General features: G+C 67.8%; 61 protein-coding genes and 1 pseudogene (2 of these 62 running past the window's edge). 42 read left to right on the plus strand and 20 right to left on the minus strand.

Going from position 1 to position 55,281, the window contains the following annotated elements; genetic code table 11:
• Nucleotides 1-676, plus strand: the 3' portion of a protein-coding gene (locus tag ACQI5H_RS02620) for a Rieske (2Fe-2S) protein (RefSeq protein WP_427077859.1). It extends 20 nt beyond the left edge of the window; only the last 676 of its 696 coding nucleotides appear in the window; its start codon lies off the left edge, out of view; the stop codon is at nt 674-676.
• An 8-nt stretch (nt 677-684) separates the two neighbouring features.
• Here ACQI5H_RS02620 and ACQI5H_RS02625 read toward each other — a convergent pair whose 3' ends face one another.
• Genes ACQI5H_RS02625 through ACQI5H_RS02645 form a run of 5 tightly spaced genes read right to left on the minus strand, consistent with a single transcriptional unit; the run spans nt 685 to nt 4,578 of the window.
• Nucleotides 685-1,146, minus strand: a complete 462-nt coding sequence (locus tag ACQI5H_RS02625; protein ID WP_427077860.1) for a lipoprotein LpqH — start codon at nt 1,144-1,146, stop codon at nt 685-687.
• A gap of 58 nt (nt 1,147-1,204) precedes the next feature.
• Nucleotides 1,205-1,813: a dTDP-4-dehydrorhamnose 3,5-epimerase gene (rfbC, locus tag ACQI5H_RS02630; protein ID WP_427077861.1), complete on the minus strand. Its 609-nt coding sequence runs from the start codon at nt 1,811-1,813 to the stop codon at nt 1,205-1,207.
• A 1-nt stretch (nt 1,814) separates the two neighbouring features.
• Nucleotides 1,815-2,810: a dTDP-glucose 4,6-dehydratase gene (gene rfbB / locus ACQI5H_RS02635; RefSeq protein ID WP_427077862.1), complete on the minus strand. Its 996-nt coding sequence runs from the start codon at nt 2,808-2,810 to the stop codon at nt 1,815-1,817.
• A gap of 26 nt (nt 2,811-2,836) precedes the next feature.
• Nucleotides 2,837-3,703 (minus strand): LLM class F420-dependent oxidoreductase, encoded by an 867-nt coding sequence (locus tag ACQI5H_RS02640; RefSeq protein ID WP_427077863.1) that lies wholly within the window; start codon nt 3,701-3,703, stop codon nt 2,837-2,839.
• A 23-nt stretch (nt 3,704-3,726) separates the two neighbouring features.
• Nucleotides 3,727-4,578 (minus strand): LLM class F420-dependent oxidoreductase, encoded by an 852-nt coding sequence (locus ACQI5H_RS02645; RefSeq protein ID WP_427077864.1) that lies wholly within the window; start codon nt 4,576-4,578, stop codon nt 3,727-3,729.
• Nucleotides 4,579-4,803: 225 nt separating this feature from the next.
• On the opposite strand from ACQI5H_RS02645, the gene infA reads away from it, so the two are divergent.
• The 8 genes from infA to truA all read left to right on the plus strand — a co-directional run bounded on the left by infA (nt 4,804) and on the right by truA (nt 9,330).
• A complete protein-coding gene (gene infA / locus ACQI5H_RS02650) occupies nt 4,804-5,025 on the plus strand; it encodes a translation initiation factor IF-1 (RefSeq protein WP_003418601.1) in 222 nt (73 codons plus the stop codon).
• 33 nt (nt 5,026-5,058) lie between these two features.
• A complete protein-coding gene (gene rpmJ, locus ACQI5H_RS02655) occupies nt 5,059-5,172 on the plus strand; it encodes a 50S ribosomal protein L36 (protein WP_003879483.1) in 114 nt (37 codons plus the stop codon).
• A 157-nt stretch (nt 5,173-5,329) separates the two neighbouring features.
• On the plus strand, nt 5,330-5,704 hold the full coding sequence (gene rpsM / locus ACQI5H_RS02660; RefSeq protein ID WP_427077865.1) for a 30S ribosomal protein S13: 375 nt from the start codon (nt 5,330-5,332) through the stop codon (nt 5,702-5,704).
• A gap of 3 nt (nt 5,705-5,707) precedes the next feature.
• Nucleotides 5,708-6,127, plus strand: coding sequence for a 30S ribosomal protein S11 (gene rpsK / locus ACQI5H_RS02665; protein ID WP_076126330.1), 420 nt, complete (start codon nt 5,708-5,710; stop codon nt 6,125-6,127).
• A gap of 15 nt (nt 6,128-6,142) precedes the next feature.
• The gene (gene rpsD / locus ACQI5H_RS02670; protein ID WP_076061623.1) at nt 6,143-6,748 is read left to right on the plus strand and encodes a 30S ribosomal protein S4; all 606 of its coding nucleotides are present in this window, start codon (nt 6,143-6,145) and stop codon (nt 6,746-6,748) included.
• A gap of 80 nt (nt 6,749-6,828) precedes the next feature.
• Entirely contained in the window at nt 6,829-7,872 is a 1,044-nt protein-coding gene (locus ACQI5H_RS02675) for a DNA-directed RNA polymerase subunit alpha (protein WP_076126332.1), read from the plus strand.
• 32 nt (nt 7,873-7,904) lie between these two features.
• Nucleotides 7,905-8,492 carry a 50S ribosomal protein L17 gene (rplQ, locus tag ACQI5H_RS02680; protein WP_427077866.1) on the plus strand — a complete coding sequence of 196 codons (588 nt, stop codon included), beginning with the start codon at nt 7,905-7,907 and terminating at the stop codon, nt 8,490-8,492.
• Entirely contained in the window at nt 8,464-9,330 is an 867-nt protein-coding gene (truA, locus tag ACQI5H_RS02685) for a tRNA pseudouridine(38-40) synthase TruA (RefSeq protein ID WP_427077867.1), read from the plus strand. The genes rplQ and truA overlap by 29 nt, the downstream gene beginning before the upstream one ends.
• On the opposite strand, the gene ACQI5H_RS02690 is transcribed toward truA, so the two are convergent.
• Together ACQI5H_RS02690 and ACQI5H_RS02695 are read right to left on the minus strand one after the other, a co-directional pair.
• Complete coding sequence (locus ACQI5H_RS02690; protein WP_427077868.1) at nt 9,327-9,908, minus strand: cutinase family protein; 582 nt, start codon at nt 9,906-9,908, stop codon at nt 9,327-9,329. The genes truA and ACQI5H_RS02690 overlap by 4 nt on opposite strands.
• A gap of 32 nt (nt 9,909-9,940) precedes the next feature.
• Nucleotides 9,941-10,807: a cutinase family protein gene (locus ACQI5H_RS02695; protein ID WP_427077989.1), complete on the minus strand. Its 867-nt coding sequence runs from the start codon at nt 10,805-10,807 to the stop codon at nt 9,941-9,943.
• A gap of 206 nt (nt 10,808-11,013) precedes the next feature.
• On the opposite strand from ACQI5H_RS02695, the gene eccB reads away from it, so the two are divergent.
• Nucleotides 11,014-12,405, plus strand: coding sequence for a type VII secretion protein EccB (eccB, locus tag ACQI5H_RS02700; protein WP_427077990.1), 1,392 nt, complete (start codon nt 11,014-11,016; stop codon nt 12,403-12,405).
• Here the strand turns inward: eccB and mycP are convergent.
• Nucleotides 12,370-13,686, minus strand: a complete 1,317-nt coding sequence (mycP, locus tag ACQI5H_RS02705) for a type VII secretion-associated serine protease mycosin (RefSeq protein WP_427077869.1) — start codon at nt 13,684-13,686, stop codon at nt 12,370-12,372. The two genes, eccB and mycP, sit on opposite strands and share 36 nt — an antisense overlap.
• Nucleotides 13,677-15,065, minus strand: a complete 1,389-nt coding sequence (gene eccD / locus ACQI5H_RS02710) for a type VII secretion integral membrane protein EccD (protein ID WP_427077870.1) — start codon at nt 15,063-15,065, stop codon at nt 13,677-13,679. The genes mycP and eccD overlap by 10 nt, the downstream gene beginning before the upstream one ends.
• A gap of 132 nt (nt 15,066-15,197) precedes the next feature.
• On the opposite strand from eccD, the gene eccCa reads away from it, so the two are divergent.
• From eccCa to ACQI5H_RS02765, 11 genes are all read left to right on the plus strand, one after another.
• Nucleotides 15,198-18,869 (plus strand): type VII secretion protein EccCa, encoded by a 3,672-nt coding sequence (gene eccCa, locus ACQI5H_RS02715; RefSeq protein WP_427077871.1) that lies wholly within the window; start codon nt 15,198-15,200, stop codon nt 18,867-18,869.
• Nucleotides 18,870-18,876: 7 nt separating this feature from the next.
• On the plus strand, nt 18,877-20,118 hold the full coding sequence (locus ACQI5H_RS02720; protein WP_427077872.1) for a type VII secretion-associated protein: 1,242 nt from the start codon (nt 18,877-18,879) through the stop codon (nt 20,116-20,118).
• A 26-nt stretch (nt 20,119-20,144) separates the two neighbouring features.
• Nucleotides 20,145-20,462: a WXG100 family type VII secretion target gene (locus ACQI5H_RS02725; protein ID WP_427077873.1), complete on the plus strand. Its 318-nt coding sequence runs from the start codon at nt 20,145-20,147 to the stop codon at nt 20,460-20,462.
• Nucleotides 20,462-20,770, plus strand: a complete 309-nt coding sequence (locus ACQI5H_RS02730; RefSeq protein ID WP_427077991.1) for a WXG100 family type VII secretion target — start codon at nt 20,462-20,464, stop codon at nt 20,768-20,770. The genes ACQI5H_RS02725 and ACQI5H_RS02730 overlap by 1 nt, the downstream gene beginning before the upstream one ends.
• Before the next feature lie 179 nt (nt 20,771-20,949).
• Nucleotides 20,950-21,156, plus strand: a complete 207-nt coding sequence (locus tag ACQI5H_RS02735) for a type II toxin-antitoxin system HicA family toxin (RefSeq protein ID WP_427077874.1) — start codon at nt 20,950-20,952, stop codon at nt 21,154-21,156.
• A complete protein-coding gene (locus ACQI5H_RS02740) occupies nt 21,153-21,542 on the plus strand; it encodes a HicB family toxin-antitoxin system (RefSeq protein ID WP_427077875.1) in 390 nt (129 codons plus the stop codon). The genes ACQI5H_RS02735 and ACQI5H_RS02740 overlap by 4 nt, the downstream gene beginning before the upstream one ends.
• 216 nt (nt 21,543-21,758) lie before the next feature.
• Nucleotides 21,759-22,202, plus strand: a complete 444-nt coding sequence (rplM, locus tag ACQI5H_RS02745) for a 50S ribosomal protein L13 (protein WP_427077876.1) — start codon at nt 21,759-21,761, stop codon at nt 22,200-22,202.
• 17 nt (nt 22,203-22,219) lie between these two features.
• Nucleotides 22,220-22,705: a 30S ribosomal protein S9 gene (rpsI, locus tag ACQI5H_RS02750; RefSeq protein ID WP_427077992.1), complete on the plus strand. Its 486-nt coding sequence runs from the start codon at nt 22,220-22,222 to the stop codon at nt 22,703-22,705.
• Nucleotides 22,706-22,845: 140 nt separating this feature from the next.
• Entirely contained in the window at nt 22,846-24,183 is a 1,338-nt protein-coding gene (glmM, locus tag ACQI5H_RS02755; protein ID WP_427077877.1) for a phosphoglucosamine mutase, read from the plus strand.
• 46 nt (nt 24,184-24,229) lie between these two features.
• On the plus strand, nt 24,230-24,559 hold the full coding sequence (locus tag ACQI5H_RS02760) for a type VII secretion target (protein ID WP_427077878.1): 330 nt from the start codon (nt 24,230-24,232) through the stop codon (nt 24,557-24,559).
• 2 nt (nt 24,560-24,561) lie between these two features.
• Entirely contained in the window at nt 24,562-25,932 is a 1,371-nt protein-coding gene (locus tag ACQI5H_RS02765) for a hypothetical protein (protein ID WP_427077879.1), read from the plus strand.
• 4 nt (nt 25,933-25,936) lie between these two features.
• Here the strand turns inward: ACQI5H_RS02765 and ACQI5H_RS02770 are convergent, their stop codons facing one another.
• From ACQI5H_RS02770 to ACQI5H_RS02785, 4 genes are read right to left on the minus strand one after another with little or no spacing between them, the layout of a single operon-like run.
• Complete coding sequence (locus ACQI5H_RS02770; protein WP_427077880.1) at nt 25,937-26,980, minus strand: LLM class F420-dependent oxidoreductase; 1,044 nt, start codon at nt 26,978-26,980, stop codon at nt 25,937-25,939.
• A gap of 43 nt (nt 26,981-27,023) precedes the next feature.
• Nucleotides 27,024-27,374 carry a nuclear transport factor 2 family protein gene (locus tag ACQI5H_RS02775; protein WP_427077881.1) on the minus strand — a complete coding sequence of 117 codons (351 nt, stop codon included), beginning with the start codon at nt 27,372-27,374 and terminating at the stop codon, nt 27,024-27,026.
• A 32-nt stretch (nt 27,375-27,406) separates the two neighbouring features.
• Entirely contained in the window at nt 27,407-28,246 is an 840-nt protein-coding gene (locus ACQI5H_RS02780) for a dienelactone hydrolase family protein (protein WP_427077882.1), read from the minus strand.
• A 9-nt stretch (nt 28,247-28,255) separates the two neighbouring features.
• On the minus strand, nt 28,256-28,411 hold the full coding sequence (locus ACQI5H_RS02785) for an Rv1535 family protein (RefSeq protein WP_427077883.1): 156 nt from the start codon (nt 28,409-28,411) through the stop codon (nt 28,256-28,258).
• 433 nt (nt 28,412-28,844) lie between these two features.
• On the opposite strand from ACQI5H_RS02785, the gene glmS reads away from it, so the two are divergent.
• From glmS to groL, 14 genes and pseudogenes are all read left to right on the plus strand, one after another.
• A complete protein-coding gene (gene glmS, locus ACQI5H_RS02790; protein ID WP_427077884.1) occupies nt 28,845-30,710 on the plus strand; it encodes a glutamine--fructose-6-phosphate transaminase (isomerizing) in 1,866 nt (621 codons plus the stop codon).
• A 137-nt stretch (nt 30,711-30,847) separates the two neighbouring features.
• Nucleotides 30,848-31,738, plus strand: coding sequence for a DUF4436 domain-containing protein (locus ACQI5H_RS02795; RefSeq protein ID WP_427077885.1), 891 nt, complete (start codon nt 30,848-30,850; stop codon nt 31,736-31,738).
• Nucleotides 31,739-31,768: 30 nt separating this feature from the next.
• Nucleotides 31,769-32,449 carry a rhomboid-like protein gene (locus ACQI5H_RS02800; protein WP_427077993.1) on the plus strand — a complete coding sequence of 227 codons (681 nt, stop codon included), beginning with the start codon at nt 31,769-31,771 and terminating at the stop codon, nt 32,447-32,449.
• 10 nt (nt 32,450-32,459) lie between these two features.
• A complete protein-coding gene (locus ACQI5H_RS02805) occupies nt 32,460-33,884 on the plus strand; it encodes an NAD(P)H-hydrate dehydratase (RefSeq protein WP_427077886.1) in 1,425 nt (474 codons plus the stop codon).
• A gap of 35 nt (nt 33,885-33,919) precedes the next feature.
• Nucleotides 33,920-35,317 carry a glutamate decarboxylase gene (locus ACQI5H_RS02810; RefSeq protein ID WP_427077887.1) on the plus strand — a complete coding sequence of 466 codons (1,398 nt, stop codon included), beginning with the start codon at nt 33,920-33,922 and terminating at the stop codon, nt 35,315-35,317.
• A gap of 45 nt (nt 35,318-35,362) precedes the next feature.
• Nucleotides 35,363-36,529: an alanine racemase gene (alr, locus tag ACQI5H_RS02815; RefSeq protein ID WP_427077888.1), complete on the plus strand. Its 1,167-nt coding sequence runs from the start codon at nt 35,363-35,365 to the stop codon at nt 36,527-36,529.
• Nucleotides 36,530-36,581: 52 nt separating this feature from the next.
• Nucleotides 36,582-37,634 (plus strand): alpha/beta fold hydrolase, encoded by a 1,053-nt coding sequence (locus ACQI5H_RS02820; RefSeq protein WP_427077994.1) that lies wholly within the window; start codon nt 36,582-36,584, stop codon nt 37,632-37,634.
• Entirely contained in the window at nt 37,627-38,088 is a 462-nt protein-coding gene (tsaE, locus tag ACQI5H_RS02825; RefSeq protein WP_427077889.1) for a tRNA (adenosine(37)-N6)-threonylcarbamoyltransferase complex ATPase subunit type 1 TsaE, read from the plus strand. The genes ACQI5H_RS02820 and tsaE overlap by 8 nt, the downstream gene beginning before the upstream one ends.
• On the plus strand, nt 38,085-38,708 hold the full coding sequence (tsaB, locus tag ACQI5H_RS02830; protein WP_427077890.1) for a tRNA (adenosine(37)-N6)-threonylcarbamoyltransferase complex dimerization subunit type 1 TsaB: 624 nt from the start codon (nt 38,085-38,087) through the stop codon (nt 38,706-38,708). Before tsaE ends, tsaB begins: the two co-directional genes overlap by 4 nt.
• A complete protein-coding gene (rimI, locus tag ACQI5H_RS02835) occupies nt 38,705-39,172 on the plus strand; it encodes a ribosomal protein S18-alanine N-acetyltransferase (protein WP_427077891.1) in 468 nt (155 codons plus the stop codon). The genes tsaB and rimI overlap by 4 nt, the downstream gene beginning before the upstream one ends.
• 2 nt (nt 39,173-39,174) lie before the next feature.
• A pseudogene (locus tag ACQI5H_RS02840) lies at nt 39,175-39,252 on the plus strand (hypothetical protein); the annotation flags it as partial.
• Nucleotides 39,253-39,255: 3 nt separating this feature from the next.
• Entirely contained in the window at nt 39,256-40,281 is a 1,026-nt protein-coding gene (gene tsaD / locus ACQI5H_RS02845) for a tRNA (adenosine(37)-N6)-threonylcarbamoyltransferase complex transferase subunit TsaD (protein ID WP_427077995.1), read from the plus strand.
• A 242-nt stretch (nt 40,282-40,523) separates the two neighbouring features.
• The gene (gene groES, locus ACQI5H_RS02850) at nt 40,524-40,826 is read left to right on the plus strand and encodes a co-chaperone GroES (protein WP_096444091.1); all 303 of its coding nucleotides are present in this window, start codon (nt 40,524-40,526) and stop codon (nt 40,824-40,826) included.
• A 77-nt stretch (nt 40,827-40,903) separates the two neighbouring features.
• On the plus strand, nt 40,904-42,520 hold the full coding sequence (groL, locus tag ACQI5H_RS02855; RefSeq protein WP_427077892.1) for a chaperonin GroEL: 1,617 nt from the start codon (nt 40,904-40,906) through the stop codon (nt 42,518-42,520).
• Between the two features lie 78 nt (nt 42,521-42,598).
• On the opposite strand, the gene ACQI5H_RS02860 is transcribed toward groL, so the two are convergent.
• A complete protein-coding gene (locus tag ACQI5H_RS02860) occupies nt 42,599-43,348 on the minus strand; it encodes a superoxide dismutase family protein (RefSeq protein ID WP_427077893.1) in 750 nt (249 codons plus the stop codon).
• A 37-nt stretch (nt 43,349-43,385) separates the two neighbouring features.
• A complete protein-coding gene (locus ACQI5H_RS02865; RefSeq protein WP_427077894.1) occupies nt 43,386-43,721 on the minus strand; it encodes a nuclear transport factor 2 family protein in 336 nt (111 codons plus the stop codon).
• Nucleotides 43,722-43,791: 70 nt separating this feature from the next.
• Here ACQI5H_RS02865 and ACQI5H_RS02870 point away from each other — a divergent pair, with 70 nt between their 5' ends.
• Complete coding sequence (locus ACQI5H_RS02870; protein ID WP_427077895.1) at nt 43,792-44,679, plus strand: LysR family transcriptional regulator; 888 nt, start codon at nt 43,792-43,794, stop codon at nt 44,677-44,679.
• Here ACQI5H_RS02870 and ACQI5H_RS02875 read toward each other — a convergent pair.
• From ACQI5H_RS02875 to ACQI5H_RS02885, 3 genes are all read right to left on the minus strand, one after another.
• Nucleotides 44,671-45,150, minus strand: a complete 480-nt coding sequence (locus tag ACQI5H_RS02875; protein ID WP_427077896.1) for a hemerythrin domain-containing protein — start codon at nt 45,148-45,150, stop codon at nt 44,671-44,673. The two genes, ACQI5H_RS02870 and ACQI5H_RS02875, sit on opposite strands and share 9 nt — an antisense overlap.
• Nucleotides 45,147-45,944, minus strand: a complete 798-nt coding sequence (locus ACQI5H_RS02880; RefSeq protein ID WP_427077996.1) for a Rieske 2Fe-2S domain-containing protein — start codon at nt 45,942-45,944, stop codon at nt 45,147-45,149. Before ACQI5H_RS02880 ends, ACQI5H_RS02875 begins: the two co-directional genes overlap by 4 nt.
• Before the next feature lie 259 nt (nt 45,945-46,203).
• On the minus strand, nt 46,204-46,512 hold the full coding sequence (locus tag ACQI5H_RS02885; RefSeq protein WP_427077897.1) for a WhiB family transcriptional regulator: 309 nt from the start codon (nt 46,510-46,512) through the stop codon (nt 46,204-46,206).
• 354 nt (nt 46,513-46,866) lie between these two features.
• Between ACQI5H_RS02885 and ACQI5H_RS02890 the strand changes: the two genes are divergently transcribed.
• The 3 genes from ACQI5H_RS02890 to ACQI5H_RS02900 all read left to right on the plus strand — a co-directional run bounded on the left by ACQI5H_RS02890 (nt 46,867) and on the right by ACQI5H_RS02900 (nt 49,193).
• Entirely contained in the window at nt 46,867-47,697 is an 831-nt protein-coding gene (locus tag ACQI5H_RS02890; RefSeq protein ID WP_427077898.1) for a hypothetical protein, read from the plus strand.
• Nucleotides 47,698-47,788: 91 nt separating this feature from the next.
• Nucleotides 47,789-48,364 (plus strand): sigma-70 family RNA polymerase sigma factor, encoded by a 576-nt coding sequence (locus ACQI5H_RS02895; protein ID WP_427077899.1) that lies wholly within the window; start codon nt 47,789-47,791, stop codon nt 48,362-48,364.
• A complete protein-coding gene (locus ACQI5H_RS02900; RefSeq protein WP_427077997.1) occupies nt 48,357-49,193 on the plus strand; it encodes an anti-sigma-D factor RsdA in 837 nt (278 codons plus the stop codon). Before ACQI5H_RS02895 ends, ACQI5H_RS02900 begins: the two co-directional genes overlap by 8 nt.
• A gap of 28 nt (nt 49,194-49,221) precedes the next feature.
• Here the strand turns inward: ACQI5H_RS02900 and ACQI5H_RS02905 are convergent, their stop codons facing one another.
• Nucleotides 49,222-49,635, minus strand: a complete 414-nt coding sequence (locus ACQI5H_RS02905) for a DUF5319 domain-containing protein (RefSeq protein WP_076061701.1) — start codon at nt 49,633-49,635, stop codon at nt 49,222-49,224.
• A gap of 160 nt (nt 49,636-49,795) precedes the next feature.
• Here ACQI5H_RS02905 and guaB point away from each other — a divergent pair, with 160 nt between their 5' ends.
• From guaB to ACQI5H_RS02920, 3 genes are all read left to right on the plus strand, one after another.
• Nucleotides 49,796-51,394 (plus strand): IMP dehydrogenase, encoded by a 1,599-nt coding sequence (gene guaB / locus ACQI5H_RS02910; protein WP_427077900.1) that lies wholly within the window; start codon nt 49,796-49,798, stop codon nt 51,392-51,394.
• A gap of 14 nt (nt 51,395-51,408) precedes the next feature.
• Nucleotides 51,409-52,536: a GuaB3 family IMP dehydrogenase-related protein gene (locus tag ACQI5H_RS02915; protein WP_427077998.1), complete on the plus strand. Its 1,128-nt coding sequence runs from the start codon at nt 51,409-51,411 to the stop codon at nt 52,534-52,536.
• 131 nt (nt 52,537-52,667) lie between these two features.
• On the plus strand, nt 52,668-54,404 hold the full coding sequence (locus ACQI5H_RS02920; RefSeq protein WP_427077901.1) for a GMC oxidoreductase: 1,737 nt from the start codon (nt 52,668-52,670) through the stop codon (nt 54,402-54,404).
• A 59-nt stretch (nt 54,405-54,463) separates the two neighbouring features.
• Here ACQI5H_RS02920 and ACQI5H_RS02925 read toward each other — a convergent pair whose 3' ends face one another.
• Nucleotides 54,464-55,281: the 3' portion of a TauD/TfdA dioxygenase family protein gene (locus ACQI5H_RS02925; protein WP_427077902.1), read on the minus strand. It continues 76 nt past the right edge of the window; the window shows 818 of its 894 coding nt (coding positions 77-894); its start codon lies beyond the right edge, outside the window — the gene reads right to left on this strand; the stop codon is at nt 54,464-54,466.

The following is a 55,281-nucleotide window of genomic DNA, read 5'->3' on the forward strand; positions in this document are numbered from 1 at the left end:
CCGCTACGTCGACGACCTGCTGCGGGGCCGCCGGCCAAAGCCGTTCGCGCCCGACGACTTCGAGGCGGCGCAGATCCGCACGGCGATCGAATTGCGGGCGGCCCGCCAGGGTTCCGAGGTGGACGACGCCCCCAGCCCCGAATTCCTGGCCGACCTGCACGGTCGCCTCGCGGAGCAGATGTCCGGCACGCCGCCGGCCGCCGCGCCGAAGGCCAACACCACGCGCCGCCAGGTCATCGTCGGCACCTCGGCCGCCGCCGCGGCCGCCGCCGCCGCGGTATCCATCGACCGAGCGGTAACGCGCGGCCCGGCCGAAGCCCCCGCCGTCGCGGGCCAACTCACGCCCAACGACGGAAGCTGGCAGCGGGTGGCGGCCAGCTCGGACGTGCCGGACGGGCTCATGCACCCCTTCGACCTCGGCTCGGTCAGTGGCTTCGTCCGCCGTGTCGACGGCAAACTGGAGGCCATTTCCGGGGTGTGCACGCATCAAGGGTGCCGGCTGTGGTTCGACGCCCCCGACGACCGGTTGCGCTGCCCCTGCCACACGACGTCGTTCTCGCCCACCGGGCAGGTGCTCACCCATCAGCTTCCGATCGCGCCAAAGCCGTTGCCCACGCTGATGGTTCGCGAGGTCAGCGGGGTGATCGAGGTATTCGCTCCGGCGCGACCCGCGTAACCCGCCGTCTAAGGGCAGGTGGCGTCGATCGTGAAGGCCTTGCTGATCTGCAGGCCCACGTTGTTCACACCGGTGGCCGTGCCGGTGATGTGATAGCTGTTGCCGTTCTTGGTGGCGCCGGCGCTGTTACCGGGCGCGCCCTCGGTGAAGCTCAGCACCACGTCGTTGATCGAGCCGAGCCCGACGTCGTGGACCACCGATGCGTCGGGCTCCAACCCGACGATCACGCCGGTGACCGCCTCGCCGATCGCGATGGAGAACTTGCCGTTGTTCGTCGCGCACACCACCGGGCCGCTGACGTTCAGGGGCTCACCGCCCACGCTGACCTTTGTTTCTCCCGGGGCCGCGACGGGAGTGCTGCTCGAGGGGACGACAGCGGAGCTTGGGCTGGGCGGCGTCGCCGAGCTGGACGACGGGCCGGAGGCCTTATTGCCGCTGGAACAGCCGGCGAGGCCGGCAATGATCGTCACGGCTACAACGGCAACTGACAACTGACGCTTCACACAAGCAGTATGTAGCGCGGCTCCACTATTTGCTCGGCAAACCGGCGATGAATCGCTGTGTGTCCTCCCAGGCGGGTAGGACACCGGATTTGCGCACTTCGTCGAAGCTGGGGGCCGCCGCGTCGCGATCCGACAAGCTGGGGGCGGCGCCGTCAACCAAAGGCCAGTCGATTGCCAGCGTCGGATCCGTCGCACAGATCGTGTGCTCGCGTTGCGGGTTGTATTCCGCCGAGCACAAGTACATCACCGTCGAATTATCTTGCAGCGCAAGGAACCCGTGCGCGAGGCCTTCGGAGATATAGATGGTCCGGCGGTCGGAGTCGTCGAGCAGCACCGAATCCCATCGGCCGAATGTCGGTGAGCCCAAACGGATATCGACGACGACGTCGAATACCGAGCCCGCCACGCAGGTGACGTACTTGGCCTGGCTCGGTGGGAGCTGGGCAAAGTGCAGGCCACGCAACACACCGGCGGCAGAAACCGAGCAGTTCGCTTGCCGGACGTCCAACGAATGACCGGCGAAGGCACTGAACCCACGATCGGTGAGCCATTCGAAGAACAGGCCGCGCGAGTCGCCATGGATCTCAGGAGTGATTTCCCAGGCGCCGGGGACGTCGAGCTCGCGAACCTTCATCTCACTGACCGCGCGCTTCGTAGCGTGCCTCGGCGGCGTCCTTCAGCGGACGCCACCAGGATTCGTTGTTTCGGTACCAGTCAATGGTGGACCGCAGACCCTCGTCGAAGTCGGTGTGCTTTGGCGCCCAATACAATTCGTCGCACAACGCCGATGAGTCGATGGCATACCGCAGGTCGTGACCGATGCGGTCGGGGACCTGGTCGAAGTCGTCGGGGTCGTGCCCCAGCATCTGCAGCAGCGTGCGCAGCACCGTCAGGTTGTCGCGCTCGCCGTCGGCGCTTATCAGATAGGTCCGTCCGATCTCGCCCTTCTCCAGGATCCGCCAGACCGCACTGTTGTGATCATCGACGTGGATCCAGTCGCGAATGTTGGCACCGCTGCCGTACAACTTGGGCCGCCGGCCGGTGAGGACGTTGGTGATCTGACGCGGGATGAATTTCTCGACGTGCTGGTACGGCCCATAGTTGTTGGAACAGTTGGAGATTGTCGCGCGCACCCCGTACGACCGCACCCAGGCCCGGACCAGCATGTCGGCGGCGGCTTTGGTCGCCGAGTACGGGCTCGACGGGTTGTAGGGCGTCGACTCGGTGAACCGCTGCGGGTCGTCGAGCGCCAGGTCGCCGTACACCTCATCGGTCGAGACGTGGTGCAGCCTCACGCCATAGCGCCGCACCGCTTCCAGGATGGTGTAGGTCCCGATCACGTTGGTGTGCAGAAACGGCTCCGGGTCGTACAGCGCGTTATCGACGTGGCTTTCGGCCGCCAGATGCACGACCGCGTCGGACTCGGCGACCAGCGTGGAAACCAGCGCGCCGTCGGTGATATCGCCCTCGACCAGCCTGATGGCGTCGCCGACGTCGGCCAGCGACTCGCGCCGCCCGGCGTAGGTCATGGCGTCGAGCACCGTCACCGCGACGTCGGGACGCTCACGGACGGTGCTGTGCACGAAATTGGTGCCGATGAAACCGGCGCCCCCGGTGACCAGCAAGCGCATGCCCAAACCCTAACCGACCGGGGCGGTCAGTTTGTGCGGTCCAGCCCCAGCGCACCGGCCAGTTCGGTCAGTGCAGGCAGCAGCGTTTCTTCGTTCCAGCCGCCCAGCACCTGGATCGCCACGTGGTCGGCGCCGGCCTCGCAATGCTCGTTGAGGCGAGCCGCGATCGCCTCGGGCGTGCCGTACGCCACCACCGCGTCGATCAGCTTGTTGCTGCCCGGCTTTCGCACGTCGTCCTGGGTGAATCCCGACCGCAGCCAGTTGTTTACGTAGTTGCTCAGCCCCAGATTGAGCTCGACATATCTGCGGCCGATCGCGCGGGCTTCGTCGCGGTCGGTGGTGAGCACCACCTTGTGTTCGGGCGCTAGGAACACCAAGTTGCCCACGAGTTCGCGCGCCTTGGCCGTGTGTTCCGGAGTGGTCAGGTAGGGGTGCGCGCCGGCGCTGCGTTCCGCCGCCAGCCGCAACACGCGCGGCCCCAGCGCCGCCAGCACCCGGCGGCTCGTCGGCACCATCGCCGCATCGAGTTCGTCGAGGTAACCCACCAGCGCGTCGAAGGGCTTCACATACTCCTCGGTGAGTTCGCGATGACCCACCCCGACGCCGAGCAAAAACCTTCCCGGATAGGCGTTTTCGATGCGTTCAAACGACTGGGCGACGGCCGGCGCCGGTGCGGACCAGATGTTGACGATCCCGGTTGCCAGTTGCAGCGACGTGGTTTGCTGCAGGGCCGGCTCGACCCAGGTCAGGTCGGCGTCGGGCGATCCGCCGATCCAGGCGGCACCGTAGCCGAGCGATTCGATCGCCGCGGCCACTTCGGGGGTGACGGAGCGGGTCGGCAGCCAAGCACCGAAACGGCCCAGGTCGGGTTTCAGTGAAACTGCGTCGGTCATCTGCGTCCCCCTACGCGTTTACCTCACGTCCGACCCAGGCCAAGCGGTCCCGCGAGCTCGGCGAGCGCCGAAACCAGGTTTTCATCTTTGGTCAGGATCTGCACGGGCACGTGGTCGGCCCCGGCGTCCAGGTGCTCCTTCAGCCGAGCCGCGATCTGGTCCACCGTGCCATAGGCCACGACCGCGTCCACGAGGCGGTCGCTGCCGGGGCGGGTGACCTCGTCGTCGGAGTAGCCCAGCCGTTTCCAGCTGTTGCGGTAGTTGGCCAGGTTGAAATAGATGTCGAGCGCCTTGCGGCCGACCGTGCGTGCCTTGTCCGCGTCGGTGGTCAGCACCACCTTGTGTTCGGGCGCCAAGAACGCCGACGGGCCGATCAGTTCACGCGCCCGCGCGGTGTGCTCGGGGGTGGTGAGGTAGGGGTGCGCTCCGGCGCTGCGCTCCGCCGAAAGCTTGAGAACCCGCGGTCCGAGCGCGGCCACCACGCGGCGTTCGGCGGGCACGCCGTGCTCGTCGAGCTGGTCCAGGTACTCCGCCAGCGCGTCGTAGGGCTTGCGGTATTCGGTGTGGGCCTCGGGATGGCCGACGCCGATGCCGAGGAGGAAGCGGCCCGGGTAGGCCTTGTCGATCCGGTGGAACGACTCGGCGACCGGCGCGGCGGGCGCCGTCCAGATGTTGACGATGCCGGTGGCCACCTGCAGCGTGGTCGTGGCTTCGAGGATGGGTTCGACCCAGGCCAGCTCGGCGGGGGGCGAACCGCCCACCCAGACGGCCCCGTAGCCCAGGGATTCGATCTCTTTGGCTTGCTGGGGCGTGACGCCGCGTCCGAACGATCCGAACCGGCCGAGATTGGGCTTGCTAGCTGCAGAATCAGTCATGGTGGCTGCAACCGGCGGTGGCTGGGCGCTATTCCGTGGAGGGATTTTGGCCGGGGCCGAATAACCAGGTATCCTGGACCAACGGTGCGTCTTCGCGCCGGCTTTTGCGTGCCCAGTCCCTAGGAATTTTCCTGTCACCGGCTCACGTTTCAAGTCGGTATGAATGCTGCGCCGATGTGTGCGCAGATGCAACGAAACTAAACGACGAGGATTTGACGAGAGGTTATGGCCAAGAAGGACGGCGCCATAGAGGTCGAGGGCCGCGTGGTCGAGCCCCTGCCCAATGCGATGTTCCGCATTGAGCTGGAGAACGGTCACAAGGTGCTCGCCCATATCAGCGGCAAGATGCGGCAGCACTACATCCGCATCCTGCCCGAGGACCGGGTGGTGGTGGAGTTGTCTCCCTACGACCTGTCCCGGGGCCGCATCGTGTACCGATACAAATAACCCACCAACAGACGAGAACAGGATCGAAAAGCCGTGAAGGTCAACCCCAGCGTGAAGCCGATTTGCGACAAGTGCAGGGTGATCCGTCGGCATGGGCGGGTCATGGTGATCTGCTCCGATCCGCGCCACAAGCAGAGGCAAGGTTAGTCAGGGCTTCCGCCCTTTCACACAACTGAATGCAGACCTCCCAGCACCACTGAGCGAATACGTCGCTCATCCACGCCCGGACGGAGGCCGGGCCCCGGTAACAGCCGGGAACGGACTGGGACAAGACCTCCGCATGAGATAAGAGGAAACGCCACCTATGGCTCGACTAGTAGGCGTCGATCTACCGCATGACAAGCGGATGGAGATCGCGCTGACCTACATCTTCGGCATCGGCCGTACCCGCTCCAACGAGATTTTGGCCGCCACCGGCATCGACAAGGATCTGCGGACCAAGGATCTCACCGATGACCAGCTGACCCACCTGCGTGACTACATCGAAGCCAACTTGAAGGTGGAGGGCGATCTGCGCCGCGAGGTGCAGGGCGACATTCGCCGCAAGATCGAGATCGGCTGCTACCAGGGCCTGCGGCATCGCCGCGGCATGCCGGTGCGCGGCCAGCGGACCAAGACCAACGCGCGGACTCGCAAGGGACCCAAGCGCACCATTGCAGGCAAGAAGAAGGCCAGGTAACCGATGCCACCGAAGAAGGCAAGTGGTGCTGCGGCGCCCAAGAAGGGTCAGAAGACCCGCAGACGGGAAAAAAAGAACGTCCCGCACGGCGCCGCGCACATCAAGAGCACGTTCAACAACACGATCGTGACGATCACCGACCCACAGGGCAACGTCATCGCTTGGGCGTCGTCGGGCCATGTCGGCTTCAAGGGTTCGCGGAAATCGACACCGTTCGCCGCGCAGCTCGCCGCCGAGAACGCCGCCCGCAAGGCTCAGGAGCACGGCGTGAAGAAGGTCGACGTGTTCGTGAAGGGCCCCGGCTCGGGCCGGGAGACCGCGATCCGCTCGCTGCAGGCCGCAGGCCTGGAGGTCGGCGCGATCTCTGACGTCACCCCCCAGCCACACAACGGCGTCCGTCCGCCGAAGCGACGCAGGGTCTAGGAGGAGAAACAACCGATGGCTCGTTACACCGGACCCGTCACCCGCAAGTCGCGCCGGTTCCGCACCGACCTCGTCGGCGGCGACCAGGCGTTCGAGAAGCGTCCCTACCCGCCCGGCCAGCACGGCCGCGCGCGGATCAAGGAGAGCGAATACCTGCTGCAGCTACAGGAGAAGCAGAAGGCCCGCTTCACCTACGGCGTCATGGAAAAGCAGTTCCGCCGCTACTACGAGGAGGCCGCGGGCCGTCCCGGCAAGACCGGTGACGAGCTGCTGCAGATCCTGGAGAGCCGGCTGGACAACGTGATCTACCGGGCGGGCATCGCGCGCACCCGGCGGATGGCCCGTCAGCTCGTCACGCACGGCCACTTCACGGTCAACGGCGTGCGCGTCGACGTTCCCAGCTATCGGGTGTCGCAGTACGACATCATCGACGTGCGGGACAAGTCGGTGAACTCGGTGCCGTTCCAGATCGCGCGGGAGACCGCCGGCGAGCGCCCGATCCCGAGCTGGCTGCAGGTGGTGGGGGAGCGCCAGCGCATCCTGATCCACCAATTGCCCGAGCGTGCGCAGATCGAGGTGCCGCTCACCGAGCAGCTGATCGTCGAGTACTACTCGAAGTAACAAGACTTCCCGCGCCGCCCGGTGCGGGACACCTGAGCGGCATCAAATAGCGGGTGCCGAGAAGGAGAAGAAGAAACACCATGCTGATCTCACAGCGACCCACACTGTCGGAGGAGATCCTCACCGACAACCGGTCCCAGTTCGTCATCGAACCGCTGGAGCCGGGATTCGGTTACACCCTGGGCAATTCGCTGCGGCGGACCCTGCTGTCGTCCATTCCCGGTGCGGCGGTCACCAGCATCCGTATCGACGGCGTGCTGCACGAGTTCACCACCGTGCCCGGCGTCAAGGAAGACGTCACCGCGATCATCCTGAACCTCAAGGGCCTGGTCGTGTCCTCGGAGGAGGACGAGCCGGTCACCATGTACCTGCGCAAGCAGGGTCCGGGTGCCGTCACCGCGGGTGACATCGTGCCGCCCGCCGGTGTCACCGTGCACAACCCCGGCATGCACATCGCGACGCTGAACGACAAGGGCAAGCTCGAGGTCGAGCTGGTCGTCGAGCGCGGCCGCGGCTACGTGCCTGCCGTGCAGAACCGGGCCTCCGGCGCCGAAATCGGCCGTATCCCAGTCGATTCCATCTACTCGCCGGTGCTCAAGGTCACCTACAAGGTGGACGCCACCCGTGTCGAGCAGCGCACCGACTTCGACAAGCTGATCCTGGACGTGGAGACCAAGAGTTCGATCACTCCCCGCGACGCGCTGGCATCGGCGGGTAAGACCCTGGTCGAATTGTTCGGTCTGGCACGCGAACTCAACGTCGAGGCCGAGGGCATCGAGATCGGGCCGTCGCCCGCCGAGGCCGACCACATCGCGTCGTTCGCGCTGCCGATCGACGACCTGGACCTGACCGTGCGCTCCTACAACTGCCTCAAGCGCGAGGGCGTGCACACCGTCGGCGAGCTGGTCTCGCGCACCGAGTCCGACCTGCTCGACATCCGCAACTTCGGCCAGAAGTCCATCGACGAGGTGAAGGTCAAGCTGCACCAGCTGGGTCTGTCGCTCAAGGACAGCCCGCCGAGCTTCGACCCGTCGGAGGTTGCGGGCTACGACGTCGCCACAGGCACCTGGTCCACCGAGGGTGCCTACGACGACCAGGACTACGCGGAAACCGAACAGCTCTAAAGGCCAGAATCATCTAGACAGGAGCGACAGCAATGCCCAAGCCCACCAAGGGCCCTCGCCTCGGCGGGTCGTCTTCGCACCAGAAGGCCCTTCTGGCCAACCTGGCCACGTCGCTGTTCGAGCACGGTCGGATCAAGACGACCGAGCCGAAGGCCCGTGCGCTGCGGCCGTACGCGGAGAAGCTGATCACGCACGCGAAAAAGGGCACGCTGCACAACCGTCGAGAGGTTCTCAAGAAGATCCGCGACAAGGACATCGTGCACGCGTTGTTCGAGGAGATCGGACCGTTCTATAGCGACCGCAACGGTGGCTACACCCGGATCATCAAGGTCGAGGCGCGCAAGGGTGACAACGCCCCGATGGCCGTGATCGAGCTGGTGCGGGAGAAGACGGTGACGTCGGAGGCCGATCGGGCGCGTCGGGTGAAGGCTTCCAAGAAGGCCGACGCTCCTGTCGCGGCAGCGGCGGCGCCGCAGGCCGCCGTCGAGCCGGAGGCGGCGGAGGGCCCGACGGTCGAGGAGGTCGAGACCGAGACGGCTGAAGTCGGGGCTGAGGCCGCCGAGCCCGAAGAGGCCAAGGCTGAGGCCGCCGATGAGGGCGACGGAGCCAGCGACAGTTAGCGAGGACGTCCGTCTGCGGCTCGATATCGCCTACGACGGAACGGATTTCGCGGGCTGGGCAACTCAGGCCGGGCAGAGAACCGTCGCCGGCGTTCTCGACGAGGCGCTGACGACGGTTTTCCGCACCCCGGTGCGGCTGCGCGCTGCCGGGCGCACCGACACCGGCGTGCACGCCACCGGGCAGGTGGCACACGTCGACGTGCCGGACGATGCGCTGCCCAACGCTTATCCGCGCGCACCGCGCGCCGGCGAACCGGAATTTCTGCCGCTGCTGCGGCGTCTGGGCCGGTTCCTGCCCACCGACGTCCGGGTCCTCGGGATCACCCGCGCCCCAGTGGGTTTCGACGCCCGCTTCTCGGCGCTGCGCCGGCATTACGCCTACCGGTTGTCCACGGCGCCCTACGGCGTGGAACCGCAGGAGGCACGCTACGTCACCGCGTGGCCCCGCGCGCTGGACCTGGACGCGATGGGTACCGCGTCGCGAGACCTGTTGGGGCTGCACGACTTTGCGGCGTTCTGCCGTCAGCGCGACGGCGCCACCACGATCCGGGATCTGCAGCGGTTGGACTGGTCGCGTGACGGTGAGTTGATCACCGCGCACGTGACCGCCGACGCGTTCTGTTGGTCGATGGTGCGCTCACTGATCGGGGCGCTGCTTGCCGTTGGCGAGCATCGGCGTCCGGTCACCTGGTGTCGCGACCTGCTCACCGCGACGGACCGCTCCAGCGACTTCGCGGCCGCGCCCGCGCACGGTTTGACGCTGATCGGCGTGGACTACCCACCCGATGACGAGCTTGCGTCGCGGATCCTGATCACCCGCGATCTGCGTACGCGCTAGAGCCTGCCCGCGGCGAAGCTGGCGGCTTGATCCACCAGTCCGGAGTTGAGATACGACGGCTGCAGATGCGACGGCCAATTCATGCCGTTACGACAGATCGGGTCGCCCTGTGCACACTGGTCGATCGTCTTACCCGCAAAGGCGGGGGCGACCTGCCGGGTGCCATTACCGAACAACGCAACCGCCGCGACGTGCTGATCCGCGCCCGGCGGTATGCGGCTCCAGGTCGCGAGATCAACCACCTCGGCGCCCAGGGAATAGCCGCCGAGCACCTCGCGGGTGTTCGGGCACTGCTTGGCCATGGCTTGAACGTGGGCGCTTATGTCGTTGGCGCCTGCGTCGACGCTGATGTTTGCGGGATAGTTGACCCCATATGCTCCAACCGGCATAGCCGTCTTACCGCGCAGCGAATTGAGGAACGCGTCGCCGATAATGCCGAGTCCGGGTGGTTCCTCCCGGCCCCGGGCGAATACCACTTCGGCGCCCGGGCACGCGGCCGATGCGATCGGCACCGTGGCGGGGGCGATCACCAACGTCGCGGCGAGCAATGTCGCGGCCGCGAAACCGCGCAGCTTCATGGGCCGATATATTAACCGGCCAGCCTATGCGGTCAGTGGATCGCCGAAACCAAATCAGGCGAAGGCGTCGGCGCCGCGGGCACGGGAGCCGTCGTAGGGGGAACCGACGATCCGGGCCCTGGCGCCTGCGGCACGGAACCTGGTGACTGCGGCGCGGATCCCGGCGATTGCGGACCGGATCCCGGCGATTGCGGACCGGATCCCGGCGTCTGCGGGCCATACCCCGGTGACGTGGGACCGTACCCGGGTACCTGCTGACCGGTTCCGGCCATCAGCTTCGACGCGACGAAGGCCGCGGCCTGAGTGGTGTACACCGGCACATACCCCTCAGTGTGCCCGCTCCACTCGTTGCCCTGGCCCGCGTGACAGATCGGGTCTTGCGGATTGCAGAGATCGATCGCCTTGGACCCGAGCAGCGTGCTCTGGGCCGGCAGCGTTCCACCGGCGCGGTCGGCCACGTCGCCGAAGGTGGCGACGGCCGCGATGTTGTTGGCGTATTGCGGTGGCAGCGAGTTGCCCCAGTTGATGCCGCCGATGGGAACACCGGCCACGATGTCCATCACCGAGGCGCCCTGGGAGTAGCCGCCCAGCACGATCTTGGTGCTCGGGCACTTCTCCACGCTCTTCTTGACGCGGTCGATGGTGTCGTTGGCGCCGTCGCCGCCGTGCAGCTGCAGCTTGCTGGCGGCGTAGTTCACCCCGTAGGGCAGGATGTTCATGCCGGTCTGCTGGCGCAGCGAGTCGACGAAGGCGTCGCCGACGCGGCCCAGGCCGGGGGGCTCGTTGGTGCCGCGGGCGAAGATGACCTCGGCATCCGGGCAGTCGTCGGCGGAGGCGATCGACGCCGCGCTTGGGAGGGCGAGCAGGCCGGTCGCGGTGACCAGCGCCGAAGCGCTCAGGCCGACCCAGCGACCTGCGGACCGCGCGCCGCCCGCCCGAGGGCTACGTATGCGGTGGGTAAACACCCGGAAATTTTACCCGGATCCGGCAAACCCGAAACTCGGCCGACCTGTGGATAAACCTGCACAGGGCGCTCGGCGTGCGGTTTACCGTGAAGCCGAAATCCGGATTCGACAAATTTCCCGGGGGAATTTTGGACCGATCCTTGCCCCGACGATCGCCGACCCGCGTGCAGATCAGCGCCTACCGATTTCTGCTGCGTCGCATCGAGTGCGCATTGCTGAGCGGGGACACCGGCGTCGCCGGCCGACACCTCCGGGCACGGAGGGTATCGCTGACGGCCGGGTGCGCGCTGGCGGCCGTCGTCGTCGCCGGATCCACGCTTCTTGCTTTGCTACGGCCACAGGTGGCGTTCGATCGCGCATCGATCGTGATGGGCCGACAATCCGGAGCGCTGTACGTGCGGGTGGGTGACATTTGGCATCCTGTGCTGAACCTGTCCTCGGCACGGTTGATCGCAAGAACCAATGCCGACCCGCAACCCGTGCGCGAGTCCGACCTTGCACGCACCAAACGCGGTCCGCTGCTTGGGATTCCGGGTGCGCCGCAAATTCTCGGCCCGCCGCTGTCGGCGGACGAATCGGTGTGGACGATCTGCGATACGGCCGGTAACGCGCTGACGACGGTGCTCGTCGGGCCCGTTGGAGGACCGGCCTTCCGCCGACTGAGCCCCGAGGACGCCGTCGTGGTGGCTCCTAGCTCGGGTTCGCCGGCTTACCTGCTTTACAACGGACAGCGAGCGGTCGTGGATCTCGCAGACAGCGCCGTGGTGCGCGCGTTGAGGTTAGAGGGCCGCACGCCGCGAGTCGTTTCGCCGTCATTGCTCAGCGCCATTCCCGAGGCGCCGCCGATCGCGCCGCCGCGAATTCGCGACGCGGGCGCAAAGGCCGCCGGACTGCCCGGATTTTCGGCGGGCGATGTGTTGCGCATCACACGAGCCGGCGGTGACGAGTATTACGTCGCTTTGGCCACCGGTGCGCAGCGAATCGGTCAGGTCACCGCGGATATGCTGCGTTTCAGCAATTCGCACGGCAGCGCAAACATCATCCCGGCGGCGCCGGACGCGATCCGCGCCGCGCCGATCGTCACGACGCTGCCGGTGGCGAGTTTCCCCGACCGCGCGCCGCGCGACGGCGGCATGAGCGATGCCGAAACCACCGTGTGCGCGACGTGGACCGCCGCTTCCGGGCGTTCCGACATCGCTTTCCTGGCCGGCGGCGGGCTGCCGTTGCCGGTCGGTCAGGTGCCGGTGACCTTGTTACAGGCAGACGGCCGCGGCCCCGCACTGGACGCGGTATACCTGCCGCCCGCCCGCAGCGCCTACGTACGGGGCGACGCGCAGGGCGGCGCACGGTACCTGGTCACCGACACCGGGGTCCGGTTCGCGATTCACGACGATGACGCGGCACACGATCTCGGGCTTCCGGCGGCCGCGCTCCGGGCGCCCTGGCCGATGCTGGCGGCCCTGCCGTCCGGGCCCGAACTGAGCAGAGAAAGCGCGTCAGTCGCTCGAGACACTGTTGCGGGACCGCCTTAACCGACCCTTGGCCGCGCCGGCGATCAGGGCCGCCGCCAGCGCGGCCAAGCAGATCGCCGCGCCGCCCAATGCGGTGTTACGGCCCTGACGGTCAAGCGGCGCCGGTGCCAGAGGGGGAGGGATCGGCACCGGCGCCGGGTCTGGTTTGGACGTGTTGATCGGCGGAGTCGCGTCGGTGCTGACCGCGGCAAGGGCATCGATGCTGCCGTTGCCGACGACCGGATCCCATCCGGCCGCCGGGTGATGGGCGGTCGATTCGATGCGCTGCATCACCTGTCGCGCGGTCATCGTCGGGAATCGCGCTCGGATGAGCGCAGCCAGCCCGCTGACGACTGGCGCCGCGTAGCTCGTGCCGGAAAGCGATGCTGAGCCAAGCGAATTCACCGCCTCACCGACGGCGGCGACGTCCACCCAGGGGCCGGCAAGGGTAAAGGCCGATGGCTCGCCTTCGGCGTTCACCGACGCGACGGCCAGCACGTAGTCGTCATACCAGGCCGGACTGACTGCGACGGTGACGGTGTCCCGCGTCGCATCCGGACGTTGCGGCGGGCACTGCGCGCTGCCGCCGGTGTTGCCCGCCGCGGCAACGATTACCGCATTCTTGACGTCGACCGCGTATGCCAATGCTGCACCCAGCGATCGATCGTCGAGCTGCGAACCGATCGGAACGCACGCGACCGACGAAACGTTGATCACCGACGCGCCGAGATCGGCGGCCGTTCGGACGGCTCGCGCCATCGTGTCGACGTCGCCCACCCCAGCGCTGGACCGGTCGTTCGCCGGAGCGAACTTGGAGCTGGACTGGCGGATGCTGATCAGGGTGACGTCGGGCGCCACGCCACCGAAGCTGTGACCTCGGGGATCCGGTGTCGCAGCGATGATTCCGGCCACCAATGTGCCATGCGCGTCGCAATCCTGGGTGCCGTCGCCGGTGGACACGTAGTCACCACCGGGCACCACGTCGGGTAGCCGGCCGTGTCGCGAGACTCCGGTGTCGATGACCGCGACGCGTTGGCCGGCACCGCGGGTGAGCTGCCAGATCCGCGGTAGGTCGAGATGTGCAAGTTGGTCGCCGCCTGGGGCTGAATCCGATGCCATCGTCGTGCAAGCCTCGCGTTGCACGGTCGGCCGCGGTGGCGCGGGCAGGGCCGGCTTCGGCAGCCACGTGTCGTCGATCTTCGGTGGCGAAACCGCGTGCGCCGACGGTGTTCCGAACTGGGACAGCGCTGTGAGCACCGATACCGCCAGCAGCCGCATGGCGCGTGACGCGGTCAACTCCATGTCGGATTCAAGCTACGAACAGCGCCATAGACGCCGCATATCCAGCAGGTCAGGGGCACCATCGCGATGAGGGCCAGATACTCCACCAGCTCAGCGCCCCGACTCACAAGGGGCGACGTGGGCATCGCCGGCGCGACGAAGCCCAGGTAGAGTGCCGCGGCGACGAATATCGCGGTCATCGCCGCGATCCAGGGTCCGCGATCCGGGATGCTGGCCGCAGTAATTGCGAATGTTGTTCCGGTAGTGACGATTCCGCCGACGACAAATATCAGCGCCCTTCTCCCGTCAACGCCGTGCGCGTGCAGCAGCAGGACCGCGCCCGTGGCGGTGGCAAAAGCGATGCAGCTGAGCCTCGGTGCGCCGCTGACAACGGTGACGATGGCGCCCAGGGTGGCCGAACACGAGAACGCGGCGAGCAGGCTGGTCAGCCAGTGATCGGCACGGGTTGCTTTGGCAGCCAGACGATCCTGCCTATCCTCGCCCGCTGCGGGCGGCAGCCGAGGCGATAATCCAGCCAGCATGATCGAAACCCGTGCCGCCATTTCGAGCAAGCCGAGCGAGGCCAGCACGGATACCGACGCGATGATGTGCAAGGGGGCCGTTGTGATGACACCCGCCAACGCGGCGATCGCGACGACCATTGCGAAGCACGTCACCGCGGTCAACGTGACACGACCACACCCCGATAGGCGCATCGCCAACACCGACGTCACTGCAGCCCCCATCGCGGCCAGGAGTAGGCCGGGGATGCCCGGAGCTCCAGGTACAGCCAGAAAGCCCGCGATCGCCGCAAAAACGGTGGCGATCAGGCCGAGCGTGAGCCCCGCCATCGGGTCGCCGTGCGCCCGGTGCGCAAAGACGGCAAACAGGAGAGCAAGCAAGCCTGCGAATGCCGCGACGCCCGCAGTGGTGTAGCGGGTGGCGTGGCCCCCGACGGCGTTTCGAACGAGCGTGACGGCCCCGATACCAGTTAGGCAGCCCGCCACCACCGCGCCCATGACGCGATTCGTCAGCCGGTCCGAGGACCGTTCTGAATCTCGTGCTGTCGCACCCAGCGTCGCTGACACCGCCTCCGCCACATCGTCGCAACGCGCAACCGGTTGCGCCGGTCGCGCTTGGCTTAGAACCATCACAGTCCCGTCACGGACGCCGTTCTGCGCCAACGTCGTCGACGCATCCAATGCGGACGAACCGGGGAGGAACAGGTGGTAACGCTCCCCCGGGGGACAGATGGAATTTTCGCTGTCGAGGTCCGACACGATGTCAACGATCGACGGGATCAGGGCGGCGACGGGCACCCCGGCGGGCAGCGACAAATCGAGGAGTGCGCTGCCGGCATGAACCGACACGCGGCGCAGTCCCGGATCGGACACGGACAAGGACGACCCCTTCAGACTTGAATTGTCGGCACGGTAACCGGTTCTCGATCAACCGGTTTCCGGCTATCCACAGGCGAGTTGCGTCCGATTCAGGTGCTCCTTACCGTTCGTCGAACGGTGGGAGGGGTCAGGATGACTGAGGTTTTCGCGCCTGCGGTCCGCGTTCCGCCGCCCGCGGTCGAGACGGCGGACGTCAACATCGCCGTGCCGCCCGAGCTACCTCGCTCCCCGTCGTCCGGCCCGCTGGTGCGGCTGGTGCCGGTTCTCATATCCCTCGGGAGTCTTGGCGTCATGGCAGCGGCCTTCATTTCGGGGTCGGCCGCAACCCGCAGTCCCACATTCCTGGCATTTCCCGTGATGATGCTGGCTTCGATGATTGCTACGACGGTGGTCGGACGTGGGCGTCGGCAGAGCGGAGGCGTGGACGCGGATCGAGTCGAATACCTCGCATATCTAAGCCGCCTGCGCGCGACGGTCGCGGAAACCGCTGCGGCACAGCTCTCGTCACTCAGATGGACACATCCCGACCCCGAGACGTTGTGGACGATGATCGGCGGACCGCGAATGTGGGAGCGGCAAGCGAAGGACGGCGACTTCTGCGTCATCCGCGTCGGCGTCGGACCCCAGCCGCTCGCCACGCGTTTGGTGGCCCCGGAAATCCCGCCCGCGGAGATCGCGGACCCGGTCACCGCAACGGCGTTGGACCGGTTTGTCCGTGCGCACTCGACGATCGAGGAAGCGCCGATCGCGATCGGCTTGCGGGCGGCTACGACGTTAACGATCGACGGCGATTCGGGCGAAGCGCGCGGAGCCCTGCGCGCGATGGTATGCCAACTCGCCGTGTTGCATCCTCCGGGCCAGTTGCTGATCGTCGCCGTGATCAGCGAGCGCAACAGATGTCACTGGGATTGGCTGAAATGGCTGCCGCACAACCAACATCCGGCCGCGCTCGATACGTTGGGATCGGCGCGCATGGTGTATCGGAGTCCGAAAGAAGCACAGCGAGCCTTGGCCGTTACGAGCGGGCCGCACGTGGTGGTGATCAACGACCGTGGCGAGCGCATCGCGCCCGGGGTGATTGCGGGCGCGACGCTCCTCGAGGTCGGCGGCGGCGACACGCCGTTGGCAATCAAGCATGCCGGCGAAACTTTGGCGTTGGACCACCCCGACCACATGGACGCCCTCGATGCGCTGATCTGTGCTCGGCGGCTGGCCGGGTACCGTGCCGGAGCGGCCTCTCACCCCGAGGGCCCGGTCTGGTCGGATCTGATGGGGTTGGGGGATCTCTCCCGCTTCGACCCGGTCCCCCTGTGGCACAGCCAGGACCGCCGCCACCGCCTCCGCGTTCCGATCGGGACGACGGTCGACGGAAAGCCGCTCGAGCTCGATATCAAAGAGCCCGCCGAAAACGGCATGGGCCCACACGGCCTCTGCGTGGGCGCCACCGGCTCGGGCAAGTCGGAGCTGCTGCGCACCGTGGCATTGGGCATGATGGCGCGGAACTCGCCCGAGGTACTCAACCTGCTCCTCGTCGACTTCAAGGGCGGCGCAACGTTTCTCGATTTGGCGCGTGCTCCGCATGTGGCCGCGGTCATCACCAACCTCTCGGACGAGGCGCCGCTGGTGGCCCGGATGCGGGATGCCCTGGCCGGTGAGATGAACCGACGACAGCAATTGCTGCGGGCGGCGGGCCATGGCAGCGTCGCGGCCTACGGAGAGGCGCGGCGGGTCGGCATGCAATCGGTGGCGCTGCCGACATTGTTCATTGTCGTCGACGAATTCTCCGAACTGCTCAGCCAGCATCCTGATTTCGCCGACATGTTTGTTGCGATCGGCCGGCTCGGCCGGTCGCTGGGTATGCACCTGTTGCTGGCCAGCCAGCGCCTCGACGAAGGCCGGCTGCGAGGCCTGGAAGCCCATCTTTCTTATCGGGTATGCCTGAAGACTCTGTCCGCGAGCGAATCGCGAATCTTGCTGGGAACAGTTGACGCGTACCAACTACCGAGTACGCCCGGTGCCGGTTACCTGCGCTGTGGTGGCGAGCCGATTCGTTTCCAGACCGCATTCGTCTCGGGACCGCTGTCCGCCCCGCGCGCGGGTGTCGCCACCGCGACGACGTCGCCTTCCGTGCAGCCTTTCAGCACACGCGCCGCCGGCCCAATCACACACGACGCCGGGACAAGTCGGCCGCCCGCACAAACCGTCCTGGGTGGGGTACTGGACCGACTGTCCGTGCAGGGCCCTCCCGCACACCGAGTCTGGCTGCCGCCGCTCGGTCCGACACCCCCGTTGGCGAGCTTGTTGCGCGACACCGGATTTCCGAGGGGCGGCCTCATCGCACCCATCGGCATCGTCGACCGTCCTTTCGAGCAGTCCCGGGCCCCGCTCATGGTCGACTTGTCCGGAGCCGCGGGCAATGTCGCGATCGTAGGAGCACCCCAATCAGGAAAGTCGGCAGCGCTGCGCACACTGATCACAGCGTTGGCGGCCACTCACGGTCCACGCCGGGTGCAGTTCTACTGCCTGGATTTCGGCGGCGGCACGCTGGCGCCGCTAGCTACATTGCCCCACGTGGGCACCGTCGCCGGCAGGGCCGAGCCGGCGCTGGTCGCTCGCATGGTCGCCGAAATGGAATCGATCGTCCGCTCTCGGGACTTCGATCGAACCGATGCGGCATCCGATTCCACTCGGCCGGGCGACGTTTTCCTCGTCGTCGACGGCTGGGCGACCCTGCGCCATGAGTTCGAGGCGCTCGAAGAAGCGATCACTTCGCTGGCGACGCAGGGGCTTTCATTCGGCGTGCACGTAATCTTGTCGGCGTCGCGCTGGGCGGAGATCAGGCCGTCGCTGAAGGATCAGATCGGCACCCGCATCGAGTTGCGGCTGGGTGACCCCGCCGACTCCGAAATCGACCGCAAGCGGGCGCAGCAGGTGCCACGAGACAAACCCGGCCGCGGCCTCTCCCGCGAGGGGCTGCACATGCTGATCGCGCTGGCGATGGACCCGAGGGAGCTGGCACGCCGTGACGGCGAGTCAGCTGCGCCCCCAATACGGCTGCTGCCGGCGCACGTGGATCGCGAGGCTGCCGTCCACCGAGCGAGTGACGAACTCGGAGGGCAAATCCTGCTCGGGCTCGAGGAGCGTCGACTGCAGCCGGTCACGGTGGACTTCGATCAGCATTCACATCTGCTGATCCTCGGAGACAACGAGTGCGGAAAGACGGCGACGCTACGGACCCTGTGCCGCGAGATCGTACGCACTAATAGCACCGCGGAAGCGCAGCTTTTGATAGTCGACTATCGGCGCTCCCTGCTCGGGGTCATCGAGTCGGAACATCTTGGCGGCTATGCCATGTCGCCGGCCGCACTGGGTGCATTGCTGCCCGGTGTCCTCGACCTGTTGAGACAGCGGATGCCCCCTCCGGACGTGAGCCAGGCGCAGTTGCGAGCCAGGTCTTGGTGGTCCGGTCCGGATATCTACGTCGTCGTCGACGACTATGACCTGGTCGCTGCCCCAGCCGAGAGTCCACTCGTGGCCATCTCCGAGTTTCTGCCGCATGCAAGGGATCTGGGACTGCACATCGTCGTGGCACGGCGCAGTGCTGGCGCGGCACGCGCCCTGTTCGAGCCTCCGCTGGCCGGTCTGCGCAACCTCGGTTGCGTGGCACTCGTGATGAGTGGAGGTCCGGACGAGGGTGCGCTGTTAGGCTGCCGCCCCACCCGGCTGCCACCGGGTCGTGGTGTCCTGGTCACTCGTGCCGGCGACGAACAGCTTGTACAGGTGTTTTGGAGCCCGCCGGCATGAGCCCGTCGTGAGCGGTCATCGCACAATCATTGAAGTCGGCCCGGGCACGATCCACCGATTGTGTTGCGGCTCAACCACTGTCGCCGACACCGAGATCACCAGGGCGGCGCTGGAATCGATAGACGATCCGGTGGCCGTGGTGGACGGCCGGCCGGTCGCGGTCGATTCGGTGTGGCGAACCGTGCTGCGATCGGTGGCTTGCCCGAGGCCGGGCCCACACAAAGCCGTGGTCGTGGTTCACCCGTCGTGGTGGTCATCGTCGCGCGTCGGCCTGCTGACCGCGGCCGCCGACGGCCTCGCCGACGATGTGTCCGCACGCCCACGATCGTGGCTCCTGAGGCAGTCGTCCAAGGCCGAACCGGAGGCGGTGGTGGTGGAGATCGCCGAACGGCTGGTGTCGATCGCCGGTGTCGACGTCGTCGCCGTGCCCCGCCTGACGGAACCCGGCCCTGTCGCCGAGCAGGTGGTCCGTATCGTCGACGAGATCGCATGCGGGACAACGACGGCCACGCTGATCGATGCGCCGGTGACGGTGGCAGGAGCTACGGCGCTTGCGACATTGATCGCCGACGCGCTGCGCAGTAGCGGCCGGACGGCGGTGGAGATCGGTGACTCCGCGCTGCCAAGCCTCGCCGCGTTGGCGCAGCCGTCGTTGTCGGCCCACGACGAGACGCCCTCACCGCCGTCGAACCCGAAGGTCCGTTCGCACGCCTGGATGCTCAGGGGAATCGCAGCAGCCGTGGTCGTCCTGGCCGCGGCGGTGCCGGCGGTGGCCTCCATGGGTCGTCACGGCGTCACGCGCGCGGACACCGCGGCGATGACCTTTCTGGTGGAAGGCCGGGTAGCGCTGAGCGTGCCCGCGAATTGGCCCACGCAGCGTGTGATCGCAGGACCCGGTTCGGCACGGGTGCAGGTCACGTCGCCATCAGATCCCGAAGTCGCGTTGCACGTCACGCAGTCGCCGGTGCCCAAGGAGTCACTGGGTGACACCGCTGAGCGGTTGAAGCGCGCGATCGACGCTGAGCCCGCCGGGGTGTTCATCGACTTCAACCCTTCCGGGACCAGCGCGGGCCGGCCGGCGGTGACCTACCGCGAAGTGCGCGACAGCCACCAGGTGCGCTGGACCGTGCTGCTGGACGGAACGGTCCGGATCAGTATCGGATGCCAGAGCCGGCCCGGCGGTGAGGACGCCGTCCAGGACGCGTGCGAGCGGGCGGTGCGGTCTGCGCACGCGATCAATGGAACCTAACGGGCGTCCGCATGGTCGTAGTTGGTATGGGAACACCGAACACACTGAGCGCCGACTTCGACCTGATGCGCTCCATCGCGGCGACAACCGATGCCCGCAACGAAGAAATCCGGGTGATGCTGCAGGCATTTATCAGCCGCATGAGCAGTGTGCCGCAGTCGGTGTGGGGTGGGCTCGCCGCCGCGCGGTTCAAGGATGTGGTCGATCGTTGGAACGCCGAGTCGATGAGGCTCTACCACGTCCTGCACGCGATCGCCGAGACGATTCGGCACAACGAGGCGGTGCTGCAGGAGGCCGGTCAGATCCACGCCGACCACATCGCCGCCGCCGGCGGAAACCTCTGATCGGAGTTGGCGTGGATCCGGTGTTGTCGTACAGCTTTGGCGAAATCGAATTCTCCGTGCGCCAGGAGATTCACGCCACGTCAGCCCGCTTCAATGCCGCGCTGGACGAGCTGAGATCGCAAATCGCTCCGCTGCAGCAGTTGTGGACCCGCGAAGCCGCGGCCGCGTACCAGGCCGAGCAGCTCAGGTGGCATCAGGCGGCGACGGCGCTCAACGAGATATTGGTCGACCTTGGAAACGCCGTACGCGACGGCGCGGATGAGGTGGCGGGCGCCGACCGCCGGGCAGCGGGGGCCTGGGGGAGGTAGCCCGATGCACGAGACCCTGTGCGGTCCTGGCGGAGGAGAGCCGCCAGGACCGCACAGTTCTTTCTAATGCTCCTATTGACTGATCCTCACTACGTCTTCTGCGGGGAAAATGATGTTTTACCTGGGCAATTATATGTCTATCTAGCTTGACTAGAAACCGTCTAGCATACTGGACTAAAATGGTTACAGATGAACCAGCGCGAGAAGTCGCTAAGCGGCTCAAGGATGCGGGTTTTATCCGGGTCAGCACCGATGGGCGTCATTCCAAGTGGCGACACCCGTCCGGTGTGTGGGTGCCGGTGTCCGAGAGCCATCGGATGATCAGTGCGGGCGTTGTCCGCAAGATCAACAGGGCCATCGAGGAGAGCAAGGGGAAACGCCAGTGAGTCACGAGTACAAGGTGGAGGTCGTCCGCGATGGGCGGTGGTGGATGATCCACGTCCCCGAAATCGACCAAGTCACTCAAGGACGCCGCGTCAGCGAAATCGTCCCTATGGCCGAGTCCCTAATTGCAGTCAGCACCGATCAGCCGCTCACCGACATTACGGTGCGGGTCGTCAGCATTGAGGTTCCGGGACTTGGTGATGTTGCTGCGCGCGCCACCGCGATCGCGGATGCGCGTAATGCCGCCGCGCAGGCGGCCGAAGCCGCACAGCACGACGCCGCCGAGTATGCTCGCGCGCTCGCCGAGGCTGGCGTTCCGGTGCGCGACACTGCCGACTTACTGCACGTGTCGCCGCAGCGCGTCAGTCAACTTGCCACAGCGCGTTAAACCGGCGTCTCGGACCGGCTGATTGAAACTGCCCCGTTACCGACGGTTGAGACGATTTTGACCTGCGGGGATGGGGGTCGGTAAGCTGCTCGGTTGGCGTGCGGTACGCCGGGGCCTCGGGTCAATGTCGGTCGCCGAGATCAAACCCCACCGTCAACGCCTGACCGATACCCGGGTCACACCGGGATCCACCTCGAGAAGAAGAAGGTAAGCGCTGTGCCCACATACGCGCCCAAGGCGGGTGACACCACGAGGTCGTGGTATGTCATCGACGCCACGGACGTGGTGCTTGGCCGCCTTGCCGTCGCAGCAGCCACCCTGCTGCGCGGTAAGCACAAGCCGACGTTCGCTCCCAATGTCGATGGCGGCGACTTCGTCATCGTCATCAACGCCGACAAGGTCGCCATCAGCGGCGACAAACTGCAGAACAAGCTGGCCTTCACCCACTCGGGGTATCCCGGCGGCCTGCACAAGCGCACGATCGGCGAGCTGATGGAAAAGCACCCGACCCGCGTGGTGGAAAACGCGATCGTCGGCATGCTGCCCAAGAACAAGCTCAGCCGTCAGATCCAGCGCAAGCTCCATGTCTACGCGGGCCCGGAGCATCCCCACATCGCACAAAAGCCGGTTCCGTACGAGATCAAGCAGGTGGCCCAGTGACCGAAACAACCGAGGCCTTGGAAGACACAGCGACCCCGGCCACCCCGGAAACCCCGGAGACCCCGGCCGCTCCGGCCGAGACCCCGGCGGCCAAGCCCAGCGAGCCGTTCGTGTTCGAACGGCCCATCCAGACCGTCGGCCGCCGCAAGGAGGCCGTGGTGCGGGTGCGCATCGTGCCCGGGACCGGCAAGTTCGACCTCAACGGGCGCAGCCTGGAGGACTACTTCCCCAACAAGGTGCACCAGCAGCTGATCAAGGCCCCGCTGGTCACCGTCGACCGGGTGGAGAGCTTCGACATCTTCGCGCTGCTGCACGGCGGGGGCCCCTCGGGTCAGGCCGGCGCGCTGCGACTGGGCATCGCCCGGGCGTTGATCCTGGCCTCGCCGGACGACCGGCCGGCTTTGAAGAAGGCCGGATTCCTCACCCGTGATCCGCGTGCCACCGAGCGCAAGAAGTACGGCCTGAAGAAGGCGCGCAAGGCGCCGCAGTACAGCAAGCGCTGATCGCCGATCACTTTCTGGCCGCAACCGTGCATCTACTGCACCTTTAGCGGCGTGTCCGCGCACAAACACGCACGGTTTCGTCCAGAAATGAACGGGCATGTGTTAGGTGCACGACCGTCAACTGTGAGAGGTTTATCCGCATGGGTCGACTATTCGGCACCGACGGCGTTCGCGGGGTCGCCAATCGTGAGTTGACCGCCGAGCTGGCGTTGGCGCTGGGCTCCGCGGCGGCGCGGCGGCTGGCGAGCGCGGGGGGACCGGGCCGCCGAGTCGCCGTGATCGGTCGCGATCCGCGAGCCAGCGGCGAAATGTTGGAGGCGGCGGTGATCGCCGGCCTGACCAGCGAGGGCGTGGATGCACTGCGTGTCGGCGTGCTGCCGACCCCCGCCGTGGCCTACCTGACCGGCGCCTACGACGCCGACTTCGGGGTGATGATCTCGGCGTCGCACAACCCGATGCCCGACAACGGCATCAAGATCTTCGGTCCGGGCGGCCACAAGCTGGACGACGACACCGAGGATCAGATCGAAGAACTGGTCGCGGCCGGGCCCGGGTTGCGCCAAGTCGGCGCCGGAATCGGCCGGGTTCTCGACGCCGAGGATGCCGCGGACCGCTACCTGCGCCACGTCGGCAAGGTCAGCACGCTGCCGCTCGACGGCCTGACCGTGGTCGTCGACTGCGCCCACGGCGCGGCGTCGGTGGCCGCACCGCGCGCCTATCGCGCGGCCGGCGCCCGGGTCATCCCGATCCACGCCGAGCCCAACGGGCTCAACATCAACGACGGCTGCGGCTCGACGCACCTGGATTCGCTGCGGGCGGCCGTTATCGACCACCGCGCCGATCTAGGCCTGGCGCACGACGGCGACGCCGACCGGTGCCTGGCCATCGACGCCAACGGCGAACTCGTCGACGGCGACGCGATCATGGTGGTGCTTGCGCGCGCGATGCAGGAGGCCGGCGAGCTGGCCTCGAACACCTTGGTGACCACGGTGATGAGCAATCTCGGCCTGCACCTGGCCATGCGCGCGGCCGGGATCACGGTGCACACCACCGCCGTCGGCGACCGCTACGTCCTGGAGGCTTTGCGGGCCGGCGAGTACAGCCTCGGCGGTGAGCAATCCGGCCACATCGTGATGCCCGCACTGGGGTCGACCGGCGATGGGATCGTCACCGGCCTGCGGCTGATGACGCGCATGATGCAGACCGGCTCGTCGCTGGCCGAGCTTGCCTCGCAGATGCAGACGTTGCCGCAGGTGCTGATCAACGTCGAGGTTGCCGACAAGGCCGCCGCGGCCGCCGCGCCGGCGGTGCAGGCCGCGGTCGAGCGGGCAAAAGCGGAGCTCGGTGATACCGGGCGAATCCTGTTGCGCCCCTCGGGAACTGAACCAATGATCCGGGTGATGGTCGAAGCACCCGAAGCGGACGTGGCTCGGCACGTCGCCACCCGAGTCGCCGAAGCGGTGAGCGCTCAGCGCTGATCCGCGATCCTGGAACCCCGACGCGGGATCCGGCGTCGGATTAGGCATGAGATTCGATAGTCCAGTAAGACACAACGCTTTTGCCCGCACCGGGATCGACGTCGCGGCGGTGCATAGGGTCGCCGACCAATTGCGCGGCGCGGCCGAACTCGTCGACGCCGCGGTGAGCGACCATCTGGCCGAGCTGGCTTTCAGTGGCGCCACCGCGGGCCGGGCCCACACCGCGCGCGGCGACGCGTTGCGCGGCCAGTTGGAGCAACTTGTGGCGCAGTTGTCGCAGTGGTCGCGGGCGTCCGTCGCAATCGCTGTCGCCCTGCGGTCGGGCGCCGAGCGCTATGCCGATGCCGAGCTGTATGCCGCGGCGCGGATCGCCTGATAGTGGGCGATCGTTTGGACGTCGCCGAGCGCCTCGCCGAGGGCGCGCTCGCCGTCGAGCACACACAAACATACGTGCGGGCTTGCCAGGCGCTGGGTTACGAACAATCCGACCTCACGTCGAACCCCGCCCAGGTCCGCGACTGGTACGGCAGCGAAGACGGTCTGAATCTTCAAGCGCTCGACCGCGATTGCGCGGAGCTGCGGGCGGCGGGCGACGCGGTGACAGAAGGCCTGCGCATACAACGTGGCCAGATCGGCGAGCTGGCGGCGGCCTGGACGGGACCCGGGGGAGACGCGGCGCTCGCGTTTCTGCAGCGTCATTGCGATGAAGCAGGCGCCCTTGCGATCGAAGTGCGCGCTGCGGCCCAGCGATGTGAGTCGCTGCGTGACAACTTGTGGTGTCTGGTTGACGCAAAGGTCGCGACTGCCATCGCCATCGACGATCGCACGCAGGCGCAGCGCTCGACGTGGTTGGCCGCAGCGGCTTCTGTCACAACCGGGCCGGGGGATCGGTGGACGGCCGCGGACATCGTCCGGGACCAGGTGAAACCTTACGTGGACAACGACATTCGCACCGAGTGGGTAAGCGCGATGCGTTCATCGCTCGCCGGGGTCGCCGCGTCCTACGACATGGTCACCGACAAGATGGCCGCTACGCCGATCGTGTACTTCGAGCTTCCGGGCGACCTCGCTCCCGGCTGGCAACCAGTTGAGCCGGTCCCGCCGAGCGCGCCCGCCGCGGCGCCAGCTGTGGTGACGCCGGCCGCTGCGGTGCCGCCCGCGGTCACACCCGCCGCTGCGGCACCGCCGGCGGCTCCTGCCGCAGCGGTTCCGCCCACTGATCCCGCCCCGGCGCCGGATTTGGGAACGGCGCTCGGTGGTGCTTCGGGGATGCCCAGCGGCGCGGGAGATCTGGGCGGACTGAGCGGTCTTGGCGGCCTGGGCGGACTTGCTAGCCGAATCGTCGATGCGATGGGCGGGCTGTTGGGTTCGGCGGGCGACGCGCTCGGGGGCGACGACCTGTTCGACAAGGATGCGTTCGACGAGGATCCGTTCCATCCGGACGACGAGCACGACGACTCCGACGACCGGCCCGATGACGAGGCGGACAAATCCGACCAGCCCGAAGAGGGCGACAAGGCCGCCGGGGATAAACCGGTTGAGGCGGCCCTACCGGTCGACGCGCCGGCGTCGGCGGGCGCGACACCGATCGGAGCGGCGCCATCGGCTGACGGGCTCCCGCCGGCCGAAGCGCCGCCCCCGGGTGAACCGCCGCCCGCCGCTACGCCCGCACCGGCCGCTGCGCCGCCGACCGACGGATCAACCCCGTGCGAGATCGCCGCGGATCAACTTCCGCAGGCGGGACCGTGAGCGCTCAGGAGGGCCGCAGCTGGAGCGCTTCCTCGACGAAGCGCACGGACTCTTCGGCGTCGGTCGCCATCGGGGCCACCAATAGCGTCGTGACGCCGGACTCGGCGAAGGCGGCCAGGCGCTCGGCGATAAAGCCGCGGGGTCCGACCAGTGACATCCCGCGCACCAATTCGTCGGGCACCAAGTCGATCGCCTCACGCTTGCGGCCGGACAGATACAGCTCCTGGATCTTGTCCGCGACCTCGCCGAACCCGTAGCGCGTCGCCAGGTTGTGGTAGAAGTTTCGGCCCTTGGCGCCCATTCCGCCGAGATAGAGGGCCAGCTGCGGCTTGGCCCACGCCAGCCGATCCTCCACGTCGTCGCCGATGGCCAACGACGCGTGCACCATGACGTCCAGCGGTCCCAGCGCCGGATCCCGCTTTGCGGCACCGGCTTTCAGCGCCTCGCCCCAGACCGAGTCGGCCTTCTCGGGAAGATAGAAGACCGGCTGCCAGCCCTCGGCGATCTCGGCGGTGAGCTCGACGTTCTTCGGTCCCAGCGCCGCGATCGTTATCGGAATGCGTTCGCGCACAGGGTGATTGATCAGCTGCAAGGGTTTGCCCAACCCCGTTCCGCGATCCGCGGGCAGCGGCAGCTGGTAGTACTTCCCGTCGTATTGCACCCGCTCGCGGCGCCACACCTTCCGGCAGATCTCGACGACCTCGCGGGTACGGCCGAGCGGGGCGTCGAACGCGACGCCGTGAAACCCCTCCATCACCTGAGGCCCCGACGTGCCGATGCCAAGACGGAACCGGCCGTCAGAGACGAAGTCCAGGCCCGCCGCGGTCATGGCCAGCAGCGACGGCGTGCGGATGTAGATGGGAACCACGCCCGTGGCCAATTCGACGGTGTTGGTCTTGGCGGCCAGATACCCCAGCTGGCTGATGGCGTCGTACGAATACGCCTCGGCCACCACCGCGATGTCGATGCCTTGCTTTTCCAGTTCGACGACGCGGTCGACGGCCTCTTTAAAGCCGCCCGAATAATCCAGAGCGATCCCGATTCGCATCAACGATGCATATCACGCCGTGCGATTGTCTTCGCCGCTGACCTCAGCCTGCCGACGTGCCCGTCCAGTATTCCGCGAACCGCTGACCGTCGCCGGTGAGTCGGAGGATGTCATTGCCGGTGAACGAGACGGGGCCGTCCGGGCCGCGACCCGCCCCGACCCAGCGGCCAGCGACGAATGCGCCGTCGGAAAAAGGCCCGATTTCAACAGAAAAATTCAAGTCGTCCAGCATGTTTCGTGTCTGCTCGACGATCTGATGGAGTTCGTCCGGGCCGTGTACGTCGCGGTCGGGCCAATGGCCTACGAAGTCCTCGGTGACGATCTCGGCAGCGATCGGTTGCCCTGCCCACAGGCCGGTGATCCAGCGGTCATACAGCGCTTCGACGGTAGCCATTGCGCGCGACTACCCATTCGGCGTGAGCGCAATCACTTGAGCAGCGCGACGATCTTTTCTCCGGGAGTGACCGGCTCTGCCTCGGGATCCACCGGGACCGTCTTGGGCAGGTGCGCGTCCGGGTCGGCGAAGGCGCGATACGTCTTGTCGCCAGCGAGCGTGGCGAGCAGGTACCCGGTCAGCAGCGCGCGAACCGATCGCCGCGTGCCGCGGTGCGGGCCGGGCAGCCCGACCGCCTTCGTCAGGCGCCTGCCCTCGACCAGGCCACCGGGTTGGGCCTTGCTCACAATGCGCAACGTCGCCGCGTCCCACGCACGGGCCAGCGCCAAGGCGTTGGAATTCAACGTCTTTGGGTCTCCCGGCGCGGTCAAGATCAAACCCGGGACCCGCAGCGTCGCGGCCGGCTGCTCGGCCGGGGGACTGGTGACGGTCGGGAACAGCGCCGCCACGGCCGCGGGCTTGGCCGACATGCCGGCCGCCGCGAACACCGCGGCCGAGCCACCGAAACCGTGGCCCACCACCCCGAGCTTGGCGGGGTGCACGCTGATCTTGCCGGGCCCGAGCCGCACGCCGGCAACGATGTCGAGAGCCGTGCCGAGATCGAACGCCAGGTTGAGCACCGAGGGCGCCAGCCCGCGTTCCGTGTCGGGAGCGGCGGCCACGATGCCCCACGACGCCAGATGCTCCAACAAACCCGAATAGCGGGCGGCACCGGCCAGCCACGTGTGACCGAACGCCACACCGGGCAGATTCAATCCGGCTTCCGGCGTGTAGACCACCCCCGGCAAACCAGCGAAGGCCAGGTCACCGCGCAAAACCCGATGTGGGCCGGGCCGGCTGAGAGCTTTGACTAGCTTGCGGATGCGGGCCACGCGTCGACGTTAGCGCACCTCGATCAGCCCGAGCCGCCAGAGCGCCGCGTACACCTGGCGCAGCGGAATGCTCAGCAAACGAGCCGTCGTGTCCAGCACCGGGTCACCCCGGCCGATCGGCGGCCGAGGGCTCACCACCACTTCGTCGTACGGAACAGCAGTCATGATCCGCTCCTTAAGATGGCGTGGGGAATTCCGAGACAAAATTGGCGAATATCGGCATTGATGTCTACCTGAAGAGCCGGCAAAGAGCAATTGATCGATGGGGCGGCGAAGCCGTACTGCAGCACAACGGTTGTGCTGCAACATTGTTCGTCGTAGTGACGGTTCCTTTCACTAGCCGATATTCCGAAGTTTAAGTGTGCGTCGCTGTGGAGCAATGAAAGTATAGAAAACGTCAGAAATACATTAGGTGACAAACACGCATTGCTTAGAAATATGATTTCGACCGAAAAGTAGCGACCGCCCGTCCCCGTCGAGCGCGCTTCGCCGGCGACCGCGCCCGGCACTGCCGCCCCCTTAGCGCGTTTACGCAGGTCAGCGCGCTGGCCGTCCGTCCTGCTGGGTCCGCCAGGGCCGCTCCACTACCCTGTGCAGGATGTGCGGAATTGTCGGCTACGTCGGGCAGCGCCCTGCCTTCGATGTCGTCATGGACGCGCTGCGCCGGATGGAGTACCGCGGCTACGACTCGTCGGGAATCGCGCTGCTCGACGGCAAGGGCAAACTCACCGTGCGCCGCCGCGCCGGCCGGCTGGCCAACTTGGACAAGACGACGGCCGAGATGCCGCCGGCCGCGCTGACCGGAACCACCGGACTGGGCCACACCCGCTGGGCCACCCACGGCCGGCCCACCGACCGCAACGCGCACCCGCACCGCGACGCCGCCGGCAAGATCGCCGTCGTCCACAACGGCATCATCGAGAACTACGCCGCCCTGCGCCACGAACTGGAGGCCAACGGCGTCGAGTTTTCCAGCGACACCGACACCGAAGTCGCGGTGCACCTGGTTTCGCACGCCTATCGCCATGGTGAAACAGCCGGTGATTTCGTGGCCTCGGTGCTGGCCGTGCTGCGCCGGCTGGAGGGCCACTTCACCCTGGTGTTCGCCAACGCCGACGAACCCGACACGATCGTCGCCGCCCGCCGGTCGACGCCGCTGGTGCTGGGGGTCGGGGACGGCGAGATGTTCGTCGGCTCGGACGTGGCCGCGTTCATCACCCACACCCGCAACGCCGTCGAACTCGGCCAGGACCAGGCCGTGGTGCTCACCGCCGACGGCTACCGGATCACCGACTTCCACGGCAACGCAGACGTGGAATACCGCGAGTTCTACATCGACTGGGACCTGTCCGCCGCCGAAAAGGGCGGCTACGAGTTCTTCATGCTCAAGGAGATCGCCGAGCAGCCCACCGCGGTGGCCGACACCCTGCTCGGCCATTTCGTCAACGGCCGGATCGTGCTCGACGAGCAGCGACTGTCCGACCAGGAACTACGCGAAATCGACAAGGTATTCGTCGTCGCCTGCGGCACCGCGTATCACTCAGGGCTGCTGGCGAAATACGCGATCGAGCACTGGACGCGGCTGCCCGTGGAAGTCGAGCTCGCCAGCGAATTCCGTTACCGGGACCCGGTTTTGGACCGCAGCACGCTGGTGGTCGCCATCTCGCAGTCCGGCGAGACCGCGGACACCCTGGAAGCGGTCCGGCACGCCAAGGATCAGAAGGCCAAGGTGCTGGCGATCTGCAACACCAACGGCTCGCAGATCCCGCGCGAGTGCGACGCGGTGCTCTACACCCGCGCCGGCCCGGAGATCGGCGTCGCCTCTACCAAGACATTCCTGGCGCAGATCGCCGCCAACTATCTCGTCGGCCTGGCGCTGGCGCAGGCCCGCGGCACCAAGTATCCCGACGAGGTCGAAAGCGAGTACCGCGAACTCGAGGCGATGCCAGACCTGGTGGCGCGGGTGCTTGCGACGGTCGAACCGGTCGGCGCCCTTGCCCATCGGTTCGCCCAATCCTCGACCATCCTCTTCCTGGGTCGCCACGTCGGCTACCCGGTGGCGCTGGAAGGCGCGCTGAAGCTCAAAGAGCTGGCCTACATGCACGCCGAGGGGTTCGCGGCCGGCGAACTCAAGCACGGCCCGATCGCGCTGATCGAGGACGACCTGCCCGTCATCGTCGTCATGCCCTCACCGAAGGGGTCGGCCACGCTGCACGCCAAGCTGCTGTCCAATATCCGCGAGATCCAGTCCCGCGGCGCGGTGACGATCGTGATCGCCGAAGAGGGCGACGACACCGTTCGGCCCTACGCGGATCACTTATTCGAAATCCCCGCCGTATCAACCCTTTTGCAGCCGCTGCTGTCGACCATCCCGCTACAGGTGTTCGCGGCGTCGGTGGCGCAAGCCCGCGGTTACGACGTGGACAAGCCACGAAACCTGGCCAAGTCCGTCACCGTCGAATAGTCGGGTTGTTTCGCCCGTAACGCCTCCCGCCCGCGTGGTCCGCCTTTACAATCGCTGGCCGGGCCGCAATTCATGCAGATGATCTAGTTGGGGAGGCATCGTTGTCCGCGGATCACTCGCGTCCCAGGCCGTCACTCATGACCTTCGGCGCCATCGGTCTCGTCGTTGCCGTCGTCGCGGCGTACGTCGCGTCGGTAGCGCTGTACGCCGCCAGCGGCGGGCACCACCGCCCGGAGATCCCGGCCGGGACTGACCGGAGCACGGCCACGTTGATCATCGAAGACATTCAGTCGAACTACAGCGTGTTGATGGCCAACCTATCCATCTCGCCGGGATCGGCCCTGTTGGATCCGGCAACCCAGCACCTCAAGGAAGACCTTGGTCTCCGCGTGCGATCCGTGGCTCAGCCGACCCGGCGCACGTGGACGAAAGGGATGTTGCCAGGTGTCTTCCCGGTCCCGCTGACCATCGCGGGAGAGATCGAGAATTGGCCCTTGGACCACTACGGTTCCGGACCGGTCGAGATCGAGCTCTTGCACGGCCCGGGGGAGGTGCCCGAGCGCCTACCGGTGACGTTCATCAACCACCTGGCCGGTTGGCAGGTGTCCGTCGACGGGTCAGGCCCTTACCGGGTAAACGTGCACCGCTCGGCCAGTGCGGGCGCGTTCGGCGTGGTCATTCTCGGCGTCCTCATCGCGATCGCCGGCCTGGGCCTCTTCGTTGCGATCCAGACCGTGCGCGACCGGCGAAGGTTTCAGCCGCCGATGACAACGTGGTACGCGGCGATGCTGTTCGCGGTGGTACCGCTGAGAAATGCGCTTCCCGGCTCGCCGCCGTTCGGCGGCTGGGTCGACATCACGATCGTTTTGTGGGTGCTGGTCGCGTTGGTGATCTCGATGCTGCTCTACATCGCCTGCTGGTGGCGCCATCTGAGGCCCGAGTCGGAGAAGCCGGCGGCTCCAGCGGAGGCCACGTCGCCGGCCGAAGCCGAGTCGGCGGCATCGGCGTCACCGGCGTGCAACAGTTGAGCGGTGGCCAATGCATCGGTGGGGACACGACTGCGCGGCATGGCGCTCGCGGTCTGGCGCTTCATCATTGGGGCGCCCCTGACCTACAGCTGGCTGTTGGTGCTGCTGATCACGACGATCGTGCAAAACCAACTTCCCGGGCGGGAACTGCACTCCGTGCTGCTGCACCGCTCCACCAACATCCACGAGTTGGGCACCAACCCGCTGGGTGTGCTGTTCTCCAGCCTGCTGTGGATCGACGGCAAGAACCTGGAGCCGTTCCTGCTGCTGTTCACCCTGTTCCTCGCGCCGGCCGAACACTGGCTGGGCCAGCTGCGCTGGCTCACCGTGGGATTGACGTCCCACATCCTTGCCACCTATATCAGCGAAGGCATCCTCTACTACGCGATCGAGGAACACGAAGCGCCGGAACGGCTGGTGCACGCGCGCGACATCGGCGTCAGCTATTTCCTTGTCGGCGTGATGGCCGTGCTGACCTATCACATTGCGCGGCCGTGGCGCTGGGGCTACCTCGGGGTGCTGTTCGTCATCTTCGGTTTTCCGCTGCTCACGATGAACCACCACGCGCTGAACTTCACCGCGATCGGCCACTTCGCGTCGATCCTCATCGGGCTGTGCTTCTACGCGATGGCACGAGAACGCAAGCGTCCGCCGCTGAACCCGGCGAAACTCGGAACCGCTTTCCGCCGCTTCCGGTCCGGGGAAACCTAGGCTGGCTTCGATGCGGCATTACTACTCCGTAGACGCGATCCGCGACGCCGAGGCGCCGCTGCTGGCCAGCCTGCCCGACGGGGCCCTGATGAGACGGGCCGCCTTCGGGCTGGCCAACGAGATCATCGCGGAGCTGACCGCCCGCACCGGCGGGGTCGCCGGCCGTCGGGTGTGCGCGGTCGTCGGCTCGGGCGACAACGGCGGCGACGCGCTGTGGGCGGCGACCTTCCTGCGCCGTCGCGGCGCGGGCGCCGACGCGGTGCTGCTCAAGCCGGATCGCACCCACCGCAAGGGGCTGGCGGCCTTCCGGAAAGCCGGCGGGCGGATTGTCGAAAGCGTCTCGGCCACAACCGATCTCGTCATCGACGGAGTAGTGGGAATCTCCGGTTCGGGGCCGCTGCGGCCGGCGGCGGCCGAGGTGTTCGCCGCCGCCGAGGGGATCCCGGTGATCGCCGTCGACACCCCCAGCGGGATCGACGTGGAGACCGGGGCGATCACCGGCCCCGCCGTGCGCGCGGCGCTCACGGTCACCTTCGGCGGGCTCAAGCCGGTCCACGCGCTGGCCGACTGCGGGCGCGTCGTCCTGGTCGACATCGGGCTCGACCTGCCGGACACCTCAAAAACATCAGTGCTGGGTTTCGAAGCCGCCGATGTGGCCGCGCGGTGGCCGGTGCCCGGCCCCCACGACGACAAGTACACCCAGGGCGTGACGGGCGTGATGGCTGGCTCGTCGACCTATCCGGGCGCTGCGGTGCTGTGCACCGGGGCCGCCGTCGCCGCGACCTCCGGCATGGTCCGCTATGCCGGCAGCGCGCACGCCGAGGTGCTCGCGCAGTGGCCCGAAGTGATCGCATCGCCCACCCCGGCGGCCGCCGGGCGGGTGCAGTCCTGGGTAGTCGGGCCGGGCTTGGGCACCGATGACGCCGGGGCCGCCGCGCTGTGGTTCGCGCTGGAGACCGACCTGCCCGTGATCGTCGACGCCGACGGGTTGACCATCCTGGCCGCCCACCCCGACCTCGTCGCCAACCGCGCGGCACCGACCGTGCTGACACCGCACGCGGGCGAATTCGCGCGGCTCGCGGGTAGCCCGCCCGGTGACGATCGCGTGGGCGCGGTCCGCAAGCTGGCCGACACCTTCGGCGCCACCGTGCTGCTCAAGGGGAACGTCACGATCGTCGCCGACCCCGGCGGACCGGTCTATCTCAATCCCGCGGGGCAGTCCTGGGCGGCGACCGCGGGCTCCGGCGACGTGCTCTCGGGGATGATCGGCGCGCTGCTGGCCTCCGGGCTGCCGGCCGGTGAGGCGGCCGCGGCCGCGGCGTTCGTGCATGCCCGCGCGGCGGCGCTGTCGGCCGCCGACCCCGGACCCGGCGAGGCGCCGACGTCGTCGTCGCGGATGGTCCCGCACATCCGGGCCGCCCTCGGCGCCCTCTAGCCGCACACAGTCTTTTCCAGCAGAAAGGATCCGCCGTGACCCGCAGCCACCCGTCGGTGCCCGCGCACTCGATCGCCCCCGCCTACACCGGCCGCCTGTTCACCGCGCCGGTTCCCGCGCTGCGGTTGCCCGAGGAGTCGATGGAGCCGGAAGCCGCCTACCGCTTCATCCACGACGAGCTGATGCTCGACGGCAGTTCCCGGCTGAACCTGGCCACCTTCGTCACCACGTGGATGGACCCCGAGGCCGGGAAGCTGATGGCCGAGACGTTCGACAAGAACATGATCGACAAGGACGAATACCCCGCGACCGCGGCCATCGAACAGCGCTGCGTGTGCATGGTGGCCGACCTGTTCCACGCCGACGGCCTGAGCGACGACGACCCCGGCAGCGCCTGCGGGGTGTCCACGATCGGCTCCAGCGAGGCGGTGATGCTGGGCGGCCTGGCCATGAAGTGGCGGTGGCGCGAAAAGGTCGGGAAAGACTGGAAGGGCCGCACCCCGAACCTGGTGATGGGCTCCAACGTCCAAGTGGTCTGGGAGAAATTCTGCCGCTACTTCGACGTCGAACCCCGCTATCTGCCGATGGAGGAGGGGCGCTACGTCATCACCCCCGAGCAGGTGGTCGACGCCGTCGACGAGAACACCATCGGCGTGGTCGCGATCCTGGGCACCACCTACACCGGCGAACTCGAGCCCATCGCCGAGATCTGCGCGGCGCTGGACAAGTTAGCCGGCAAGCCCCTTTCAGAAGGCGGCGTGGATGTTCCGGTGCATGTCGACGCCGCCAGCGGCGGCTTTGTGGTGCCGTTCCTGCATCCGGAGCTGAAGTGGGATTTCCGGCTGCCCAGGGTGGTGTCGATCAACGTCAGCGGCCACAAGTACGGGCTGACCTACCCCGGCGTCGGGTTCGTGGTGTGGCGGGGCAAGGAGTACCTGCCCGAGGACCTGGTGTTCCACGTGAATTATCTGGGCGGCGACATGCCGACCTTCACCCTGAACTTCTCCCGACCCGGCAACCAGGTCGTTGGCCAGTACTACAACTTTCTGCGGCTGGGCCGCGAGGGCTACACCCAGGTCATGCAGACGCTGTCGTCGACCGCGCGCTGGCTGGGCGAGCAACTGCGTGTGGGAGACCACTGCGAGCTGATCTCTGACGGCTCGGCGATCCCGGTAGTCAGCTTCCGGCTCGCCCGCGGTCTGGGCTACACCGAGTTCGACGTCTCCCACGAGCTGCGCGGCTACGGGTGGCAGGTGCCCGCCTACACCATGCCGGAGAACGCGACGGACATCTCGGTGCTGCGCATCGTGGTGCGCGAGGGCCTCTCCGCCGACCTGGCACGGGCCCTGCACGACGACGCCCGCACCGCCCTGGCCTCGCTCGACAAGCTCAAGCCGGGCGGTCACTACGAGGCGCAGCACTTCGCGCACTGACGCTCGCGGGCAGCCCGCAGAGCCGGTTCTGGGACAATGGCGGCCGTGGCCGTTACGCCGATATCCCTGAGCCCTGGGGTCCTCGCCGAGGCCGTCGTGGACCTGGGCGCGATCGAGCACAACGTGCGGGTGCTGCGCGAGCACGCTGGTCCCGCGCGGCTGATGGCTGTCGTCAAGGCCGACGGCTACGGCCACGGGGCCAACCGGGTCGCCCGCGCCGCGTTGGCCGCCGGGGCGGCCGAACTGGGTGTCGCCACCGTCGACGAGGCGCTGGCGCTGCGCGCCGACGGGATCACCGCGCCGGTGCTGGCCTGGCTGCACCCGCCCGGGCTCGACTTCGGGCCCGCGCTGCTCGCCGACATCGAGATCGCCGTGTCCTCGGTGCGCCAGCTCGACGAGCTGCTGGACGCGGTGCGCCGCACCGGCCGCACCGCGACCGTGACCGTCAAGGTCGACACCGGGCTGAACCGTAACGGCGTCGCCCCCGCGTCATACCCCTCGATGCTGACCGCGCTGCGCCAGGCCGTCGCCGAGGACGCCATCCGGCTGCGCGGGCTGATGTCGCACATGGTCTACGCCGACCAACCCGACAATTCGATCAACGACGTTCAGGCGCAACGGCTCAGTGACATGCTGGTGCAGGCGCGCGAGGCGGGGGTGACCTTCGAGCTTGCGCACCTGGCGAATTCGGCGGCCACCATGTCCCGTCCCGACCTGGCCTTCGATATGGTGCGCCCGGGCATCGCGGTGTACGGCCTGAGCCCTGTGCCGCAGCTCGGCGACCTGGGATTGATGCCCGCGATGACGGTGAAATGCGCTGTCGCGCTAGTGAAGTCGATTAGCGCCGGCGAGGGTGTGTCTTACGGACACACCTGGATAGCCGAGCGCGACACCACCGTCGCGCTGATGCCGATCGGCTACGCGGACGGTGTTTTCCGGTCGCTGGGCGGCCGGCTTGACGTGTTGATCAACGGCCGGCGGCGCCCCGGCGTCGGGCGGATCTGCATGGACCAATTCCTCGTCGACCTGGGTCCCGGTCCGATCGATGTCGCCGAGGGCGACGAGGCGATCCTGTTCGGGCCCGGCAGCAGCGGCGAACCCACCGCCCAGGACTGGGCCGACCTGCTCGGCACCATCCACTACGAAGTGGTCACCAGCCCGCGCGGGCGCATCACCAGGACCTATCGCGAGGCCGGAACCGTTGAGCGATAAGAGAACCCGCAGGCGCCACCGGGAAAGGGCTTGGCTTGCGGGGGGCACCGGGCTGACTGCGGTCGCCACCATCGTCGGGGCCTCGGCCCGCCGCTCGATGATCCAACGGGCCACGGACGTCGAAGACCCTTACGCCGACGAGGATTTCGAAAGAACAGCCAGCGACCGCGGCTACGTGGTGACCACGGCCGACGGCGTCCCGTTGGCCGTCCGCGAAGTCGGCCCGGTGGACGCGCCCGTGACGATGGTCTTCGCCCATGGCTTCTGTCTGCGCATGGGCGCCTTCTACTTCCAGCGCACCCGGCTCGCCGAGAAATGGGGGCCGCGGGTGCGGATGGTCTTCTACGACCAGCGCGGCCACGGCCTCTCCGGCGAAGCCGAGCCCGAGACGTACACGCTGACCCAGCTGGGCCAGGACCTGGAAGCCGTGCTGACCGAGGTCGCGCCGCAGGGTGTCGTCGTGCTGGTCGGCCATTCGATGGGCGGCATGACGGTGTTGTCACACGCCCGGCAGTACCCCGAGCAGTACGGGCGCATGATCGTCGGCGCGGCGCTGATTTCCTCTGCCGCCGAAGGCGTTACCCGTTCGCCGCTAGGGGAGGTCCTGAAAAACCCTGCGGTGGAAGCACTTCGGTTCACCGCCCGGTCCGCCCCGAAGCTGACGCACCGCGGCCGCAACGTGTCGCGGTCGCTGATCGCGCCGGTTCTGCGGGCCGCGTCCTACAGCGACCTGCACGTCAGCCGAAGCCTGGACGCCTTCTCCCAACGCATGATGAACGGCACCCCGATCCCCACGCTGGTGGGATTCTTGCGGGCACTGGAAGTGCACGACGAAACCGCCGGGCTGTGGACGTTGCTGCGCATTCCGACGCTGATCGCCTGCGGTGACCACGACCTGATCACCCCCGACGAATACTCCAGGAAGATGGCGGCCTCCCTGCCGCAGTCCGAGCTGGTCATCGTCACCGGGGCCAGTCACCTGGCGCTGCTGGACAAACATGAAGCCATCAACGACGGGCTGGTCCGGCTGGTCAACCGCGCGACACCGAGCAAGGTGGTGCTGCGCTACCGGCGCCTGCGGGAACGGTTCCGGCGCCATGGCTGAGCAGGGCACCGCCACCTGCGAGCGCGTCGAGGACACCGTGGCGCTCGGGTGCCGGCTGGGCGAGCAGCTGCGCGCCGGCGACGTGGTAGTGCTCTCCGGTCCGCTCGGCGCCGGAAAGACGGTGCTGGCCAAGGGCATTGCCGCCGCGATGGACGTCGACGGCCCGGTCACCTCACCGACGTATGTGCTCGCGCGGGTGCACCCCGCGCGGCGGCCAGGCGCGCCGGCGATGATTCACGTCGACGTCTACCGGCTGCTGGACCACCGGGGCGCCGACCTGCTCGGCGAGCTCGACTCGCTGGACCTCGATACCGAGCTCGACGACGCTGTCGTCGTGGTGGAGTGGGGCCAAGGCCTGGCCGAACGCCTGTCCGAGCGGCACCTGGACGTGCGCCTCGAGCGGGTCAGCCATTCCGACGTGCGGATCGCGACCTGGGAGTGGAATCGCTCGTGAATGTGGTTCTCGCCCTGGATACTTCGACGCCTGCGGTCACGGCCGGCGTCGTGCGGCTGTCCGATCACGCCGTCCTGGCCGAGCGGGTCACCGTCGACGCCCGGGCACACGCCGAACGGCTCACCCCCAACGCGCTGGCCGCCCTGGACGAGGCCGGGCTGAGCATGGCCGAGCTCGACGCCGTCGTGGTGGGCTGCGGTCCCGGCCCGTTCACCGGCCTGCGGGCGGGGATGGCGACCGCCGCCGCATACGGGCACGCGCTGGGCATCCCGGTACACGGGGTGTGCAGCCTGGACGCCATCGGGGTGCGAACCACCGGCGACACACTGGTGGTCACCGACGCCCGCCGCCGCGAGGTCTACTGGGCTCGCTACCGCGACGGGGTGCGTACCGCCGGCCCGGCGGTCAACGCCCCGGCCGACGTCGACCCCGGTCCTGCACGCGCGGTGGCGGGTTCGCCCGAGCACGCGGGGGGGTTCGGCCTGCCGATCTGCGAGCCGGTCTACCCGACGTCGGCCGGGCTGGTCGCCGCGGTGCCCGACTGGTCGGCGGACCCCGCGCCACTGGTGGCGCTGTATCTACGCCGGCCCGACGCAAAGCCCCTGGCGGCCCCCCGGTGACCGCGCCCAGCGAGCCCGTGACCATCGGGGCGTTGATACCCGCCGACGCCGAGCGCTGCGCACAGCTCGAGGCCCAGCTGTTCGACGGCGACGATCCCTGGCCCGCGGTGGCGTTCAACCGTGAACTGGCCAGCTCGCACAACCACTATGTGGCCGCGCGCGCCGCCGGACGCGTGGTGGGCTATGCGGGGATCTCCCGGTTGGGCCGCAATCCGCCGTTCGAATACGAGGTGCACACGATCGGCGTGGACCCGGCATTCCAGGGACAGGGCATCGGCCGCCGCCTGCTTGACGAGTTGCTGAATTTCGCCGACGGCGGCGTGGTCTATCTGGAGGTGCGCACGGACAACGAGGCGGCCATCGCGCTGTACCGCAGCGCAGGCTTCGCCCAGATCGGCCTGCGCCGGCGCTACTACCGCGTCAGCGGCGCCGACGCGTACACGATGCGGCGGGAGGCCCAATGACGCGCGCCGGCGACGATGCAGTGGGGGCACCCCCAGCCGCGAAGCGGCGAGGGGGACGAAGCGATGAGGAGGAGCGGCGCCAAATGACGGTGATCCTGGCGATCGAAACCTCCTGCGACGAAACGGGAGTCGGCATCGCGCGGCTGAACGATGACGGCGCGGCGACCCTGTTGGCCGACGAAGTGGCATCCAGCGTCGACGAGCACGTGCGGTTCGGTGGCGTGGTGCCCGAGATCGCCTCGCGCGCGCATCTGGAAGCCCTGGGTCCCGCCATGCGTCGCGCGCTGTCCGCGGCCGGCGTGGAACGACCCGACGTCGTCGCCGCTACGATCGGGCCCGGCCTCGCCGGTGCCTTATTGGTGGGAGTGGCTGCGGCCAAGGCGTATTCGGCCGCGTGGGAGGTGCCGTTCTACGCCGTCAACCACCTCGGCGGGCACCTGGCCGCCGACGTATACGAACACGGACCGCTGCCCGAATGCGTGGCGCTGCTGGTATCCGGTGGCCACACGCATCTGCTGCACGTGCGTTCGCTCGGCGAGCCGATCGTCGAGCTGGGCAGCACCGTCGACGACGCCGCGGGCGAGGCGTACGACAAGGTCGCGCGCCTGCTGGGCCTGGGCTACCCGGGCGGAAAGGTGCTCGACGACCTGGCCCACACCGGTGACCGCGAAGCCATCACGTTCCCGCGCGGCATGACCGGCCCGGCCGACGACCCGCATGCCTTCAGCTTCTCCGGGCTCAAGACCGCCGTCGCGCGATACGTGGAGAGCCACCCCGACGCCGCCACGGCCGACATCGCCGCGGGCTTCCAGGAAGCCGTCGCCGACGTGCTGACCATGAAGGCGGTCCGAGCGGCGACCGGGCTCGGCGTCGAGACCCTCCTGATCGCCGGGGGAGTGGCCGCCAACTCCCGGTTGCGGGAGCTGGCCACCCAGCGCTGCGCGGCGGCGGGCCTGACGCTCCGGATCCCCAGACCGCGGCTGTGCACCGACAACGGGGCGATGATCGCCGCGTTCGCCGCGCAGCTGGTGGCCGCCGGGGCGTCGCCCTCACCGCTGGACGTGGCCAGCGACCCCGGGCTGCCGGTGGTAAAAGGGCAGGTCAGCTGAGTGCACGGCGCCATCCCGCGGGAAGCAGCAGGGCGGCCTTGAGTGCTAGCACTCTCATGTATAGAGTGCTAGGTGGCAATCGGCCAACCCCCCGTGTCGGCACCCGCGACGACGGCGCGAGGGTACGGGCGGATGCCGAATCACCTGACAATTCGGACGGTTCGGGGACAAGCCCCGGACCGACCGCCAACTCCGGTCCGGGCCCACCCCGGACCCGACCCAAATAGTGGAGGGCTCCAATCGTGGCGAAGGTGAACATCAAGCCACTCGAGGACAAGATTCTCGTGCAGGCCAACGAGGCCGAGACCACGACCGCGTCCGGTCTGGTCATTCCTGACACCGCCAAGGAGAAGCCGCAGGAAGGCACCGTCGTCGCAGTCGGCCCCGGCCGCTGGGACGAGGACGGCGCGAAGCGGATCCCGGTGGACGTGTCGGAGGGTGACACCGTCATCTACAGCAAGTACGGCGGCACCGAGATCAAATACAACGGCGAGGAATACCTCATCCTGTCGGCACGCGACGTGCTGGCCGTCGTATCCAAGTAAAGAACCGTGTTCCGCCCCGGCGATCCCCTGTAACCACGGGTGATTTCCGGGGCGGCTCGCGTTGAAGGGGAGCCTTGATGAGCAAGCTGATTGAGTACGACGAGACCGCGCGCCGCGCCATGGAGGCCGGCGTCGACAAGCTCGCCGACGCGGTACGCGTGACGTTGGGCCCACGTGGCCGGCATGTGGTGCTGGCCAAGGCATTTGGCGGTCCCGCGATCACCAACGACGGCGTCACCGTCGCGCGCGAGATCGACCTGGAAGACCCATTCGAGAACCTGGGCGCCCAGCTGGTGAAGTCGGTGGCGACCAAGACCAACGACGTCGCCGGCGACGGCACCACCACCGCGACCGTGTTGGCCCAGGCATTGGTCAAGGGCGGCCTACGTATGGTCGCCGCCGGCGCCAACCCGATCGCGCTCGGCGCCGGAATCGGCAAGGCCGCCGACGCGGTGTCCGAGGCGCTGCTGGCCGCCGCCACCCCGGTGTCCGGCAAGGAAGGCATCGCCCAGGTGGCGACGGTCTCCTCGCGCGACGCGCAGATCGGTGAACTCGTCGGCGAGGCCATGAGCAAGGTGGGCCACGACGGCGTGGTCAGCGTCGAGGAATCCTCGACGCTCAGCACCGAGCTGGACTTCACCGAGGGCGTCGGCTTCGACAAGGGCTTCCTGTCGGCGTACTTCGTCACCGACTTCGACTCCCAGGAGGCGGTGCTCGAAGACGCGCTGATCCTGCTGCATCAGGACAAGGTCAGCTCGCTGCCCGACCTGCTGCCCATGCTGGAGAAGGTCGCCGAGGCCGGCAAGCCGCTGCTGATCATCGCCGAAGACGTCGAGGGCGAGGCCCTGGCCACGCTGGTCGTCAACTCCATCCGCAAGACGCTCAAGGCCGTCGCGGTCAAGTCGCCGTTCTTCGGCGATCGCCGCAAGGCCTTCATGGAAGACCTGGCGATAGTGACGGGCGGACAGGTCGTCAATCCGGACGCCGGCCTGCTGCTGCGCGAAGTCGGCACCGAGGTGCTGGGCACCGCGCGCCGCGTTGTGGTCAGCAAGGACGACACCATCATCGTCGAGGGCGGCGGCTCGGCGGATGCGGTCGCCAATCGCATCAGCCAGCTGCGCGCCGAGATCGACAAGAGCGACTCGGACTGGGATCGCGAGAAGTTGCAGGAGCGGCTGGCCAAGCTGGCCGGCGGGGTGGCCGTCATCAAGGTGGGCGCCGCGACCGAGACCGCGCTCAAGGAGCGCAAGGAAAGCGTCGAGGATGCCGTCGCGGCCGCCAAGGCCGCGGTCGAAGAGGGCATCGTCGCGGGCGGTGGATCGGCGCTGATCCAAGCCGGCAAAAAGCTGCAGGACCTGCGCGCGTCGCTGAGCGGCGACGAGGCCCTCGGCGTCGACGTGTTCTCCGAAGCGCTTCCCGCACCGCTGTACTGGATCGCCACCAACGCGGGGCTCGACGGCGCGGTCGCGGTCCACAAGGTCAGCGAGCTACCCGCCGGGCAGGGGCTGAACGCGGACACGCTGAGCTACGGCGACTTGGTCGCCGAAGGCGTGATCGATCCCGTCAAGGTCACCCGCTCGGCGGTGCTCAACGCGGGGTCGGTCGCCCGGATGGTGCTCACCACCGAGACCGCGGTGGTCGACAAGCCGGCCGAGGAGGACGACGACCACAGCCACGGGCATCACCACCACTAGCTGATTGACTGTGGGGCTTATGTACGAAAACGCAACGGAATTCGTGCATAGGCCCCACGGTCGGCACCGCTGAGCGCGTCAGCGGCCGCGCGGAAGTACCGGCGGAGTCGTCACGGTGATCGTCGGCGTCGACGTGAAGGTCGGCGGGGTGGTGACCGTGACGGTGCTGGTGCTCGTGCTCGTGGACGGCGGCGCCACGGCCGTCGTGGTGGTGATCGTGGTGGCGGTAGTTGTCTCCGTGGTGGACGACGTCGTCGTAGCGGCCGCCGCGGCAATCACACCGCAGGCCACCCGCTTGCCCGATTCACCGGTGGAGCCGGTGCTCAAGTTATCCGCGTCTTGGTGGATGACCAGCGAGCTACCCGACCCGTTCCGCAGGTCCGCGGCGGTGATCGAGTTCGTGGTGGTGACGAGTTTCGCCGAGCCATCGGTTCGCACCTGGAGCGCGGTCAGCTCGCCGCTCGCCGGATAGCCGGTGTGACCCGGTGCCTGGTAGACGCCTCCAGCCGAACTGAAGTCCCCGGGGTCGCATCTGCCGATCGAGTGGATTTGCAGCCCGTGGAAACCCGGGCTTAGAACCTGGTTGGCGCCGGCCTCGACGGTCACAGTCGCGTAGCCGTCGGCGAAATCGAAGGTGGCGTTGGCGACCACCGTCCCGTCGGAGCTCTTCAACTGCGTGGCCATTCTCTCCGCGCCGGCCGGCGACGTGGTCAGCGGTGATGTGTTGGGCTGGCTGGCGCGCTGGTTCGTGCATGCGCCCAGCGGTGCCGCGGTGGCGGCCAGTACCGCGGCCGCAACGGCTACTTCCCTCTTCAAGCCCGTATTCATGCACGGGAGCTACCCGAATTAGCCGGAGTCAAACTCTCTACAGCAGCGGCCGCGGGTCGAACACCACGCGCACCCGTTGGGCGCGCCCGTTTTCCACGTGACACCAATTCACGACGGGGACGGGGTCGCCATCCTTCGGATGCAGGTTGAACCACGTCAGCACATCGCGGTCGTCGGCCAGCATCTTCTCGACGGTGATGTCGTCGAGCATCTGACCGAAGCCTGCGAGTTGCTTGACGTAGTCGTCGGCGCCGCTGGCGCTCCCCATCGGTCCGGAGAAAGTCACGTCGTCGGCGAGGATCGCGCGCAGGCCATCGAAGTCCTTGCGCTTCCAGCTGTCGAAGTATGTTCTTGCGATCTGTGTCGGTTCCATGCCTTCATCCTGCTCGCGAAACTGGCATACGTCGAAGATATGTTGATGATCCAACGCATAATCAATAGTTATGGAGCTGCATCAACTCGAGTACCTCGTCGCGGTGGCGGAAGAGGCGAGTTTCACCAAGGCCGCCGCGCGCGTGCATATCGCGCAGCCAGGGGTCAGCGCGCAGATCCGCCGGCTGGAGTCCGAACTCGGCCATGCGCTGTTCGACCGCTCCGGCGGCTCGGTCCGCCTGACCGACGCGGGCGCCAGGGTGCTGCCACCGGCGCGGGCCGCGCTGGCCGCGGTACACGAAATCGCCGCTGTCGCAGAGCAACTGCGGGGCGTGCTGCGCGGGCGGGTCGCGGTCGGGATGATGCCGTCGTGCCCGCCCGAGGTCGTCACCGGCACCCTTGCCGCCTTTCACGACGAGCATCCGGGCGTCGAGATCAGCTTGGTAGAGGCGCCTTCGGCCGATTTGATCGCCGGCCTGCGCGACGGCGCGATCGATTTGGCCGTCGTCGGGTTTGCGTCCGCGTTGGACCGCGGCATCGAGGTGCAGGTGATCAACGACGACGTGTTGGTGGCGGCCGTCGCACCGGGAAGCGACCTTGCCCGACGGACTTCGATCTCGTTGCGAGCGCTCGCCGAGCATCCGCTGATCTGCCTGCCGCGCGGCGCGGGCATCCGGGCCGGCCTGGACGAGGGCTGCGCGGCCGCCGGCGTCCGCGCCCACATTGCGCTGGAGGCCAGCAACCCCGTGGTGGTCGGTGATTTCGCGGCACGGTCGCTCGGCGTTGCGGTGCTGCCGCATTCCTACGTGCGCACCCGCGACGATCTGCACGCGATCCGCATCAGCCGTCCGGCGTTGCGGGCGCGTGTCGGTGTGGCGTGGCGCGCCGACGGCCGGCTGTCACCGGCCGCAACGGCTCTCGTCGAGTTGTGGCGCCGCGTCGGCCGTAGATCACAGTGAGCTCAGCACGGCCGCACGGACGCGAACGCGGAACTTGTTGATCGCCGATCGACGCAGTTGGGCCATGCGCTCGACCATTTGGTTCCCCAGCGTGTCGAGCATGTTCTCGCTCAAATCTATTGGGGCCGGGCACAAGTCACGCTCCTCTTCGCTGGCGTGGGCGTCCAGGACCGTGACGAACGAGTGCCATTCGTCCTCGTACTGCGGTGCGCTCGGCGGCGTCCGAAGCAGCATCGCCAGCTGATCCCAGACCTGCCGGTGCTCCGCATGGGCGATAGCAACCAGCTTGCTCGCCTCCTGTACCGCCGGATAGAACAGGTCGTCCTCGATGCGCATGTGGATGTCCAGCTCAATCAACAGCTCGCCGAGGGATTCTTGCCGCTCATCGGTATCCGGCGGTATGGCGGTGGTCTTCGCGCACAGTCCCCGTAACACCTTGTGGTGCTCGAACAGCACGTCATAGGCATTCATATCGCCACTCCGCGTACTTCGACCAGTCCGTCGCGGATCCGCACCGGGTAGCGCGGCAGCGCCGCCGTCGCCGGTCCGCGCAGCACTTCTCCGGATTCGCACGCGAACCGGGAACCATGCCAGGGGCACACGATTCGATCACGGTCGATCCAGCCGTCGTCCATCGGTGCACCCAGATGCGGGCAGTGCCCACCGACGGCCACCACCTGGCCGTCGTTGCGATACAGGACCACGCCGACGCCGGCCACCTCGACCCGCTGCGGCTGGTCGTCCAAAGCCGTTGCCGACAGCACCGGCGTCCAACGGTCCCCACTCAGCCGAGCTCCAGAGCGATCCACCCCGGTGCCCGACGCGAACACCAAATCGCCGCCTAGGTATCCGCTGCCAAGGGTCAGGCCGTAGCCCAGCGCACTGCTCGCCATTCCGCGCAGCTGACGGCCGTCGCGGCGCTGCCGCCACGACACCGCGTACAGGCCCGTCGCGATCACGTTCAGCACTCCGTGCACGACACCGATTCGACGCGATCGTTCGTGGGTGTGCTGCCAGTCGGTCAGACCGGTAGCGGCCGCGCCGACGCTTCCGACAAGTCCGACGCCCAACGCAAACCGTGCGGCGTGACGGAGGTCGGTGGCGCGTCCGGGGAGCAGGCTGGCCGCATCCATCGCGACCGTTGTCGCCACCGCGCCCGTCGGCAGGGACGTCAACGCCGGATGAAGCGGATGACCGAGCCAGGTGCCGTGCAGTGCGTTGCTAACGCGATCCCGGTATCGGCCCGTGGCCGCGAACGCGAACATCAGAGCGTGCTCGAGGCGGTAGCTGGGTCGATCCAGCCACGCTTGCTGTCCCAGGGTCGTTCTTACGGCGAGTCCGGCATTGCGGACCCGCGCTTCGAAATTGTTCCAGCGCTTAGCCACAGCGCCCCTCCTGCGCGACCGCGAATCGACGCGGGCCCCGACACCGCGAGCGATCGAGCGAATCTAGGACCGCGGCCGGTTCGCCCAGTCCATGACTAGTACACGCACCGTGGTGCCGAACCGTTCAATCGCTGGGAGATCAGGCGCTGCGACGGATACCGCGCGCGCGGCCGATGTCGCCCTTCAGCAGTAGGTCGCGCTCGGATTCCGACAGGCCGCCCCAAACACCGTACGGCTCAGCGACTTCCAGCGCGTGGGCACGGCACTCCTGGATCACGGGGCACTGCCGGCACATCTCCTTAGCGCGCTGTTCGCGTTGCATGCGCGCGCGGCCGCGCTCGCCGTCCGGATGGAAGAACATCGACGAATCGACACCGCGGCACAGGCCCTGCAGTTGCCAGTTCCAGATATCGGCGTTGGGCCCAGGTAGCTGCTCCGGCTGTGGCATGGCTAGTTCCCTCTCTGCACGGCACGCCCAGAATGTCAGGTTCGCGAAACGATTGTGCAACTGATTTCGGGGGGACGTCACCGATGACTACCCGTCATTGCTAGAACTTAGGGGCGGCGGTGAATTTCCGTCAATAGGCGCTTAGTGTGGCAAAATACATGACCGTTGCTGCAGAATTAACTCTGCGTTCATCTGCGACGCATTTACCGCACAAGAGCCGTGCTACCAGCTAGTTGACGCCCCTTGGGATTTCGCTGCTCAGGGCGGTTGGAAGGGGAGGGGCTAATTTGTACACGCCGATCGTGATTAACATTTCAGTAACACAGACACCACGAACTGTTTACTACTATCACCGTGATTGAAACTCGTCACACTTCGACGATCGACGCAACGCTGGCGGCCGCCGCGTTCGGAAACCAGCCGCAAAGCTGGCCTTTGCCAACCGCGACCACACCCCGGCAATTGTGGCTGCGCGCCGTCGCGTCCGGCGGGCAGGGTCGCTACGGCAGCGCGTTTCGCGACCTCGCCGCGCTGCGCCGCAGCGGTGCCGGCGGCCCGCTGGTCTCGCTGGCGCACAGCACGCAGGGATCGTTCCTACGTCAGCTCGGCTGGCACGAACGCGCGCGTGGCTGGGATGGTCGCGCCCTGGCGCTGGCCGGCACCGATCCCGAGGCGCAGGCCGACGCCCTCATCGGGCTGGCCGCCGACGCGCTGGGCGTCGGCCGCTTCGCCGCCGCGGCAGCGTTGTTGACGCGCGCAGACTCGACGCTGGCGGCCGCGACGGTGCCCGACCGGCTCGCGGTGCGCCGGAGGTGGGTGGGCGCCGAATTGGCCATGGCCTCCGGCGAAGGCGACGTCGCCGTCCGTCGCGCCGAGGAAGCCGTCGAACTGGCGGGGGCGATGGGCTCCGGTCGGCTCGAGGCCTCGGCGCGCCACCGGGTCAAAAGCGATGTGGTGCTCGCCGCGGCCCTGTGCAGCGCGGGCCGCGCCGACCGCGCCCGGGAGGTCGCCGAGGCGGCGCTGGACGCCACCGAGCGATTCGGGTTGATACCCCTTCGGTGGGCGCTGGCTTGCTTGCTGATTGATATCGGAAGCGTCACATTTTCGGCACGAGAACTGCCCGAAATTCGCGATGTCTGCGCAGGCCAGGTGCGGCGCGCCGGTGGGGCGTGGCGTTCCGCTTGAATCGGCCTTGCGGCCGTTAAAGTCATTGCGTGAGTTAGCCCGTGATAGCCCGTGCTGTGTCCGGTTCGTAACGTTGGAGATACCGCCGTCGATGACAATTCAAGCGGAACGTCTCGACGCTGTGGTTGCCGAGGCCGTAGCGGGAGACACGAAGGCATTACGGGAGGTGCTGGAGACCATCCGTCCGATTGTCGTGCGGTATTGCCGGGCTCGGGTCGGCACAATCGATCGGGGTGGCCTGTCAGCCGATGACGTGGCGCAGGAGGTTTGCTTGGCCACTATTACGGCGCTGCCGCGCTACCGGGATCGGGGTCGCCCATTCCTGGCCTTCCTGTACGGCATCGCGGCCCACAAGGTAGCCGACGCCCACCGGGCCGCCGGCCGTGATCTCGCCTTCCCCTCCGACTCGGTTCCCGAGCGCTGGTCGTCCGAGGCCGGCCCCGAACAGCGTGCCATCGAGGCCGATTCGGCCAGCCGCATGAACGAACTGCTCGAGATCTTGCCCGCCAAGCAGCGCGAGATTCTGATCCTGCGCGTCGTCGTCGGCCTGTCCGCCGAGGAGACAGCCGCCGCCGTCGGCGCAACACCCGGGGCGGTGCGGGTGGCCCAGCACCGTGCTTTGAACCGCCTCAAATCCGAGATCATCGCGGCGGGTGACTATGCCTGAATTCGGTTACGCGGTACCGGAGCAACCCGCCCTGGACGAGTTGGCCCGCACCGACCTGTTGCTCGACGCGCTGGCCGAGCGTCAGCCGGTCGACATCGACGACCCCGACGACCCTGATTTTGAAGCGCTGGCCGCTCTCCTGGCGGAATGGCGTGACGATCTGCGGTGGCCTCCAGCCAGTGCCCTGGTGTCGCCGGAAGATGCGATCGAGGCGCTGCGCGTCGGACTTGCCGAACGCGGCGGGCACAGCCGTCGTGGCCTGGCGGCGATCGGGTCGGTGGCCGCGACACTGTTGGTCCTCAGCGGCTTCGGCGCCATGGTGGTCGAGGCCCGGCCCGGGAACGCGTTGTACGGCCTGCACGCGATGTTCTACGACCAGCCGCGGGTCAACGACCAAAAGATCGAGCTGTCGGCCAAGGCCGAGCTGGCGAAGGTTCAGCAACTGATCAACGAAGGCCAATGGGCCCAGGCCCACGACCAGCTGGCCGAGGTCAGCAGCGCCGTGCAGTCCATGAACGCCGGGGCCAGCCGCACCGACCTGATGGATCAGGTCAATCTGCTGAACACCCGCGTCGAGTCGCGCGACCCGAACGCCACGCTGCCGCCGCCGCAGGCCGTTACCCCGGCGCCGCAGACCAAGCCACCGAAGGCCCCGGCCGCCTCGACCACGCCGAGTGTGTCGCCGACTCCGAGCACCACGGCGCCCACGGCGGTCAGCCCGAGCCCTTCGTCTTCCACTTCACCGACAACCTCGACGACTCCGTCGTCGGGCCACCACCATCACCACGGGCAGTCGTCCACGCCGTCTTCGGCGGCGCCAGGCGGCTAGCTACCGGGCGCTGGAGGTGCTGAGGCGTTCAGTGACGCCGGTGAAACCCGTCGGCGTCTGACGTCGCTTCGTTGAGCGACGCGTCGGCATATCCCCGGCAGTAATCCCACGTGACGTACGCGTCGGGTTCGGGGTCGTAGGCGGGCTCGTGCGGACGGACGGTGCCGTCGATGAGCAGCTGCAGCAAATTCGCGCGCAACATGTCCCAGTCGTGGTAGTGGTCTTGCTGGCACTCGTCGCAGCACACGACCAGGCCGCGAATCCCCTTGTGCGCCAACAGAGCTTCGTAAACGGCCAGGTCGGCCAGGTCGGCCTCCACCGCCATTCGCTCTTGGGCGTCCAGAGGCTGTCCCGGCTCGACGGCGTCCAGTGCCGCCGACGGGTCGCAGGGGTCGTCGGCAAACGGGTCGGGTGGCAAACCCGGTGGGAGGTGGTCGCGCACGCCTCTAGACTACGCAGGCGGGCCGTCATAACGCCAGCAGGGAGGTCGCGCGTGGCCCGGCGTAAACGGGCTCGCGGCACGCCCGGGCTAGCGGGTCTCGATGGTCTCCCCGAGCCGATAGGATGGGTTTCTCACTCCGCGCGCATGGAGGGCTTCACCGATGTCCCGTGGCATGTCCCACCTAGAAGACAGCTCCGAGCTGGTCGCCAGTCCGTACGTGCGCGACGCGCCCGTGGGCGGCCTGGCCGACGACCGGGTGGTGACCGGGGGCGACGACCCGTACAAGGTGGCGATGCTGGGACTGACCTTCGACGACGTCTTGCTGTTGCCCTCCGCTTCCGACGTGGTGCCCGCCACCGCCGACACGTCCAGCCAGCTCACCAAGAAGATCAGACTCAAAGTGCCGCTGGTCAGCTCGGCGATGGACACGGTGACCGAATCCCGGATGGCCATCGCGATGGCCCGGGCCGGCGGCATGGGCGTGCTGCACCGCAACCTGCCGGTCGCCGAGCAGGCCGGCCAGGTCGAGATGGTCAAGCGGTCCGAGGCCGGCATGGTCACCGATCCGGTCACCTGCCGGCCGGACAACACTTTGGCTCAGGTCGACGCGATGTGCGCCAAGTTCCGGATCTCCGGGCTGCCGGTGGTCGACGACGCGGGCGCGCTGGTCGGCATCATCACCAACCGCGACATGCGCTTCGAGGTCGATCAGACCAGACAGGTCGCCGAGGTGATGACCAAGGCCCCGCTGATCACCGCCCAGGAGGGCGTCAGCGCCGACGCGGCGCTGGGCCTATTGCGCCGCAACAAGATCGAGAAACTGCCCATCGTTGACGGTCATGGCAGGCTGACCGGGCTGATCACCGTCAAGGACTTCGTCAAGACCGAACAACACCCGCTGGCCACCAAGGACAGTGACGGGCGGCTGCTGGTCGGCGCCGCCGTCGGCGTCGGCGGCGACGCGTGGGTGCGCGCGATGATGCTGGTCGACGCTGGGGTGGACGTGCTGATCGTGGACACCGCTCACGCGCACAACCGGCTGGTCCTCGACATGGTCGGCAAACTCAAGGCCGAGGTCGGCGAGAAGGTCGAGGTGATCGGCGGCAACGTCGCCACCAGGGCGGCCGCCGCTGCTTTGGTCGACGCCGGTGCCGACGCGGTGAAGGTTGGCGTCGGACCGGGCTCGATCTGCACCACCCGGGTGGTGGCCGGCGTCGGCGCGCCCCAGATCACCGCGATCCTGGAGGCCGTCGCGGTGTGCGGTCCGGCCGGCGTGCCGGTCATCGCAGACGGGGGCCTGCAGTACTCCGGCGATATCGCCAAGGCATTGGCCGCGGGCGCGTCGACCGCCATGCTGGGCTCGCTGCTGGCCGGTACCGCCGAGGCGCCGGGCGAGCTGATTTTCGTCAACGGCAAGCAGTTCAAGAGCTATCGGGGGATGGGGTCGCTGGGCGCCATGCAGGGCCGGGGCGGGGCGAAGTCCTACTCCAAGGACCGCTACTTCGCCGACGACGCCTTGAGCGAGGACAAGTTGGTCCCCGAGGGCATCGAGGGCCGGGTGCCGTTCCGCGGCCCGCTGTCCTCGGTGATCCACCAGCTGACCGGCGGCCTGCGGGCCGCGATGGGATACACCGGCTCGCCCACCATCGAGGTGCTGCAGCAGGCGCAGTTCGTCCGGATCACACCGGCCGGGCTCAAGGAGAGCCACCCGCACGACGTCGCAATGACCGTCGAAGCACCTAATTACTACGCGCGGTGAGCAGCGAACTGGCCATGGTCGAGATCGGGATGGGTCGCGTCGCCCGTCGCACCTACGAACTCAGTGAAGTCAGCATCGTGCCGTCGCGGCGCACCCGCTCGTCGCAGGACGTGTCGACGGCCTGGCAGCTGGACGCCTACCGCTTCGAGATCCCGGTGGTGGCGCACCCGACCGATGCCCTGGTGTCGCCGGAGTTCGCGATCGAGCTCGGCCGGCTCGGCGGCCTCGGGGTGCTCAACGGCGAGGGGCTGATCGGCCGGCACGCCGACGTCGGGGCCAAGATCGCGCAGCTTGTCGAGGCGGCGGAAAAGGAGCCCGAACCCTCGGCGTCGATCCGGCTGCTGCAGGAGCTGCATGCGGCGCCGCTGAACCCGGACCTGTTGGGTGCCGCGGTGGCCCGCATCCGCGACGCCGGGGTGATCACCGCGGTGCGGGTGAGCCCGCAGAACGCGCAGGCGCTGACGCCGGTGCTGGTGGCGGCCGGCATCGATCTGCTGGTCATCCAGGGCACCATCGTCTCCGCCGAGCGCGTGGCCAGCGATGGCGAGCCACTGAACCTGAAGACCTTCATCTCCGAGCTCGACGTGCCGGTGGTCGCCGGCGGCGTGCTCGACCATCGCACCGCGCTGCATCTGATGCGCACCGGTGCCGCGGGCGTCATCGTCGGCTACGGCTCCACCCGCGGCGTGACCACCAGCGACGAGGTGCTGGGCATCAGCGTGCCGATGGCCACCGCCATCGCCGACGCCGCGGCCGCGCGGCGCGAATACCTCGACGAGACCGGCGGCCGCTACGTGCACGTGCTGGCCGACGGCGACATCCACACCTCCGGCGAGCTGGCCAAGGCCATCGCCTGCGGGGCCGACGCGGTGGTGCTCGGCACGCCGCTGGCCGAAAGCGCCGAGGCGCTCGGCGACGGGTGGTTCTGGCCGGCCGCGGCGGCGCACCCGTCGCTGCCGCGAGGGGCGCTGCTGCAGATCGCGGTCGGGGAGCGGCCGCCTCTGCGCCAGGTTCTCAACGGTCCGTCCGACGATCCGTTCGGCAGCCTGAACCTGGTCGGCGGGCTGCGCCGCGCGATGGCCAAGGCCGGCTATTGCGACCTCAAGGAGTTCCAGAAGGTCGGCCTGACCGTCGGCTGCTGACCGCTTTCGGCCGTCGACGTGCGGCCAGCCGCACGCTCCACTCCGAATGTGCGGCAGGCCGCACGCCGGCGCCGAAGGGGCGGCGTTACCCGACCTGGTTTATTACCGGCCGGTACGGCCATACTGGGGCCATGAAACCGGACTACGACGTCCTGATCATCGGATCGGGTTTTGGGGGGAGCGTCAGCGCGCTGCGGCTGACCGAAAAGGGTTACCGGGTAGGCGTGTTGGAGGCCGGCCGCCGCTTCTCGGACGAGGAGTTCGCCAAGACGTCCTGGGATCTGCGCAAGTTCCTCTGGGCGCCCCGGCTGGGGTGCTACGGCATCCAACGGATCCACCCGCTGCGCAACGTCATGATCCTGGCCGGCGCGGGTGTGGGCGGCGGTTCGCTCAACTACGCCAACACGTTGTACGTCCCGCCCGAGCCGTTCTTCAAAGATCCACAGTGGGCCCACATCACCGACTGGCGCAGCGAGCTGATGCCGCACTACGAGCAGGCGCAGCGGATGCTCGGCGTCGTGCTCAACCCGACCTTCACCGACGCCGACCGCGTCGTGAAGGCCGTCGCCGACGACATGGGGTGCGGCGACACCTGGGTGCCCACCCCGGTCGGGGTCTTCTTCGGGCCCGACGGCACCAAGACGCCGGGCAAGACCGTTCCCGACCCGTACTTCGGCGGCGCGGGGCCGGCGCGCACCGGCTGCCTGGAATGCGGCTGCTGCATGACGGGGTGCCGCTACGGCGCCAAGAACACGCTGCTGAAGAACTACCTAGGGCTAGCGGAATCGGCTGGGGCACAAGTGATTCCGATGACGACCGTCAAGGGGTTCGAGCAGCGGCCCGACGGGCTATGGGAGGTCCGCACCGTTCGCACCGGAAGTTGGCTGCGCCGGGACAGGCGCACGTACACCGCCGACTACCTGATCCTGGCCGCGGGGACGTGGGGAACGCAGCACCTGTTGTTCAAGATGCGCGACAAGGGCCGCCTGCCGCGCCTGTCGAAGCGGCTGGGCGTGTTGACCCGGACCAACTCCGAATCGATCGTGGGCGCCGGCCGGTTGGAGGTCTCGCCGGATCTGGATTTGACCCACGGCGTGGCGATCACGTCGTCGATCCACCCCACGTCGGACACCCACATCGAACCGGTGCGCTACGGCAAGGGCTCCAACGCGATGGGGCTGCTGCAGACGTTGATGACCGACGGCCCCGGCCCCGAGGGCACCGACGTGCCCCGCTGGAAGCAGTTGCTCGACACGGGCCGCGAGGATCCGCGCAGCATGCTGCGGCTGCTCAATCCGCGCCAGTGGAGCGAGCGCACGATGATAGCGCTGGTGATGCAGCACCTGGATAACTCGATCACCACCTTCACCAAGCGCGGGAAGCTGGGCATCCGCTGGTACACCAGCAAACAGGGCCACGGCGAGCCGAACCCGACGTGGATTCCGGTCGGCAACGAGGTAACCCGCCGCATCGCCGCCAAGATCGACGGCGTTGCCGGCGGCACGTGGGGCGAGCTCTTCAACATCCCGCTGACCGCGCACTTCCTCGGCGGCGCGGTGATCGGCCACGGCCCCGAGCACGGGGTCATCGACCCGTACCACAGGGTCTACGGCTACCCGACGCTGCTGGTGGTGGACGGCGCGGCGATATCGGCGAACCTGGGCGTCAACCCGTCGCTGTCCATCACTGCCCAGGCGGAGCGGGCCGCGTCACTGTGGCCGAACAAGGGCGAGATCGATGAGCGTCCCCTGCAGGGTGACGCCTACCGCCGGCTGGCCCCGATCGCCCCCCAGCACCCGGTGGTACCCCTCGACGCACCGGGTGCCCTGCGCTGGCTGCCGGTCGATCCGGTCAGCTCTGCCGGTTGAGTGACGATCGCGAGCGCGGCGTAGCCGGGCGCTGCGGGTCGTCACCATCGGCCTGAGAGTCAGCTGGCGATCACCTCGAGGGGTGCGCCGCTGACTACCCGGCTGCGCTCGCCGTGGACGCTGACGGGCACGTCGCCCATCAACGTGACCCGGTGCATGAGGCGGGGTTGGTTGTCGTAGTCGTCGACGGCCCGGTGCTGGGTCGCCCGGTTGTCCCAAATGGCAACGTCTCCCGGCGCCCAATTCCAGCGAATGGTGTTCTCGGGCATCGTGATTCGCCGTTGCAGCATTTCCAGCAGCAGGCCTGACTCGCGGTCGTCCAGGCCGACGAACCCGCGCACGAAATCGCCGAGCAGCAGGGTGCGCTCACCGGTCTCCGGGTGCACCCGCACCACGGGATGCTCGGTGCGGAAATCCGGCTTCTCGAACGCCTGCCGGAAGGCCCGCTGTGTGTCGGTCAGCGCCTGGTCGGTGACGTAGTCGTAGCGGTTGGTGTGCAGCGCCCACAGGTTGTCGACGAGGCAGCGCAGCGGTTCGGGCAGGTTGGTGTAGGCCGCCGCGGTCGACGCCCACAGCGTCGACCCGCCGTAGCTGGGCAGGGTGACCGCGCGCAGGATCGACGCCGCCGGGTAGTTGGCGGCGAACGTCACATCGGTGTGCCAGCGCGTGGCCTTTCCGTACTCGGAGTTGATCGGCGTGATGACCGGCGCGTCCTTGGCGGCGAGCACCGACGCGGCCGGATGGCCGATCGGAGTGCCCAGCAGGCGGGCGAATGCGAGCTGCCGCTGGTCGTCGAGGTGGTGCTGGTGGCGGAAGAAGATCACCTTATGGGTCAGCAGCGCCTGGTGGATCGCTTCGACCGCGGCCGGGTCCAGGT

The sequence above is a fragment of the Mycobacterium heidelbergense genome (assembly GCF_050205645.1).
Taxonomy (GTDB): Bacteria; Actinomycetota; Actinomycetes; order Mycobacteriales; family Mycobacteriaceae; genus Mycobacterium; species Mycobacterium heidelbergense_A.

Coding starts and splice junctions, on each gene's coding strand:
- mycP (WP_427077869.1), bottom strand. CDS start 13,686: ATGGAGTTGACCGCGTCACGCGCCATGCGGCTGCTGGCGGTATCGGTG.
- glmS (WP_427077884.1), top strand. CDS start 28,845: ATGTGCGGAATTGTCGGCTACGTCGGGCAGCGCCCTGCCTTCGATGTC.
- ACQI5H_RS02675 (WP_076126332.1), top strand. CDS start 6,829: ATGCTGATCTCACAGCGACCCACACTGTCGGAGGAGATCCTCACCGAC.
- ACQI5H_RS02915 (WP_427077998.1), top strand. CDS start 51,409: ATGGTCGAGATCGGGATGGGTCGCGTCGCCCGTCGCACCTACGAACTC.
- ACQI5H_RS02880 (WP_427077996.1), bottom strand. CDS start 45,944: ATGTTCGCGTTCGCGGCCACGGGCCGATACCGGGATCGCGTTAGCAAC.
- infA (WP_003418601.1), top strand. CDS start 4,804: ATGGCCAAGAAGGACGGCGCCATAGAGGTCGAGGGCCGCGTGGTCGAG.
- ACQI5H_RS02795 (WP_427077885.1), top strand. CDS start 30,848: ATGACCTTCGGCGCCATCGGTCTCGTCGTTGCCGTCGTCGCGGCGTAC.
- truA (WP_427077867.1), top strand. CDS start 8,464: ATGAGGGCGACGGAGCCAGCGACAGTTAGCGAGGACGTCCGTCTGCGG.
- rplQ (WP_427077866.1), top strand. CDS start 7,905: ATGCCCAAGCCCACCAAGGGCCCTCGCCTCGGCGGGTCGTCTTCGCAC.
- rfbC (WP_427077861.1), bottom strand. CDS start 1,813: ATGAAGGTTCGCGAGCTCGACGTCCCCGGCGCCTGGGAAATCACTCCT.
- tsaD (WP_427077995.1), top strand. CDS start 39,256: ATGACGGTGATCCTGGCGATCGAAACCTCCTGCGACGAAACGGGAGTC.
- ACQI5H_RS02785 (WP_427077883.1), bottom strand. CDS start 28,411: ATGACTGCTGTTCCGTACGACGAAGTGGTGGTGAGCCCTCGGCCGCCG.
- ACQI5H_RS02870 (WP_427077895.1), top strand. CDS start 43,792: ATGGAGCTGCATCAACTCGAGTACCTCGTCGCGGTGGCGGAAGAGGCG.
- glmM (WP_427077877.1), top strand. CDS start 22,846: ATGGGTCGACTATTCGGCACCGACGGCGTTCGCGGGGTCGCCAATCGT.
- ACQI5H_RS02875 (WP_427077896.1), bottom strand. CDS start 45,150: ATGAATGCCTATGACGTGCTGTTCGAGCACCACAAGGTGTTACGGGGA.
- ACQI5H_RS02860 (WP_427077893.1), bottom strand. CDS start 43,348: ATGAATACGGGCTTGAAGAGGGAAGTAGCCGTTGCGGCCGCGGTACTG.
- ACQI5H_RS02640 (WP_427077863.1), bottom strand. CDS start 3,703: ATGACCGACGCAGTTTCACTGAAACCCGACCTGGGCCGTTTCGGTGCT.
- ACQI5H_RS02760 (WP_427077878.1), top strand. CDS start 24,230: ATGAGATTCGATAGTCCAGTAAGACACAACGCTTTTGCCCGCACCGGG.
- ACQI5H_RS02920 (WP_427077901.1), top strand. CDS start 52,668: ATGAAACCGGACTACGACGTCCTGATCATCGGATCGGGTTTTGGGGGG.
- rfbB (WP_427077862.1), bottom strand. CDS start 2,810: ATGCGCTTGCTGGTCACCGGGGGCGCCGGTTTCATCGGCACCAATTTC.
- rpsM (WP_427077865.1), top strand. CDS start 5,330: ATGGCTCGACTAGTAGGCGTCGATCTACCGCATGACAAGCGGATGGAG.
- groL (WP_427077892.1), top strand. CDS start 40,904: ATGAGCAAGCTGATTGAGTACGACGAGACCGCGCGCCGCGCCATGGAG.
- tsaE (WP_427077889.1), top strand. CDS start 37,627: ATGGCTGAGCAGGGCACCGCCACCTGCGAGCGCGTCGAGGACACCGTG.
- eccCa (WP_427077871.1), top strand. CDS start 15,198: ATGACTGAGGTTTTCGCGCCTGCGGTCCGCGTTCCGCCGCCCGCGGTC.
- ACQI5H_RS02885 (WP_427077897.1), bottom strand. CDS start 46,512: ATGCCACAGCCGGAGCAGCTACCTGGGCCCAACGCCGATATCTGGAAC.
- ACQI5H_RS02895 (WP_427077899.1), top strand. CDS start 47,789: ATGACAATTCAAGCGGAACGTCTCGACGCTGTGGTTGCCGAGGCCGTA.
- rpsD (WP_076061623.1), top strand. CDS start 6,143: ATGGCTCGTTACACCGGACCCGTCACCCGCAAGTCGCGCCGGTTCCGC.
- ACQI5H_RS02805 (WP_427077886.1), top strand. CDS start 32,460: ATGCGGCATTACTACTCCGTAGACGCGATCCGCGACGCCGAGGCGCCG.
- ACQI5H_RS02900 (WP_427077997.1), top strand. CDS start 48,357: ATGCCTGAATTCGGTTACGCGGTACCGGAGCAACCCGCCCTGGACGAG.
- ACQI5H_RS02775 (WP_427077881.1), bottom strand. CDS start 27,374: ATGGCTACCGTCGAAGCGCTGTATGACCGCTGGATCACCGGCCTGTGG.
- rpsK (WP_076126330.1), top strand. CDS start 5,708: ATGCCACCGAAGAAGGCAAGTGGTGCTGCGGCGCCCAAGAAGGGTCAG.
- ACQI5H_RS02865 (WP_427077894.1), bottom strand. CDS start 43,721: ATGGAACCGACACAGATCGCAAGAACATACTTCGACAGCTGGAAGCGC.
- ACQI5H_RS02725 (WP_427077873.1), top strand. CDS start 20,145: ATGGGAACACCGAACACACTGAGCGCCGACTTCGACCTGATGCGCTCC.
- ACQI5H_RS02645 (WP_427077864.1), bottom strand. CDS start 4,578: ATGACTGATTCTGCAGCTAGCAAGCCCAATCTCGGCCGGTTCGGATCG.
- ACQI5H_RS02770 (WP_427077880.1), bottom strand. CDS start 26,980: ATGCGAATCGGGATCGCTCTGGATTATTCGGGCGGCTTTAAAGAGGCC.
- ACQI5H_RS02690 (WP_427077868.1), bottom strand. CDS start 9,908: ATGAAGCTGCGCGGTTTCGCGGCCGCGACATTGCTCGCCGCGACGTTG.
- guaB (WP_427077900.1), top strand. CDS start 49,796: ATGTCCCGTGGCATGTCCCACCTAGAAGACAGCTCCGAGCTGGTCGCC.
- ACQI5H_RS02735 (WP_427077874.1), top strand. CDS start 20,950: ATGGTTACAGATGAACCAGCGCGAGAAGTCGCTAAGCGGCTCAAGGAT.